Origin of the sequence: Nisaea nitritireducens (assembly GCF_014904795.1) — a bacterium.
Taxonomy (GTDB): Bacteria; Pseudomonadota; Alphaproteobacteria; order Thalassobaculales; family Thalassobaculaceae; genus Nisaea; species Nisaea nitritireducens.
Window position 1 is genome coordinate 1 of sequence record NZ_JACZFS010000008.1, and the last position, 57,671, is coordinate 57,671.

Consider the following 57,671-nt stretch of genomic DNA (forward strand, 5'->3'; position numbering starts at 1 on the left):
CGAGGCGGTTTTTTTGTGCCCGGAATCCGGACCTTCCTGCCTGTCAGTCCTTGAACGGTTCTTCTTCTCCGTCAGGAACCGAGACGCGGAAAACATTCAGGTTGGCCGAAATCATCGCGTAATAACCGGCAAGGGTGACGAGATCCGCCATACCCCGGTTTCCGATCCGTCCAAGGGTGTCGGCATAGGTCTCATCCGAGACATCGCCCGTCCGCATCAGTTCAGCGACAAACTTCTGAACGGCCCCGAGGTCGGGATTGCCGGCCGGTGCTTCCCCACGCTTGATGGCGGCGATCTCGTCCGGGCTCATGCTTTCCTTCAAGGCGATCTGCTCATGCGCCCACCACTCGTATTGGGAACGCCAATGCCATGCGACCGTGAGAATAGCGGTCTCCCGCAGGGCGCCCGAGAGAGACGACTCGAACCGGAGCTTCACACCGAGTGCCTGCGCAGCCTCGCCGGTTTCCGGCGTGTGCAGCCAGGCATTGAACGGGCCACGCAATGCACCGCTCTGCTCCATCATGTCGATGCCCGGCCCGGACTTGAAGCGCACGCCCCCGGTGATGGCCTCGTAAAGTTCCGCCTGTTTAGGGGCGAGATTGCCTGGGGTGAGTTTGGGCAAACGGTCCATCAGAAAAGTCTCCGGAGAACTGGTGCGGACAAGAGGGTCGGTTCAGACGATGGACGATAAATCGGCTTAAAGGGAAGGGGGCACTCGGCATTGCTTTCGTGCCGAAAACGGAACCAGAGACGTGTTTGTTGGCGGTCGGGACAGGATGCCGCGCGATGCGGTGTCAAATGCAAAGGCTTCAGCCCTAGCGACGAATGGCCTGTGACCGCCCATCCGCTGGATCGGAAGGGAAAGGCAGTGTGTGGTGGAGCGGGCTCTTCTTGCTTCGTCATTCCCGCGCACGCGGGAACCCAGACATCGTAGAGCGCCATCCGGCTTCCCTGGGTCCCAATTTGCATGGGGATGACGACTTGGGGCTAGGTCCAGCGCTTGGCGCGACGCTCAAACGTATCTGAAAACCAGCACCCCGTAGACAATTGCAATCGCCAGCGGTGCCCAGAGCAGGGTGCTCACCAGCCCCAGCCAGGCGAGAAAGATAAACGCGCTGCCAAGCAACCAGATGAACAGCCGGTCGCCGCGTGTTGTGGTCAGGCCGAGCACGCCGTCGCGCGGGGCGCCGCCCGGATTGCGTAGCTCCAGCATCGTCATGGTGCCGAGGCAGCAGGCGATGAAGATGAAGAAGGCGGCGGTCGGCCAGGTCCAGGCCATCCAGCTCAATCCCATGATCTGTCTCCTTCTTAGACCCGCCCGAGGGCGAAGCCCTTGGCGATGTAGTTGCGCACGAAATAGATCACGAAGGCGCCGGGGATGATGGTCAGTGTGCCTGCCGCCGCCAATAGCCCGAGCTCATAGCCGGACGAGCTCGCCGTCTTCGTCATAGTCGCCGCGATCGGTTTGGCCTCGACCGCGGTCAGGGTCTTGGCCAGCAGCAGCTCGACCCAGGAGAACATGAAGCAGAAGAAGCAGGCGACGCCGATCCCGGCGGCGATGGTTGGAATGAAGATCTTTCCGAAGAAGCTCCAGAACGAATGCCCATCCACATAGGCCGTCTCGTCCAGCTCCCTCGGCACGCCGGACATGAAGCCTTCCAGAATCCAGACCGCCAGCGGGATGTTGAACAGGGTGTGAGCCAGCGCCACGGCAATGTGGGTGTCGAACAGGCCGACTGCCGAATAGAGCTGGAAGAAGGGCAGGGCGAAGACCGCCGGCGGGGCCATCCGGTTGGTCAGCAGCCAGAAGAACAGGTGCTTGTCGCCGATGAAGCGGTAGCGCGAGAAGGCGTAGGCTGCCGGCAGCGCCACGGCGACCGAGATCGCGGTGTTCAGGGTGACGTAGGCGATGGAATTCACATAACCCATGTACCAGGTCGGGTCGGTGAAGATGGTGATGTAATTGTCGAGGGTGAATTCCTGCGGATAGAGCGTGAAGCTGCCGAGGATCTCGTTCGTGGTCTTGAACGACATATTGATCAGCCAGTAGATCGGCAGCATCAGGAACAGGATATAGAGGCTCGGTACCAGCCAGCCGGCGGTTTTCTTCGCGTTCATGTCACTGCTCCTCGTTCCGCGTCATCACCGTGTAGAAGACCCAGCTCAAGAGCAGGATGATCAGGAAGTAGATCAGGGACATCGCCGCCGCCGGGCCGAGATCGAACTGGCCGAGGGCGATCTTCACCAGATCGATGGAGAGCAGGGTGGTGGAGTTGCCGGGCCCGCCGCCGGTGAGCACGAAGGGCTCGGTATAGATCATGAAGCTGTCCATGAAGCGGAGCAGGAAGGCGATGGTCAGAACCCGGCTCAGTTTTGGCAACTGGATATAGCGGAAGATCGCCCAGCTGCCGGCGCCGTCGATCTTGGCGGCCTGATAATAGGCGTCGGGGATGGAGCTGAGACCGGCATAGGCCAGCAGAACCACCAGCGAGGTCCAGTGCCAGACATCCATCAGGATCAGAGTGAACCAGGCATCTCCCGGCTGGCGGGTGAAATTGAAGTCGAACCCGATGGCATTCAGCATGTGGCCAAGGAAGCCGATATCCGGCAGGGCGAAGATGTTCCACATCGCACCGACCACATTCCAGGGGATAAGCAGAGGCAAGGCCATCAGCACCAGGCAGACCGAAACCCACGGCCCCTTGCGCGGCATGGTCAGCGCGATGGCAACGCCGAGCGGCATTTCGATGGCGAGGATGCTGGCGGTGAAGATCGCCTGCCTGCCGAGGCTGGCATGGAAGCGCTCGGATTGCAGGATGTCCTGGAACCAGATCACCCCGGCCCAGAAGAACTCGTTGTTCCCGAAGGTTTCCTGCACCGAGTAATTGACGACCGTCATCAGCGGGATGATCGCGTTGAAGGCGACCAACGCGAAAACCGGAAGGACAAAGAGCCAGGCCTTGTTGTTCTGCAGCTTGTTCATGCTTCCGCTCCTCCGGCCACCAGCCAGCCGTCGCGATAGACCCGTGTCCGGTCGGCACGGAAGGACAGCGCCGTTTTCCCGGTCGGGATCTCGATGCCCTCATTGACCAGCAGTTTCACCGGCATATCGCCGACCCGCGTCTCCACGATCTGATAGCGGCCGCTGTCACTGACCTTGACCACATCGGCCGCGATACCGTCAGTCTCGGAGAGGCTGACAAATTCAGGCCGGACGCCGAGACGGAGCGGGCCTTCTGCCCCATCCTTTAGCGCTCCGGCATTGCTCGTCGCGATTGGCTGGCCATGCAGAAAGGCCTGTCCACCCTTTACCTCACAATCGAGAATGTTCATGCCGGGAGAGCCGATGAAATGGCCGACGAACTCGTGGCCGGGCGTCTCGAACAGCTCGACCGGCGTGCCGATCTGCACCACCTCGCCAACATTCATCACCACCACCTTGTCGGCGAATGTCAGGGCCTCGGTCTGGTCATGGGTGACGTAGATCATTGTCCGCTTCACCCGCTGATGCAGCTCTTTCAGCTTGGAGCGGAGTTGCCATTTCAAATGCGGGTCGATCACTGTCAGGGGCTCGTCGAACATGATCACGTTCACGTCCGAGCGGACCAGCCCGCGGCCGAGGGATATCTTCTGCTTACCGTCGGCGGTGAGGCCCGAGGCGCGGTTCATCAGGGTGTCTTCAAGATCGATCATGGCCGCGATTTCTCGCACCTTCTTGTCGACATCGGCTTCCGGAACGCCGCGGTTGCGCAGCGGGAAGGCCAGATTGTCGTAGACGCTCATGGTGTCGTAGACGACCGGGAACTGGAACACCTGCGCGATATGGCGCTGATCCGGCGCGAGCCCGGTGACATCCTCGTCGTCGAACAGCACCTCGCCGTGGCTCGGAGTCAGCAACCCGGAGATGATGTTGAGCAGCGTGGTCTTGCCGCAGCCGGACGGGCCGAGCAGGGCATAGGCGCCGCCATCCTCGAAAGTGATGTCGAGTTGCTGCAGCGCGTAGTCTTCGGGCCGCTCCGGGTTTTCCCCGTAGGCGTGCCGGAGGTCGTCGAGGGTGATCTTCGCCATCGCCTCTCTCCTAAGCTCGTGCCGAGGCGGCGGCGGCCAGCGCGCCGTCTGGAGCAAAATACATGGCCTGTGCGAAATCGGCGTGCAGGCGGGCTTCGGCGCCGACTTCGAACGCATGGATGCCGTGAGACTGGGAAACCCAGGTTTTGCCGCCCTTGGCGAAATGGATGATGCTTTCCGAGCCGCTGAGTTCGGTCACCATGACCCGGCCGGAAACCGGCACCGGGTCCGCGCCGGTCGCGGCAGTCGTCACGAAATGTGGCCGGATACCGAGCGTGTAGGGACCGTCCAAAAGAGAAGAAGCGGGGCCATTGGCGGCCCAGCGGGCACCCTCGGCATCGACAAAATGAGCGCCCTGTTTCTCGCAAGCCAGCACGTTGATCGGCGGGTCGGAGAAGACCTGGGCGCTGAGCAGGCTGTTGGGCTTGCGGTAGATTTCCCTGGTCGGGCCGAACTGGGTGACCGCCCCCTCGAACAACGTCGCGGTATTGCCGCCGAACAGCAGGGCCTCGGTAGGCTCCGTCGTTGCATAAACGACAATGCAATTGCGGTCGGCGAACAGGCGCGGCAGCTCGTCCCGTAGCTCCTCGCGGAGTTTGAAGTCGAGGTTTGCCAGTGGCTCGTCGAGCAATACCAGATCGGCATCCTTGACCAGGGCGCGGGCAATCGCCGTGCGCTGCTGCTGGCCGCCGGAGAGGGCACCGGGCAGGCGGTCCAGCATCGGGGTCAGGCGCAGCAGCTCGGCCATGTCTCCGACCCGCTGGCGAATCAGGTCTTCCGGCGCGCGCGCCACCCGGAGCGGGGAGGCGATGTTCTCATAGACCGTGTAATTCGGATAATTGATGAACTGTTGATAGACCATCGAGACGTTGCGCTGCTGCACGGGCATGCCGGTCACGTCCCGGCCGTCGAACCAGATCTCGCCTTCCAGCGGACGTTCTAGTCCCGCCATCAGCTGCATCAGTGTGGTTTTGCCTGCGAGCGTGGAGCCGAGCAGGATGTTGAAGCTGCCGGGCTCGAACGTTAGGTCGGTCGGGTGGATATGCACCACGTTTCCGACACGCTTGGTTACGCCTTTGAGTGTGAGTGTCATGGCCTCTCGAGAGGTCGGCGGATGATCGCGCGGGCCGTCCCGACGAATCCGCAATGTCTGGAATTTAGAAAAAATCCGGGGCCGGATCGAGGGATACGGCCCCGGAGGAGTGAAGTCTCCGAGTTAGGGAGAGCGGTCCTAGTTCTGAGACCAGCGTTTCACAAGCTCATCGTAGGAAACGGTTTCGCCCTTTGGCTTCTCGTTGGCGAGCGGGGCCTTGGCGCCACCCTTGCTAAGCCATGCGGACGGATCTTTCTCTTCGTTCAGACGCGGGCCGCAACCGCCATAGGTGTTGTTGGCCTTGTCCGCACGTTCCATGCGCCCCATCACCTGGTCCATCTCGCTGGCGAGACGATCCATGGCTTCCTGCGGAGTGAAGGCGCCGGAATTGACGTCACCGATCTGCTGCCACCAGAGCTGGGCCAGCTTCGGATAGTCAGGCACGTTCACACCGGTAGGCGACCAGTTCACCCGGTCGGGCGAGCGGTAGAACTCGACCAGACCGCCGAGCTTCGGAGCCCGTTCGGTGAAGGATTTGTCGTTGATGTCGCTGTCCCGGATGATAGTCAGGCCGACATGGCTCTTTTTAAGAGACACGGACTTCGAGACCACGAACTGGGCATAGAGCCAGGCGGCTTTGCGGCGATCGACCGGGGTCGACTTGAACAAGGTCCAGGAACCGGCATCCTGATAACCGAGCTTCTGGCCTTCTTCCCAGTACGGACCGTGCGGGGACGGAGCCATGCGCCAGAGGGGCACACCATTGTCGTCGACGGTGTTGTTGCCGTCCGCCTTGGACGCGACCATGGAGGCGGTGAAGGCGGTGTACCAGAAGATCTGCTGGGCGACATTGCCTTGGCTCAGGGCCGGCAGCGACTGATAGAAGTCATAGTCGGCCGCACCTGGAGGTGCGTATTTCCGCAGCCACTCATCCCATTTGCGGATGGCATAGACAGCCGCCGGGCCGTTGGTTCCGCCGCCGCGGGATACGGACGCGCCGGCCGGGTTGCAGGAATCCGCTTCCATCCGGATGCCCCACTCGTCGATCGGACGGCCGTTCGGCAGACCTTTCGAGCCGGCACCGGCCATGGAGAGCCAGGCATCGGTCATGCGCCAGCCGAGATCCGGAGCGCGCTTGCCGTAATCCATGTGACCGTAGACGCGAACGCCGTCGATTTCCTTCACATGCTCGGTGAAGAATTCGGCGATGTCCTCATAGGCGGACCAGTTCACCGGAACGCCCAGCTCGTAGCCGTACATTTTCTTGAATTGGGCTTTAAGCTCCGGCTTGCTAAACCAGTCGTAGCGGAACCAGTAGAGGTTCGCGAATTGCTGGTCTGGCAGCTGGTAGAGCTTGCCGTCCGGGCCTGTGGTGAAGGATTTGCCGATGAAATCGTCAATGTCGAGCGTCGGCAGTGTGACGTCCTTGCCGTCGCCGGCCATCCAGTCCGTCAGGTTGACCGCGAGCTGCAGGCGCGCATGCGTGCCGATCAGATCGGAATCGTTGATGTAGGCGTCGTAGAGGTTCCGGTTCGTCTGCATCTGCGTCTGAACGGCCTGAACCACCTCGCCCTCGCCAAGCAGCTGATGGTTCACCTTGATGCCGGTGATTTCCTCGAACGCCTTGGTCAGGGTTTTGGATTCGTATTCGTGGGTCGGAATGGTCTCCGACAGGACATTGATTTCCATGCCCTTGAAAGGCTCGGCGGCCTTGATGAACCACTCCATCTCGGACTTCTGTGCGTCCTTGGAGAGAGTGGAGGGCTGGAACTCGCTATCGATCCATTTCTCGGCTTCTGCCATGCCCGCCTTTGCGACGTTCGGCACAGCGAGAAGAGCCGTGACCGCAACCGCGGCCATCAGTGTCTTCTTCATTATTTTCCTCCCAGCTTGAAAGCTTTTATGACTATCAAACGAAAAAAAGTGAAGGTCAAGCGATGCTGGTCGAATGCCTGTAAAATGCCGTGAAAGTTGGGTGCCGGTCGGCGCTGTCCAGATTCGGATCGTTCATAAAAATGTCAATTAATGTAGAGATATAGCGCTCTATAAAGTCGCCCTTGGCAGAATAATTACCGGGGAGGAGTGACTGATTTTGTATGCAAAGCTTCTCTGGAAATCGAAAGAAAACGAATGTAGGATTATTTTGAGCGCGAAAGTCGCATTGGTGTGTTTTCATATGAACATTCCAGCGGTGAATCCGGCGGCTGGGTTTTTCAATTGAAGGTAAATGAAAGGACGCGAGATGGATGCGGTTTCGCCGCGGCAGACCGATATCCTGAGGATGGCCCGGCAGTCCGGGCGTGTTGGGGTTGACGATCTCGCTCTTCAGTTCGACGTGACGCCTCAGACCATTCGGAAGGATCTGAACGAAATCTGTGACGCTGGCTTGCTGCAGCGGGTGCATGGCGGCGCGGTCTATCCGTCCGGTGCGATCAATTACGCCTACGATGCGCGGCGCTCGCTCGCGGCCGAGGAAAAGCGCCGGATTGGAGCGACAGCGGCAGCCCTGATTCCGGACAACAGTTCGGTCATCCTGAATATCGGCACGACCACGGAGCAGGTTGCCTTCGCCTTGCGTGAACGTGAAGGCCTGATGGTGATCACGAACAACATCAACGTCGCCAACATTCTGCGGGAATCGCCATCGACGGAAGTCATCATCGCCGGCGGTCTCGTCCGGCGAACCGATGGCGGGATCGTCGGGGAAGCGACCGTTGATTTCATTCGCCAGTTCAAGGTCGATCACGCGGTGATCGGGGCCTCCGCGATCGACGAGGACGGGGCAATCCTCGACTACGACTATCGCGAAGTCCGCGTTGCACAGGAAATCATCCGGCACGCACGGCGTACGATTCTTGTCGCCGATCATATGAAATTCGACCGGAACGCGCCGGTTCGCATCGGGCACCTCAGCGACATCGACGTCCTTGTGACCGATGCCGATGTACCGGAGAGCGTTCAGGAACTTTGCACGCTCCACGGCGTGACTATTGCCAGCGCGCCCGGGGCGCCGGGCGAAAATGATCCAAGCTGAGAAGGATGCTCCAATGTATGACATCGCCGTAATCGGTGGCGGTATCAATGGATGCGGTATTGCCCGGGATGCGGTCGGGCGCGGCTATTCAGTTTGCCTTGCCGAAATGTCGGATCTGGCCAGCGGAACCTCTTCCTGGTCGACCAAACTGATCCATGGCGGCCTGCGCTATCTGGAGCATTACGAGTTCCGGCTGGTGCGCGAATCCCTGGAGGAGCGCGAGGTGCTCTGGGCCATGGCGCCGCATATCGTGCGCCCGATGCGGTTCGTCCTGCCGCACCATTCCGGATTGCGCCCGGCCTGGCTGCTCCGGCTTGGCCTGTTTATTTACGACCACCTTGGCGGGCGCAAGCTGCTGCCGCCGACACGGGTTCTGAACCTGACCTCGGATGAGGCGGGCGCGCCGCTGAAAGCGGCGTTCCGCAAAGGCTTCGAATATTCCGATTGCTGGGTGGACGATGCCCGCCTGGTGGTGCTGAACGCCCGTGATGCGGCAAACCGCGGTGCCGACATTCATACCCGCACACAAGTCGTGAAGGCTGTTCGAGAGGACGGGCACTGGCGGGTAACCTTGCGCGATCTCCGCACCGGAGCCGAGCGGGACATTGAAGCGCGATTGCTCGTCAATGCGGCGGGGCCGTGGGTCGACCAGGTGTTGGGCGAAACTTTCGGACGCAACGGCGCGCGGAATGTCCGGCTGGTACAGGGCAGTCATATCGTCGTGCCGAAGCTCTACGACCATGACCGGAGTTACATCTTTCAGAATTCCGATGGCCGGATTTTCTTCGCCATTCCCTATGAGCGCGATTTCACCCTGATCGGGACCACTGACAGGGATTACCAGGGCGACCCCGCAAAGGTTGCGATCACGCCGGAAGAATCGGCTTACCTCTGTGCCGCCGCCGGCGAGTATTTCAAGCGGCAGGTCGCGGTCGACGACATTGTCTGGACCTATTCCGGCGTGCGTCCCCTGTTTGACGACGGTGCCTCGAAGGCACAGGAGGCGACCCGGGATTACGTGCTGCGCGAGGAAGGCGAGCCTGAGAGCGGTGTGCTGGTGAATATCTTCGGCGGCAAGCTGACCACCTATCGGCGGCTCGCAAATTCCGTCATGAAAAAGATCGAAGCTGCTCTCGGCTCCAAAGGGCCGGAATGGAGCGGGTCCGAGCCGCTGCCCGGCGGCGACTTTCCGGTTCTGGAATTTGCGGGCAGGCTTCAGGCCCTGAAGCAGAAATACCCGTTCCTTGACGATGGCACCGCTCTCCGGATCGAACGCCAGTTCGGGACATTGGCCGAGACGATTCTCGGAAATGCGAAGGCGCTGTCGGATCTCGGACGGGATTTTGGCGCCGGTCTGACGGAAGCGGAAGTGCGCTATCTGATGAGCCGGGAATGGGCGGTGACGGCAGAGGACATTCTGTGGCGGCGCAGCAAGCTGGGGCTCCGGCTTTCAAAGGCCCAGGTGGATGCTCTGGAGGCCTATATGGCGGAAGTATCCTCTCGCGCCGCGTGAGTAATTTTATTTCATAATCGGGTTGCAAAAGAGACGGTTTCTTATCAGTCTGGCCGCAATCCGGCGTTCTGTCCGGACCACTCATCCGGGAGCCTACTCATGTTGGGTCCGAAAGCGGGCGGCCTTACCGGCGCCTTCTACGGGAACGCCTATATTTTGCTCGCCCTCACCACATTGATGTGGGGCGGGAATGCTGTTGCTGGCCGGCTTGCAATCGATGAAGTTTCGCCGATGGCTCTGGTTCTGCTGCGCTGGGCCGGCGTCGTGATTCTGATGGGCATCGTTTCTCGGAAAAAGGTGTTGGCTGAATGGCCGGTATTGCGGGAGCGATTCTGGTTTCTGTTCGCTCTCGGTACTCTCGGTTTCACCATGTTCAACGGGCTGTTCTACGTTGCCGCCCATTCCACGGTGGCGATCAATATGGGCATCCTGCAGGGCTCCATCCCGGTCTTCGTGCTGATCGGTGCACTGCTCGCCTATGGCACGCGGGTCTCCCTGGTGCAGGGCGGTGGCGTGCTGCTCACCATGGTCGGTATCGTTCTGATTGCCTCTCATGGAGAGCTGGAGCGACTTGCGGCGCTCGCGTTCAACCACGGTGACCTGCTGATGGTGATGGCCTGCGCTCTCTATGCCGGATATACGGTGGCGCTGCGGAAGCGGCCAAATGTTTCGGGCATCGCCATGTTCACCATCATGGCCGCCGCGGCCTTTATTACTGCGCTGCCACTGGCTGCGATCGAGGCGTATGCAGGCGATTTCCAGTGGCCGACGCTGAAGGGCTGGGGAATCGTTCTGTTCGTCACCCTGTTCCCGTCGTTCCTGGCGCAGATCTTCTTCCTGCGCGGGGTGGATCTGATCGGCCCGGGCCGGGCGGGAGTGTTCGTCAATCTGGTGCCGGTCTTCGCGTCCGGGCTCGCCGTGGTGATTTTGGGTGAGGTCTTCGCCTGGTATCACGCTGCGGCACTCGTCCTTGTGCTGGGCGGCATTGCGCTGGCAAACAGGACGAAGAGCTGAAATCGGCGCCAGCGGGCTTGCCCTTTTCAGATGACGGCGTATGACTGGGCGAAATATGACATTTCCCGGTCAGGAACCGGAATGCGAGGAGAGAGACCCTTGAGCGCACATCCCGTCACCGTCGTCGATCATCCGCTCGTCCAGCACAAGCTGACCATCATGCGGAAGGCTGACACAACCACCTCCAAGTTCCGGCATCTGCTGAAGGAAATCGCGCACCTTCTGGCCTATGAAGTGCTGCGGGATCTGGATGTCGAGACCGTCGAGATCGAAACCCCGCTGGAAACCATGATGGCCCCGCGTCTTGAGGGAAAGAAGCTCTGCTTCGTCTCGATTCTGCGCGCCGGGAACGGGTTGCTGGACGGTATGCTTGAGCTGGTGCCGTCGGCGCGCGTTGGACATATCGGTCTCTATCGTGATCCGAAGACGCTGGAGCCGGTCGAGTATTACATGAAGCTGCCGGAACATCGGGACGAGCGCCTCTTCATCGTTGTCGATCCGATGCTGGCAACCGGTAACTCCGCCGTCGCGGCAATTAACCGCCTTAAAGCGGCGGGCGCCACGAATATCAAGTTCGTCTGCCTGCTGGCGGCGCCGGAGGGCATCGAGACCTTCCAGAAAGCATTGCCGGACGTGCCGGTGTTCACCGCGTCCATCGACCGTCAGCTGAACGAGAAGGGGTATATCATGCCCGGTCTCGGCGATGCCGGGGACAGGATGTACGGCACCAAGTAGCTGAAGCGATCCGATTGGGGCGGAGAGCATGACATCACCGAAGCCTTTGGCTGGCAGGCGGGTTCTTGACCTGACCAATGTGCTGGCGGGACCGTTCTGCTGTCATCAGCTCGCCCATCTCGGCGCTGAGGTGATCAAGGTCGAAGTACCGGGAACGGGCGATCTTGCCCGCCAGCTTGGTGCCGACAAGGACCTGAATGAAGCTCTCATGGGAGTCTCGTTTCTGGCCCAGAATGCGGGCAAGCGCTCCATCACCCTCAATCTGAAATCCGAGGACGGGAAGGCTGTGTTCCGCCGGCTTGTTGCGGGGGCGGATGTGCTGGTCGAGAATTTTCGGCCCGGTGTGATGCAGCGCCTCGGGCTCGGCTTCGAGATGTTGAAACAGTCTCGTCCAGACCTTGTCTACTGTGCGATTTCCGGTTTCGGTCAGGACGGGCCGATGCGTGATCTGCCTGCCTACGACCAGATCATCCAGGGCATGTCGGGTGTCATGAGCATTACCGGCGCGCCGGATACCGCGCCGTATCGCGTCGGCTTCCCGGTTGCGGACACCATCGGCGGATTGACTGCGGCGATGGCGATCTCGGCGGCGCTGGCAGAGAAAGACCGGACGGAGCCCCGTTTCATCGATGTGGCGATGCTTGAATCCGTACTCGCGACCATGGGGTGGGCGGTCTCCAATTTCCTGATCGCCGGGCGACCGCCGCAGCCTCTCGGAAATGACAATGTGACGGCAAGCCCGTCGGGGACTTTCGAGACGCGCAACGGTCTGCTGAATATTGCTGCCAACAAGCAAGAGCAGTTCGAGGCTGCCTGCCGGATCCTGGATCGTGCGGCGCTGATTTCCGATCCGCGTTTCGCCACCCGGTCGGCCCGGCTGGAAAACCGGGTCGCTCTGGCAGCCCTGATGACAGAAGCGTTCATGCAGGACGATGCGGTGTCATGGGAGGCCAGGTTGAACGAAGCCGGTGTGCCAGCCGGCCGCGTGCTGAGCGTTCCAGAAGTCCTTGCTGTGCCGCAGGTTGCCGGCCGGGGGCTGGTCGAGACCTTCGAGAAGGTTTCGGGCGTGGGACGGGATGTCAGTATTGTCGTGCCGGGCGTCAAAATCGATGGCGAGGCACCGCGCGTGGATGCGCCGCCGCCGGAGCTTGGTGCCCAGACCGATGAGATCCTCGCTGAACTGGGTTATTCTTCCGGCGAGGTTGCAAGACTGAAGGATAGCGGCGCGGTCTGACGCGACGCGTATCGCTGTCGGGGAGCATGCATGAAAACCGCACTGATCGTCATCGACATGCAGCTCGGCTCCTTCACGCCATATTCCGCCCGCCACGACACGCTGGGAACGGTTGAGCGTATCAACCGGCTGGCTGACAAGGTCCGCGCCCAAGAGATGCCCGTTATCTTCGTGCAGCATGACGGCCCGGTGGGCGACCCGCATCACCCGGACGCGCCCGGCTGGCACCTTCTGCCGGAACTGGAACAAGCTCCGGACGATATGGTCGTGCGTAAGACGTCCTGTGACGCGTTTCTTGAGACCGGTCTCCAGAGTCTGCTCGAACGGGAGAAAATCGAGCAGCTCATCGTGACCGGATGCGCGTCGGATTTCTGCATCGACACCACGGTCCGGTCAGCGCTGGCCCGGCGCTATGCGACACTGGTCCCATCCGACGGGCATACAACAGCGGATCGGCCGTATTTGCCCGCCGAGAAAATCATCGAGCATCACAACGCGGTCTGGTCCGACTTCCTGTCGCCGATCGGTCCCGCAAGGGTGATCCCTGCCGCAGAAATCGAGCTGGCCTGACCTTCAGGCCTTCTTGGCCTGCCAGTCTTTCAGGGTCGCGTGAGCGTGGTCCTTGCTTGCCATTGCTTCGTCGTGCCCTTCGCGCTTGGCGGTCAACTCGATGACATATCCGTTCGGGTCGCGAAAGTAGATCGAGTCGATGAAGCCGTGATCGGCGACGCCCCTTGTCTCGATTCCCGCGTCTTTTCCCTTTTGATGCATGGTTTTCAGATCGTCCGGCGTGACCTCAAGCGCAATGTGAAGATCAAAATCATGCTGCTCCTTGAACTCGAACGGTCGGTCCGGCGCTTCGAAGAACGCAAGCGCCGACCCGTCGTCCATCTGGTAGAAAGAATGCAGTGTCCCGGTCGCTCGGCCGCTCTTGGTCTCTTTGATCTCGAAGGCATGGACCAGCGGTAGCCCTAGGAAATCCTCATAGAAAGCCCGTGTTTCTTCAGAATCGCGGCAGCGATAAGCGTTGTGATGAAGTCCCTTGATCATTTCATTCTCCCGATCTTTACAATACGGCGAATTATTGCCCGTCCTGTAATATCTGCCAGTAATGGATGATATTCGACGGTTCGTCCCGGAACAGATCGTTTTCTCAGAAAAACAATAGCTGACATCTTCTTTAATTCGCGGAATTTAGCCATATACTACCGAACAGACCTTTATTCTTTTGGAACGAGATCGGAGAGTATTCTGTTCCTGACGACCATTCGGTGTTGCGGATACCAGTGTGCTGAGAACCTTTTGGCTTCTCGGAGCAAGCGATGAATCGTGAGAAGGACCAGTCCTTGGCAGGTGACGGTTTTGATCAAGAGCGGGACCGTCTTGAGGCTTTCGCAGATGTATCGAACGGATGGTTCTGGGAGACGGATGAGAACCACCGCTTCATCTATGTCTCCGGCTCTGTGGAGCGACTGGCGGGAAGAACTCCGGAATGGCACTTCGGAAAATCGCGCGAGGATGTAGGCGGCCGCAATGTTCGGCCGGAGGTCTGGCAGGCGCATTTGGATGACCTGGAAGCCAGACGTCCATTCGAAAGTTTTGTCTATCGCAGGCTGGCACCGCATGCCGAGCTTTGGGTGCGGACGAGCGGGGCTCCGCGATTTGATGCCGGGGGAACCTTCCTCGGCTATCGCGGTTTCGCATCGAATATCACTGCGGAAATAATGGTCCGCCGCGAAGCGGGGCTACTGAAAGAGGCGTTTCAGCAGGTTACCGAACCGTTTGTCCTGTGGGGACCCGACGAGCGTCTGGTCGTCTGCAACGATGCTTATATGAAACTGAATCAGAACTTCGCATCCATTCTGGTTCCGGGAATTGCTTTCGAAGATGTTCTCCGCGCTGTTGCAAATGAAGGCCACGTAACGGCTGCGATCGGGCGCGAAGAAGAGTGGATTGTCGAACGGCTTGAGACTCACAGGCTGCCCGAGCACTCCCACTATCTGCAATTGTCGGGCGACCGGCACATGATGATTCATCAGCAGAAACTCTCCAATGGCGCCGTCGCCTGGTTCGGTCTGGATATTACGCAACTGAAGCAAGCCGAGCGCCGGGCGGAAGAGGCCCACAGGCAGTTGACCGATGCAATTGAGGCGCTGCCGGACGGTTTCTGCCTTTACGATTCCGACGACCGTCTCGCCCTGTTCAATTCTCATTACGCGACCTTCATGGAGGCTTTCGGTCTGAAAGCCGAAGTCGGGCTCAGCTACGAGGAAGGGTTGCGCAAGGCTGCCGCTTCCGGGCTGTTCAATATTCCGGAGGGTGGACAGGAAGAATGGATAGAGAAACGGTTGGCCCTGCATCGCTCACAGGAAGTCGTGCGGTTTGATCGACCGTTCAAAGACGGATGGGCTCGGGCTATCGAGAGCTCGACGAGCGACGGCAGCAGGGTCGGGCTTCGGATCGATATTACCGAATTGAAAGAGCAGGAAGCAGAACTGCGGCGCGCCCGGGAGGCGGCCGAGATTGCGACCAGTGCGAAATCAATGTTCCTGGCCAACATGAGCCATGAACTTCGAACGCCCCTCAACGGGGTGATCGGGCTCAGCCGACTGCTCGCTGAAACGCAGCTTGATGAAAAGCAGCGCGATTATATGGCGAAAATTGAGGCGTCATCCGAGAGCCTGTTGTCCATCGTCAAGGATGTTCTCGATTTCTCCAAGATCGAGGCCGGCGAAATGGTCCTTGATGTCACTGATTTCGGCCTCGATGTCGAGCTTCGGCGTCTGAGTGACGTGATGGCGTTGCGGGCGGCTGAAAAAGGCTTGGACTTCCGGATCGATGTCGATCCGGACACGCCGATGAACCTGACGGGCGATCCCGTTCGTATTGGACAAATTCTCCTGAACTTCCTGAGCAACGCGGTCAAATTCACCGAGCGGGGAGAGGTCGTCCTGTCAATTGAAACCGAGGCCATCGCGGATAGCCATGCGGCCTTGCATTTCTCCGTACGGGATACTGGCGTCGGCATGACCGATCAGCAGGCCGCGAATGTCTTCAAGTCCTTCACCCAGGCGGATCCCTCGACCACGCGCCGGTTTGGCGGCACCGGGCTCGGCCTTTCTATCAGCCGGTCGCTCGCCGATCTGCTGGGCGGTGAAATTTGGGTCGAGAGCACTCCAGGCAAAGGAAGCACGTTTCACCTCCGGTTGCAGGTAGCGCTCGGAACCGCGTCCACCCCATATCAGGCCAAGGCGTTCGAGTGCCTCGCCGGAATGCGTGTCCTCGTGGCGGACAATAGTGAAACCGCCCGGATTCTGATGCATGAGATGCTGTCCCGGATGGGGATCGAGACGTATGTCGTCGAGGGCGGGGCGGAAGCGATAGCCGCAGCGGTTGAAAGCGGGCCTTTCGATGCGTTTCTCATTGATTACCGGATGCCGGAAGTCGACGGGCTGATGGCGTGCCGGAGTATATGCGAGGCTGCCGAAGCCAAAGGTGACGATAAGCCCCGCATTCTCATTGTTTCGGCAGACGAGAGCGAGACTCTGAAAGAAGCAGCGCGTGAGGCCGGAGCCATGGGTGTTTTGACGAAACCGATCAATGCATCGGTTCTGTTCGATGGCGCAGCTCTTCTGTTCGATAAAATGGATCTCGTGGCAGGGAAAAAAGGTCAGTCTGTTCCCCCCGATGGATTGAGGGGGCTGCGGGTATTATTGGTTGAGGACAACGCGATCAATCGTGAGGTGGCGGACGCGGTGCTTGGCAAGGCCGGTATCATTGTCACGCCGGCGGAGAACGGGTTGATAGCGCTGAACCTTCTGCGGGCAGAGGGGCGTGGAGCCTTCGATGCCGTCCTGATGGACATTCAGATGCCTGTCATGGACGGATATGCGGCAACGGAAATCATCCGGGACGAGCCAGAATTCGATGACTTGCCGGTCATCGCGATGACAGCCAATGCGATGGCGAATGAAAGGGAAAAGTGTTTCGCCGTTGGCATGCAGGACCATGTCGCGAAACCAATCGAGAACAAGAAATTGTTCGCGGCCCTTTGGAAGTGGTGCATCATTAAAGAAGAAGGCTCGACGGCTGCTCCTGACGCTGGGGCGGAACAATCTGGCGGGCAGGCAGGTTCGGAAGAGGGCGCCTTGGTCGAAGACAGCAACGCAACGGAACTGACATCAGACGACCTTGCAAAGCGGTACGAGCCGCTTGCCGAGATGATCGGCGATGCTTCCATGGTGGGCCGTTTCCTCGGCCAGTTCCGGGAAAGTTTTTCGGATGCGCGGGCCGTTTTTGCCGGACATGTCGATGTGGGTGATCATGAGAGCGCACATCGCTACGCACACCAGATCAAGGGGGTTGCGGGCAATTTGCGGCTGAATGACATCTTCGAGCAGTCGAAACTGGTTGAAGGCTGCTTCAAAGATGCCGATTCATCCTCGGAGACCTGTGCCGGCGTGTTGGAAGAGTTGCTGAGTCTGATTGATGCCGAGATGCTCCTGATTGACCGGCACTTGGCCGAGAACGCTTAAGTCTCGAAAGAAATCAACCTCTTGTACAAATGCCAGGTCGCATGCCCGAGAACGGGAAGTGTGACCAGCAGGCCTAGGAAGGCCGGCAGCATCGACAGATAGAGGGCCAGCCCGATAAATGCGGCCCAACCGATCATGATGAGCGGGCTCATCGTGACGGTCTTGAAGCTGGTGATCATCGCGGTGATGAAATCGTGTTCCTGCTCAAGCAGCAGCGGGAACGAAATGACCGTGGCCGAGAACAGAATTAACGCGAGCACGGCACCGAAAATATGCCCGAGGATGAGAAAAGCCAGGCCGTCATAAGTGGTCAGGATCACGGTCAGAAAACCGTCAAAACTCGTAAATGATTGAAAACCAAGAAAAATCGCGAGAAGAACGCGGACCTGATACATCCACATGATCAGCATGAACATGGTGACAAAAGCCATCCAGCCGAGCTCGCGCCTCCGTTGGGCGAAGATGACGTCGAGAACGTCTTTCCACACCAGATCCTGACCCGCGGAGAGCCGGCGACTGACCTCGTATAGTCCAACAGCGGCAAACGGTCCGATCAGGGAAAAGCCCACCGCGGTCGGGTAGGCAAGGTAGGACAGCCCCAAGGCCCAGGTCATGGCCAGGATGGCTATGCCGCCGAGGGCGAAAAAGCCGCCGAAGAACAATCCGAATCCCGGAGCTCTGCGGAAATCCTTCCAGCCATCGCTCAGCGCGGCTCTGAGATCGGCAACTGTTCCGGCCCGAATGGCTATTTTTGGAGGGTATGCCGTTTCGGATGTCATGCTCAGTCCTCCCATAATCTTTTTCCGCTGATTCTATGCCTTCCCGTCGCTGAGAGGAAGTGCCTGGGCGTATTGCCTGTGCGGCGTCCGGCATAGTCTCATTCCTGATTGTCAGTGCTCCGCGAACGCAATCGCTTGACCGCTTGCCAATTGCGGATATTTTGTTTGCGAAACGCAATTTCGCAAAAGTGCGGCGTCATCAACAAGTCGCACTTTGCAAGGGGTCCGGACCGCAAGACATCGCGAAACCGGGCCGCCAGGGAGCCTAAAGGAGGATTTTCATGGGCATTACTCTGCATTCAATCCGGCGTGCTGCGCTCGCCGGAGCTGCTTTCACCGTCGCTTTTGCCGGTACGGCCATGGCCGATGCCAAGCTGCCGAAACAGTTGGCCTGGACGGCTTACGGCACCGGTACCGCCGGCTACAATCAGTCTGTCGCCATCGGCGGCGCACTGAAAACCAAACTCGGCGTCAACCTGCGTGTCCTGCCGGGCAAGAACGACGTTTCCCGCACAGAGCCGTTGCGCCAGAAAAAGGTTCAGTTCTCGGCGACCGGCGTTGGCGCAAGCTTCATGGCGCAGGAAGGTGCTTTCGACTTCGGCTCCAAACGCTGGGGCCCGCAGCCGATCCGCACGCTGATGATGAACAACGGTGCAATTGGCCTCGCCGTTGGCGTTGCCAATGACATCGGTGTCAAGGAATACAAGGATCTGAAAGGCAAGCGCGTTGCCTGGGTCAAGGGCTCGCCGTCCCTGAACGTCAACACCGGGGCCTATCTCGCTTTCGGTGGTCTGACCTGGGATGATGTTGAGAAAGTCGAGTTCGGTGGCTTCGGTGCGTCCTGGGCCGGCATGGTGAACGGTCAGGTCGACGCGGCCTTCGCTTCCACCAGCTCGGGCAAGGCCTACGAAATGGAAGCCAGCCCGCGTGGCCTGCTGTGGCCGCCGCTCCCGGCGAGTGACAAGGACGGCTGGGCGCGCATGAACAAGATTGCGCCGTTCTTCCAGCCGACCAACGCAACCGTTGGCGCCACCATCAAGAAGGAAAGCCCGATTGCGACCGGTGCGTACCCGTACCCGGTTCTGGTCGCTTATCCGGAGCAGGACGAAGACCTCGTCTACAACATGACCAAGGCGATGGTTGAGCTCTTTGACGACTATGCTGGCAAGGCACCGGGCATCAATGGCTGGGCGCTGGACAAGCAGAACCTGAAATGGGTCGTCCCGTATCACGCTGGCGCCGTCAAGTTCTACAAAGAGGTCGGCAAGTGGGGTGACGCAGAAGAGGCGCACAACAACGGTCTGCTGAAGCGTCAGGACGTTCTGCAAAAGGCCTGGACCGATTTCCTCGCCAAGAACGTCGCCGAAGACGCTTGGGCAGCCGAATGGCGCACTGCCCGCCATGCAGCGTTGAACGCCGCCGGTCTCGACGCGGTTTTCTAAGCCTGTAGATCTTCTTTCGATGTCAGGGGACGGCGCACGGTGCGCCGTCCTCAGACGCTTTCATATACAGTATTTGTGAGTTGAGGCGCTCCACATGAGTGAGCAAGTTTCCCCGTCGTCCGGCATGGATAACGACAATGATGGCGATGCCGGAGAAAAGCAGCGCACACGCGCGCTAAGCGGCGTTGCCAAATGGATCTTCATCCTGTTCACCGCGGCGGCCGTCCTGCTGTCCGTCAATCAGCTCTTCAACTTTCAGTTCTTCGCCGGAGTTGTGATCCTGGAAGGACGTTATCTCTTCCTGCTCGCGGGATTATTCCTGTCTCTCACATTCCTGTCTTTCCCGCTGCGCGGTGAGGCAGGTGTCTCGGTTGCCTGGTATGACTGGGTGCTGGCCGGGCTGGCAGTGGGTGTCTCGGGCTATTTCGCTTACACGGCCGACCTCAGCCTTGAAGAGGGATGGGAATATGCGCCGCCGGAAACGGCCCGCTGGATTTCCTTCCTGTTCTGGGCGCTCATCATGGAGGCGACCCGGCGTGCTGGCGGTCTGGTGATTTTCCTGATCGTCTTTGTGTTCTCGCTCTACCCGACTTTTGCCGACGTCATGCCGGGCCCGATATCGGGTTTCGCCCAGCCTTTCGTCGACGTGATCCCGTATCACATCATTTCCTCCGAGAGCTCTTTCGGCATCCCGATGCGGGCTTTCGGCAATCTGGTGATCGGCTTCATCATCTTCGGCGCGGCCCTGCAATATACCGGTGGCGGCGCGTTCTTTAACAATCTGGCGCTGGCTCTTGTCGGCAACCTACGTGGCGGTGCGGCCAAGGTGGCGATCTTCGCCTCCGGCTTCATGGGCTCGCTTTCCGGCAGTGTTATCTCGAACGTGCTGACGACCGGCGCAATCTCCATCCCGGCGATGAAGAAGACCGGCTTCCCGGCACGCTATGCCGCCGGTACGGAAGCCTGCGCCTCAACGGGCGGCGTCCTCATGCCGCCGGTCATGGGCACCACGGCATTCGTTATGGCGTCCTTCCTTGGACGGCCCTATCTGGAAATCGCGGCTGCTGCGGCCATTCCGTCGCTGCTTTACTATTTCGGCCTGTTCATCCAGATCGATGCCTATGCGGCTCGCCACAATCTCAAGGGCATTCCGCGCGAGCAGTTGCCGTCAGTCTGGGAGACGATGAAAGAGGGCTGGTACTATCTCTTTGTCTTTGCCCTGCTGATCTTCCTGATGATGTTCCTGCGTCAGGAAACCTGGGCGCCGTTCTACGCGACAGCCCTGCTACTGATCATCAATCAGGTCTCTAAGAAACACCGGTTCGATCTGAAGGGGTTCTTCAATCTGGTCTACAGCATCGGCCGCGGGCTGACAGAACTCGTCGCGGTGCTGCTTGGTATTGGCCTGATTGTGGGTGCTTTCTCGGCAACCGGACTTGCCGGAACTCTGGTCAACGACCTGATATTCCTCGCCGGCGGCTCTGTGTTCATGCTTCTGGTTATGGGGGCGATCACAAGCTTCATCTTCGGCATGGGGATGACGGTCACGGCCTGTTACATCTTCCTCGCGGTCGTGCTCGCTCCGGCTCTGGTGAAAGCTGGCCTGAACGAGTTGGCAGTGCACCTCTTCATTCTCTACTGGGGCATGGTGTCCTACATCACACCGCCGGTCGCGCTCGGTGCCTTTGCCGCGGCGACCATGGCCCGGACCAACGCGCTTGCCGCCGGTGTCGAAGCCATGCGCCTCGGCAGCATCATCTATTTCGTGCCGTTCTTCTTCGTGCTCAATCCGGCGCTGATCGGTGAAGGTGATACGGCGGAGGTGATCGTTGTTCTGGCAACCGCGCTACTCGGTGTCTATCTCGTCGGCAGTGCCCTTCAGGGCTATATCGCCGGATTTGGCAGTATCGGGTCGGGGATGCTTCCGATGGCGGCACGAGGCCTTCTTCTGGTCGGCGGGTTGTTCTTTGCCGCGCCGGGGGACGTCATCCCAGGAGTGTCGCATCTGCACATGACGCTCATCGGCGGAGTTCTGAGCGTACCTGTTCTTCTCTTTGCCCGGATGAACCGACGGAGAGCGGAAGCGGCTATCGGATAGGGACGGAGTTTGGTGCGGCGGGGGACGGCTCCCGACTGGCCCGTCCTGCGGCGAAAGGCATCGGCTGTGCTGGTTTACCCTGCACTTCCGTTGCCATCCGCCGCCTGCCGCGCCGCACGCTCTATCTAGGTGAGTCGCATAACGAAGCGATTGCTTTTGCATGACTTTTTGATGTCGCTTAGTTATGAAATCCTTGGAATTTCCACGCAAGATCAAGGCTTCGGCGCTGACTGAAAACACCTGTGGCTGAAATCGACTGGAAAAATACCCAGCCGGGCGCGACTATGCCTTTCCATATCCTGTGAACGGAAACAGGCCGCCCAATCCTTTGGACGGAATGCTGTACTGGTTCTGCGCCCCGTTCTCTCCACACGCCTGCCTGAAGGAAGCATCATGCCTGCTGACCTTATTCCCGTTTTTGATGGACATAACGATACGTTGCTCCGCCTTGTGCTGGCTGGTGGCAGTCGGGATGCGAAGAGCTTCTTCGTAGAAGGCAAGACTGGGCACATCGATCTTCCGCGCGCCCGTAAGGGAGGCTTTTGCGGCGGGCTCTTTGCCATGTTCACGCCATCCAGGCTGCTGGATGACGAAACGCTGGACCTGTCGCCGGACGACCCTGGAAACTTTGCACCGGTGTCGCGGGAAAACGCAGAGCCGTTTACCCGCAAGATGATCGATATGGCGCTCTCGATCGAGAGCCTGTCAGGCGGTGATGTCGTCATCGCTCATTCGGTCGGCGAAGCCCGGCGCGCGATGGCGGACGGAAAGCTGGCGATCATCCTTCACATCGAGGGGGTAGAATGTCTCAGCCCGGATCTCTCCAACTTGCACGAACTCTACCAGGCGGGATTGCGGTCGCTCGGGCCCGTCTGGAGCCGGAAGAACGCGTTTGCCGACGGTGTGCCGATGGATTTTCCGGGATCGCCGGATACCGGAAGCGGCCTGACGGAAGCGGGCAGGGATCTGATCCGTGCCTGCAATACGATGGGGATCATGGTGGATCTCTCGCATATCACCGAGAAAGGCTTCTGGGACATAGCGGAGCTCTCAACCAAGCCACTGGTTGCATCCCATTCGAACGCGCACGCGATCTGCCAGTCGCCGCGCAATCTGACGGACAAGCAATTGGAGGCAGTCCGTGCGAGCGCGGGGCTCGTCGGCATCAATTTCCATGTCGGGTTCCTGAGGCCGGACGGGGCCAAGGACGAGCGAACCGATCTGGATCAGATCGTTGCGCATACGGATTATCTGCTGGAGAAGCTTGGCGAAGACGGCGTCGCTTTTGGCTCGGACTTCGATGGTTGTACGGTGCCGGCGGCGCTTGGAGATGCCGCTGGCATGCCACGTCTGATCGAAAGGTATAGGCAGGCAGGGTATGGTGAGACGCTGATCCGCAAGATTGCTGCGGAGAACTGGCTCTCACTGCTGGAACGGACCGGTCTCTAGGGCGCGTTAACGGGAGAGAGGTCGTCCCGGACCCCTGATGGAGTCCGGGACGTGAATGTCGATTAGTCGACTTTCAGATTGGCGGCAAAAGCCCGGCCACGGCGGGAATCTTCTTCAAGATCGAACGTGATCTTGGTGCCGTCCGGCAGGTCGCTCAGACCAGCGGTCTGAAGAGCGGTGATGTGAACGAACACATCGGCGCCGCCATCATCCGGCTTGATGAATCCGTAGCCTTTGGTGGTGTTGAACCACTTAACTGTTCCTGTCGCCATTTTCGTCTCCTTGTTAAATCAATGGCAATTTCATGGCCGGCCCGGCCCCCCAGGTCGGCCGTGAGTCGAACGCCGCCTATGCAGCCTCGCGGCGTTTCGATTGCTTGCGCCGGAGAGTGTTTTCACCCCCGCCGCCATTCGGTTTCCCGTGTGCGGGCTTCGGCTTGTTGCCTGGCTTCTGCGGACGGTGGTTTGACTTCTCGTTCGATCCGTTACCGCCGCCATTGCCGTCTTTCTTCGCGAAAGACTGGCCGCCACGCCGCTTCGGACCACGGCCTTTGCCGGATCCGTTCGGACGCTGGCCGCGACGGTTGCCACCGTCGTTCGCCGGACGACGCTCGGGAGCGGTTCCGCCGATCACTTCGATCCGTTGTCCCGTGAGACGTTCGATATCGAGCAAATAGGCGAACTCGTCCGGATCGCAGAGCGACAGCGCTGCGCCGTCGGTACCGGCCCGGGCCGTGCGGCCGATGCGGTGCACATAGCTTTCGGGCTCGTTCGGCAGCTCGAAGTTGATCACATGGGTGACGTCGCTGACATCGATCCCGCGTGCGGCGATATCCGTTGCGACGAGCGCACGGCAGGCACCGTTACGGAACCTTTGCAGGGCACGCTGGCGCGCGCTCTGGGTCTTGTTGCCATGCAGGGCTTCGGATTCGATACCGGAGGCCGTGAGCATCTTCGCAACCCGGTCCGCTTTGTGCTTGGTCCGGGTGAAAATGATGACCTTGTTGAAGTCGGGGTTCGACAGAACCTCGAGCAGGAGACCCTGCTTGGCGGAAGCCGGGACGTGGTGCACGGTCTGGTGAATGCGTTCCACGGTGAGCTGTTCCGGCGTCACTTCGACACGACCGGGTTCTTTCAGCAGGAACTGCGCCAGCTGTTCGACCTTCGGCGGCATGGTGGCGGAGAACAACAGGCTCTGCCGGGCCGACGGAACCAGCTTCGCGACTTTCCGCACGTCATGGATAAAGCCCATGTCGAGCATCCGGTCAGCTTCGTCGAGCACCAGGTGCGAGACAGAGCCGAGGCTGACGCAATCGCGTTCCACGAGGTCGAGCAGGCGGCCTGGTGTCGCGATCAGAATGTCTGCGCCGCGGCCGAGTGCGGCTCTCTGCGGGCCGAAGGCGACGCCGCCAACGACGACAACCTTCCGCAAGCCGAGATGGCGTGTATAGGTCGCAATGCTCTCGCCGATCTGGACCGCGAGTTCGCGGGTCGGGGCGAGGACAAGGGCGCGAACGGTTTTCGGCGGCAGCTTGCGCCGGCCGGCTTTGTCCGCTTCGGCAAGGTGATGCAATATCGGCAGCGAGAACGCGGCCGTCTTACCCGTGCCGGTCTGAGCGATCGCGAGCAGGTCGCGCCGGTCCAGAACCAAGGGTATTGATTGCTGTTGGATGGGAGTCGGGGTTTCGTATCCAGCGTCTTTCAAAGCACGCAGGATGGGCTCGCACAAGGCGAGCTCTGAAAAGGTGGTAGAAGTCACAGAGTCATTTGGTCCATTGCAACGTAGCGCTATCGGGTCCGTAGACCATAGACAGGGCATCGTATCTAGCCGTCTTCCACGCGCACTTGGAGCAAACGGAGATTTATCCAATTGTGGGGTAACAGAAAGTCCTACTAAGACCGTCGCGCGATTACCCCACGTCGGGCATAGAATTGATGGTTAAAATGAGAGAAGTCAAGGTTTTGATTTAGCATAGCAGGAATGTGCGGCACACCGGAGTCACTCCGAATTCTTCAAGCTGCGTCGATTACGTCCGCCTGTTGTTTCAGTTGAGCCTTCAGAATTTTGCCAGTCGCGGTGGCCGGAAGAGATTGCAGGAAAACATAGTGGCTGGGGCATTTATAGGGCGCGAGATTCGCCCGCATATGGGCATCCAGTGTGTCTTTCTCGATTACACGACCGGCTATGGGTTGGATAAACGCCACTACTTCCTCGTTATCTCCCGCTGTGCGGCCGACGACGGCTGACAGGGCGATGTCGGGATGCTCTGCGAGGACACCCTCTACCTCGGCCGGATAGACGTTGAAGCCCGACCGGATGATCAGCTCTTTCAGGCGACCGACGACATAGAGATTGCCGGCGGTGTCCGTCCGTCCGAGATCGCCGGATTTGAACCATCCATCCGACGTGATGACCTGGGCGGTCTGTTCGGCATCGCGATAATAGCCCTTCATGACATTCGGGCCGCGGATCCAGATTTCGCCGACTTCACCGATCTGCTTCGGCAGACCGGTATCCCGGTCCGCGATCCGGAATTCGACGCCGGGGATCGCCGGGCCGACGGTTTCGTCATGCGCCGGAGCTTCCATGCGTGTGGTGGTCACCGTGGGCGCGGTTTCGGTCAGGCCATAGCCGTTGTGCAGGGGTTGTTTCCACATCGCTTCGACTCTGGTCTTGATCGCAAGGTCGAGCGGGGCGCCGCCGGCGGAGAGATAGCGCAATTTGGGCGCGGGCAGGGGAGCGCCGTTCTTCGATGCCAGTTCCAACAGGTGGGCATACATCGCCGGGACACCCTGGAAGATGGTGACGCCGTCTTCGGCGAGGGCCCGGGCGGCATCTTTCGGCGCAAATCTGGAGACGGTGTGCAAGTGCCCGCCATGAGCGAGGGTGCCGAGAAACACGGAGGCAAGGCCGAAGACATGCGATGTAGGGAGGACGCCATAGGCGAGATCTTCCGGACCGATTGCGCGGATGCTGCCGGAAACCTCGGCAATGAACAGCAGGTTGTCGTGGGTCAGCATGACCCCCTTGGGCTGCCCGGTCGTACCCGACGTGTAGATCAGGGCGGCGACCTGATCGGCTCCGTCCCGGCCGAGCGGCTCTGCCACGGCGGCTTCATTCAGCGGCGCAATCTGCACACCGGTCAGGGGAGCCATATCAAATGGCACGGCACCGGCGGTTGCCGCATGGGCGGCCGCGTCCGGTGAGACGCCGGTGGTGTAAAGGGTGGTCCGGGCGCCCGCATGCTCCGTGATCTTGTGGATTTCGTTGCCGGTGAGCCGGGCATTGACCAGCACGGTCCAGGCGCCGATCCGGGACAGCGCGAAAATCAGGACCTGCAAAGCGGCCGCGTTCTCGTTGACCAGCACGACCCGGTCGCCACCGCGCACACCGTAGAGCCTCAAGGCATCGGCTGTCTTGTCGACGGCCTCTTTCAGGCCGCGTCCATCAAGCGCGATTTCCGCATCGCTCAAGAGGAGGCGGTCTGTGGCGTCATCCGCTCTGCGGTCGACAACATCGTGGAGGTACGAGCCTTTGGAAAAGCTGCGTTCTAAACTCTCGGTCATTTCAGGTCCGTCCGGGTCGGCAGGCAAGCTGGTGGCTGGTGGTGGAATTGGTTCAGGTGTTCGAGGCGACCACGCGAATACTCTGGCTACCCATGGTGAGGGTCTCCGCCAGTCGGACCAAGCGCGGTCCGAGGTCGGTCTCGAGCTTTTCGCGGGACAACAGGAAGCTTGGGCCACCGCAATTGAGGGCAAATACCGCCGAGCGGTCCGGCATGATCACGGGAACGCCGACGGCATGCACATCCTTGTGCCAGTCGGCGAGGGAGAATGTGAAGCCGTAGGTAGCGATATCCTCTACCGCCTGATCGACGCCGTCTTTCACCCGCGCGAAGCGTTCCGGGTCCTTGCGCTTGATGTGGTCCATCAGATACTCGCGCTCATCCGCGGGCAGTGCAGCGAGAAAAGCGCGACCCATAGCCGTTTCCGCGATTGGAAGCCGGGAGCCGACATCGAGGCGCAGCGTCAGTGCACCATCCCCGCGACAGGTTTCCAGATAAAGCATCTCCAGCCGGTCACGCGTGCCGAGCGAGATCGCCGCGTCCACATCATTCGCCATCTGCTGCATCAGCGGCCGGGCCCGGGCGCGGATATCGAGATTGGAAAGGAACGAGTATCCGAGAGACAGCACGCTTGGGCCCAGTTGATACAGCCCGGTGCTTTCATCCAGGGTCAGATAGTCGAGCTTCGTCAGTGTGTGTGTCAGGCGCGAGATCGTCGGCTTGGGCAGCTTGGTCCGCTCCGCGAGCTCCTGATTGCCGAGGCCGCCGTCACCAGGCTTGAAGGCGCGCAGAATTTCGAGACCGCGGGCAAGGGCGGTAACAAACTGGCGATCCTTGTCGTCGTCATTCTGGTCGGTGTTGTTGGGCATCGTGCCTGGCCGTTTCCTTCTCTCCGCCAGAACCTTAAGGCCCCGGCCCTGCCTCTCGTTATCGGGCAGGTTCAGCTGAAATATGCCACGCCCGATACGCCAAGGTCAATTTGCGGAACGCTGTTCCGCGTGTCGAAACTGTTGTCGCGGAAACAGTGCGAAACGTGCGTAGGAGAAGCTACTCTGTGCTCGCGGCGATGTCATTTCGGTCTGCGAGCGAGCTGTACTAGCGTCGCGTCGCTTAACACCTGCTGGCAGCAATGGAGTTTCTCTCGTGCTTTATAGACGCGGCTTTGCGGCGCTTACCCTGGTTTTCGGGCTTTTGGGCGGATTGTCACCGGTTGGGGCGGCGGATGCTGTCAAGGAATGGAAGCAGGTGCTCGATACAGCCCGCGGCCAGACCGTTTACTGGAATGCCTGGGGCGGTGATTCGCGAATCAACGCCTACATCGATTGGGCAGGTGAGCAGGTCGAGGAGCGCTTTGGCATTTCCCTGGTGCATGTGAAGCTGACCGACACGGCGGAAGCGGTCGCCCGCGTTCTGGCAGAAAAGTCCGCCGGGCGCACTGAAGGCGGCGCCGTCGATCTTATCTGGATCAATGGCGAGAATTTCGCAGCGATGAAGCGGAATGGTCTGCTGTTCGGGCCGTGGCTTGGCCGGTTGCCGAATCACGCGTTGACCGATCCTGTGAACAATCCGGATCTCGGTCTTGATTTCGGGGTTCCTGTCGACGGGCTGGAGATGCCGTGGGCGCGGGCCCGACTGGTTTTCTATCGTGATACGGCGATTTTGCCCGAACCTCCCGCCACCTCGGACGCTTTGCTCGCCTGGGCACAGGAGAATCGGGGCCGTTTCACATACCCACTGCCGCCGAGCTTTCTCGGAACAACCTTTCTCAAGCAGATATTGATTGAGCGTGTCGCCGACAAATCCTCCCTCTACAAGCCGGTTTCGGAGAGCGATTTCGCTGCCGTGTCCCAGCCGCTCTGGGATTATCTGGATCTGCTTCATCCCGCTCTCTGGCGGCAGGCGCGCAGTTTTCCGAAGAATGCCGGCGGTATGCGCCGCCTGATGAGCGACGGGGAAATTGATATAGCCTTCGCCTTCAGCCAGTCAGAAGCATCGGCGGGAATCGATAGTGGCGAGCTGCCGGAAACGGTGCGCAACTACGTCTTTGACGAGGGTACCATCGGCAATGTCAGCTTCGTTGCCATTCCGTTCAACGCGGCCCACAGCGACGCGGCGATGGTCCTCGCGAATTTCCTGCTCTCGCCAGAAGCGCAGATGCGCAAGCAGGACCCGGCACATTGGGGCTCCGCCACGGTTCTCTCTCTCGGCCAGCTGAAGAAAGAAGAAGCGGACGCGATCCGCGGCCTTGATCTCGGCCCGGCGGCGCTTCCGGCGGATAAGCTCGGGGCCATGCTGGCCGAACCGCATCCGAGTTGGACCGAAGCGCTTGAGGCCGAATGGGTGCGGCGGTACGGAGTACGGTGACACTTTCACCGCCGGTGCCGACTGCATGCTGAGAGTAGCCCCCTATCTGGTTGCCGCTATCCTGACCGGACCGGTCCTTGCCGGGTCGCTCGGCGCGTTGATCCCGTCTTTCGGGTTTCTGCCCTCGCTCGGCCATGACGAATTCGGGCTCGATGCTTGGCGCGCTCTGCTCGACTGGCCGGGTATCGGCGGCTCGGTCCTCTTGTCGTTCGCCTCCGGGATTTTGACGGCGGGGGTATCTCTTCTCCTCGCGCTCTTGTTTCTGGCTGTCTTTTTCGAGACCCGGGCCTTTGTCTGGTTGCGGCAGGCGATCGCGCCAATGCTGGCGGTCCCTCATGCTGCGGCGGCATTTGCTTTAGCCTTTTTGATCGCGCCGTCCGGGTTCCTCGCCCGGCTGCTTTCGCCCTGGGCGACCGGGTGGCAGCGCCCACCGGACCTGCTGATCGTGCAGGACGAATGGGGGCTCTCCCTGATGGCGGGGCTGGTGATGAAGGAAGTGCCGTTCCTGCTGCTGATGGCGCTGGCGTCGCTCGCCCAGATCCATGCGGGCGAGAGGATGCGGCTGGCCCGGTCCATCGGGTACGGACGGATATCGGCCTGGTTCAAAAGCGTGGTGCCGGCGCTTTATCCGCTGCTCCGCCTGCCTGTCTATGCGGTGATCGCTTATTCCTCCGCCAATATAGACGTGGCCCTGATCCTCGGCCCGGTCTCGCCGCCGCCGCTGGCGGTGCAGGTCTTGCGTTGGTCGAACGATCCGGATCTGGATTTCAGAATGATCGCTTCGGCGGGGGCCATTCTGCAATTCGCCGTGACGGCCGGGGCCATCGCTCTCTGGATACTGGCCGAACGATGTGTCGGACTGCTGACGCGCGGCTGGCTCGTTTCCGGCAGGAGACGCACCGGGGATACCGGGCTTGCAGCATTGGGGCAGGGTCTGTTTCCTACGCTCATCCTCGCCTCCATCCTCGGCATTGCCGCTCTCGGCCTGAATGCTTTCGCCCGGGTCTGGCGCTTTCCCGACGCGTTGCCGGGCCGCTGGACATTGGCGCATTGGCAAAGTGTCGCGGAGACAGCGGGAGGACCGGTCGTGGCGACTCTCTGGATCGCGCTGTTGACGACGCTTCTGTCCCTTGTGCTGGTGGTCTGCGTTCTTGAAAACGAGAGGCAACGGGACGTGCGGTCAGGCCGGATTCTGGAGTTTCTGATCTATGTGCCGCTTCTGGTGCCGCAGATCGGTTTCATCTTTGGCCTGGTCCTGCTGGCGGAGCTGGCGGAGACACCGCCGGGCGGCGGGTTGGTTGCGGCAGGACACATCATTTTCGTCCTGCCTTATGTCTATCTCTCACTATCGGAGGCCTATCGGCGGCAAGACCCGGCCTGGACAAAGATCGCCAGAACGCTGGGACAGAGTGCGGCGGGTGCGTTCTGGAAGGTCCGTCTGCCGATGCTGCTGACTCCATTGCTCACGGCCTTTGCTGTCGGGGCTGCGATCAGCATTGGTCAGTATCTGGTGACGCGCCTGCTTGGCGCTGGCCGGGTAGAGACGGTGACAACGGAGGCTATCGCGCTTGCGGCGGGCGGGGACCGCCGCCTGATCGGGGCCTGGGCTCTAACACAGGCAATCCTGCCGGTGGCCGGGTTCGCGTTGGCACTTGCCGCACCACGCCTGATCTGGCGCAATCGCCGCGGCATGCTGGGAGGGGTACGGTGACTTTGGGGCTGGGATTGAAAGATGTCCGTATCACGCTTGGCGGACGGGACTTGCTGTCGCTTGATTGTGTGATCGAGCCAGGGACCGTGCTGACCGTCATGGGGCCGTCCGGTTCCGGAAAATCCACATTGCTGTCCTTTGTCGCCGGCTTTCTGACAGCACCGTTTACGGCAGAGGGCCGGATTTTACTGAATGGCGCCGACATTACCGATGCTCTGCCAGAGGCCCGGCATGTCGGTTTGTTATTCCAGGACCCAATGCTGTTTCCGCATCTGAGTGTGGGTGGAAACCTGTTGTTTGGCATGCCGCCGGGAAGCCCCGACCGCCTTGCATCTGCTGGGGAGGCGCTCGACCGGTTCGGTCTGGAAGGGTTTGCGGATCGCGATCCGGCGACGCTCTCGGGAGGGCAGGCGTCCCGCGTCGCCCTTCTCCGGTTGCTTTTGTCGGAGCCGAAAGCGGCACTTCTCGATGAGCCTTTCTCAAAGCTTGACCGGCATTTGCGGGGCGATATAAGGCGATTCAGCTTCGAGCGCCTGCGGGACGCCGGCCTGCCGACGGTCCTGGTGACGCACGACCCCGAAGACGCCGAAGCCGCTGGTGGGCCGGTGGTGGAGCTTGCTGGAACCGGCTGATTTCATACAGCCGATCCTTATCGCGAAGGTAGCGGACACGGATCGGCGCTGGACCCGGTGCGCGTGGCGACGGTATCCAAGATCGTCTTAAAGATCAGGAGGTCCCGACATGAGCACTGCCATTAATCGCCGCTGGCTACTCGCATCGCGCCCGGAAGGCGCTCCGGTTCCGGAAAATTTCCGTATCGATGATGCCGATATCCCGACGCCGGGTGCTGGCGAGATGCTGTTGCGGGTGATCTATCTGTCATTGGACCCCTATATGCGCGGCCGGATGAGCGATGCGAAATCCTACGCCGCACCGGTGCCGATCGATGGCGTGATGGAAGGCGAGACCGTTGCCGAGGTGATGGAATCGAACAATCCGGATTTCACACCCGGAGACATCGTGCTCGCCAGGGTCGGCTGGCAGAGTTATGGGCTCTCCGATGGCGCTGGTGTGCGCAAGGTCGCGGCCGGGTCGGCGCCGATCTCGACGGCGCTTGGCGTGCTTGGCATGCCGGGGCTGACGGCTTATGCGGGTCTGAAGAATATCGGCATGCCGAAAGAGGGCGAGACTGTGGTGGTTGCCGCCGCGTCGGGTCCTGTCGGCTCCGCTGTCGGGCAGATCGCAAAGATCAGGGGCGCCCGGGCAGTCGGCATTGCCGGGGGCGCGGAGAAATGCGCCTACCTCGTCGAAGAACTCGGTTTCGATGCGGCGGTGGATCACCGGGCGCCGGACTTCGCGGAGCAACTTGCAAAGGCCTGCCCCGACGGGATCGATGTCTATTTCGAGAATGTCAGCGGCAAGGTGTTCGACGCGGTCTTCCCGTTGTTCAACCAATTCGCCCGGATGCCGGTCTGCGGGACCATCGCCTTTTACAATGCGACCAGCTTTCCAGAGATGGACACAAACGTGCCGGCGCTGATGCGTGCGGTGCTGACCAAGCGGCTCCGTATCCAGGGCTTCATCGTCTACGATTTCGCCTCCGACTATCCGGACTTCGCGCGCGACATGGCCGGTTGGATCGCCGATGGCCGGGTCAAGTATCGTGAGGACATTGTCGAGGGGATAGATGTGGCGCCGGAAGCTTTCATCGGCCTTCTGAAGGGCAAGAACTTCGGAAAGATGGTCGTGAGAGTGGGGCCGGACCCGGTCGGCGCATAATAATCGCTCTTGGCGCGTGGCTCCCTGTTCGGCTCGGACAAGGGAGCTGCCACCGGGTGTTCTGAGACGATGAATTAGGTGGGGTGACGCCGCACCGCAATTGACAGCCCCACGCTGAACAGTGAACCTCGCCAGATGCCGTATTCCGGCATTTGGCGACAAACGGCTTCGGGGGCGGGCCATGTCCGATCAGGCAATCATCGACGCATATTCCGACCGGCCGTGGGAAGCACCAGGCAGGCATGAGCCGGTGGTGCGGTTGCGCGGGATCGTGAAGCGATTTGGCGGCATTGAAGCTGTCTCCGGCGTTGATCTCGACATCTATCGCGGCGAGATTTTCTGCCTGCTCGGCGGCTCCGGTTGTGGCAAGACCACCTTGTTGCGCATGCTCGCCGGGCTCGAATTGCCCGACGCGGGCAGTATCGAAATCGATGGTCAGGACGTGACCGCGTTGCCGCCCTATGAGCGGCCGGTCAACATGATGTTCCAGAGCTATGCGTTGTTCCCGCATATGAGCGTGGCGGCCAATGTGGCTTTCGGTCTCAAGCGCGATGGCATCCGCGGTGCGGAGCTTGAGAGCCGGGTTGCACAAGCGCTGGCACAACTTGAATTGATTGATTTCGCCAACCGTCGTCCTCACCAGCTTTCCGGCGGGCAACGCCAGCGGGTTGCCTTGGCGCGCGCCATCGTCAAGCGTCCGAAGCTTCTGCTGCTCGACGAGCCGCTCGGTGCGCTCGACAAGCGGCTGCGCGAGAATGCGCAATATCAGTTGATGAAACTCGCTGACGATACCGGCATCACCATGATCGTGGTCACGCACGATCAGGAAGAAGCCATGGTGCTGTCGACCCGCTCCGCCGTCATGGACAAGGGGCAGGTTCGGCAGATTGGCACGCCTTCGGAGTTATATGAAAGACCGGGGTCGCGCTTCGTCGCGGCGTTCCTCGGCAACATCACCCTGTTCGACGGGTCGGTTGCCGCAATCCGTGACGGTATCGCGGAATTGAGCGTGGATGGTCTCGACGCGCCTCTTTTTGCCGCTGCCGGTTCGGTCTTGGCAGGCTCTCGAGGTGCGCTGGCGGTGCGGCCGGAGAAGGTCCGGATCGGGCGCGAGGGGGAGGCGCCGGAAAGTCAGGTGAACCGGCTCGGCGGAATTGTCGAGGGGCTTGCCTATCTGGGAGACATAACGTCGTACCGGGTGCGGACGGATCACGGGGCGCTGGTCGAAGTGACGCGGGCGAATAGCGAGAATGCGGCCAAGCGCGACTTGGATTGGGACGACCGGGTTGAGGTCTGGTTCTCTCCCGAAAACGCGCTTCTGCTCGGAGCCGACTAGATGGCGGAGGCTTCGACATCCCGGCCGGTCACCGATGCGGCCGGAAAGTCTTTCTGGTTCTCCGGCAAGGGACTCGTCGCGGGCATTCCATACCTTTGGCTGTTCGTTTTCTTTCTGGTGCCGTTCGCCATCGTGTTCCGGATTTCACTGTCGGAGCCGCTGATCGCGCAGCCGCCCTATTCGCCATTGTTCGGTGCGGATGGCAGCTATCAGGGCTCGTTCTTCAATTATCAGCTTCTGTTTGAAGACGCGCTGTTTCGCGCGGCCTATCTGAACTCCCTCTGGGTCGCTGGCATCTCGACACTGGTGACGTTGCTGATCGGTTATCCAATGGCCTATGTCATTGCCCGGGCGCGGCCTCTGGTCCGTAACCTGTTGCTGATGGCGGTGATGTTGCCGTTCTGGAGTTCCTTCCTGCTCCGGGTCTATGCCCTGAAGACGATCATGGCCGACACCGGCCTGGTGAATGGTCTGCTACTCAATTTCGGCCTGATCGATGCGCCGATCCGCATGTTGCAGACGGACTTCGCGCTCTATGTCGGCATTTCCTATACCTATCTGCCGTTCATGATCCTGCCGCTCTACGCCACGCTGGAGCGGCTCGACTGGTCTCTGGTTGAGGCGGCGGAGGATCTCGGCTGCCGATCCTGGAAGGCGTTTTTGCTGGTCACGCTGCCGCTCTCGGTTCCAGGCATTATCGCCGGTGCAATGTTGGTCTTCATCCCGGCAACCGGCGAGTTTGTCATCCCGAACATGCTTGGTGCGTCAGACACGCTGATGATCGGCCGGATGCTCTGGGACACCTTCTTCAGCGAGCGGGACTGGACGCTGGCATCCTCTCTGGCCGTGGTGCTGCTGTTGCTGCTTGTGTTGCCGATCATGTTGTTCCAGATCGCAGAATCCCGGCGGGAGGAACGGGTATGAGCCGGCGAAGGGGCAAGGTCGCACTGCTGGGACTGGTGGTGGCCGGTTTTGCCTTTCTTTACCTGCCGCTGGTCGTGCTTGTGCTGTTCAGCTTCAATGCGTCGAAACTGGTCAGCGTGTGGGGTGGCTGGTCGACGAAATGGTATCTGGAGCTCTTTCGCAACGAGCAGATCCTGAATGCGGCATGGCTCTCGCTGAAGATCGCCACGATCAACGCGACCGGCGCGACCCTGCTCGGAACGATGGCCGGGCTGGTGCTTGCGAGGTTCGGCCGGTTTGGCGGACGGGCTCTCTTCACCGGTCTGATCGCGGCACCGCTGGTCATGCCGGACGTGATCATCGGCATCAGCCTGCTGCTTACCTTCGTGTCCATGGAGCAGTTCATCGGTTGGCCGTATGGGCGCGGCATCGACACAATCCTGATCGCCCACATCACTTTCTCGACGGCTTATGTCGCGGTCGTCGTTCAGTCGCGGGCAAGCGGGCTGGACCGCTCGATCGAGGAGGCGGCTCTTGATCTGGGTGCCCGCCCGATCACAGCCTTCCTGCTGGTTACCCTGCCGATGCTCGCACCCGCGCTGGCATCGGGCTGGTTGCTTGCCTTCACGCTCTCGCTGGACGATCTGGTGATCGCGAGTTTCGTATCCGGCCCCGGATCATCGACCCTGCCCATGGTGATATTCTCCAAGGTCCGGCTGGGGGTGACACCGGAGATCAACGCACTGGCGACCCTCTTGATCGGTATCGTCGCCCTTGCAGCCGGGACCGCCACCTGGATTCAGATCAGGCGCTCCGGTCGAGCCTAAGCAAGGCCTGACGGTCGATCTTGCCGGTCCCTGTCTTGGGCAGATTATCCAGATAGACGAAGTCTCGTGGCGCCTTGTGGGGCAGCAGGGTTTCGCGGATATAGGCCTTCAGGCTGGCGGTCAGCGGATCACCGGATTCGGTCCCGTCGGTTGCCGAGACGAAAGCGCGCAGGATCGTCCTGCGGTCTGGCAACTGGACGGCAGCGACGGCGCACTCGACGATCTGCGGATGCTCGTTCAGGCAGAGTTCGACCTCCAGTGGATAGACCCACTGGCCGCTGACCTTCACCAGATCGTCTATCCGGCCGAGGAAGAAATAGAACCCGTCCTCGTCGCAGCGGAACCGGTCGCCGGTATAGATCCAGCCGTCACGCATGGTTTCGGCGGTCTTGTCCGGCCGGTTCCAGTAGCAGGGTGCGTTGGAATCGCCACGAACCAACAGAACACCATCCTCACCAGGCCCTGCGGGCGCGCCTTCCGGTGTTGTCAGCATGACCTCATATCCGGGCACACGCTTGCCGGCGGCACCGATCTTCTTTTCGGACTCTGTGTTCGAGAGATAGACGTGCAGAACTTCGGTCGAACCCAAGCCTTCCACGATCTCATGTCCGAAGCGGTCTTTCCAGGCATCGAAAATTTCCTGCGACAGGATTTCCGCAGCCGAGATGCACATGCGCACGGAGGAAAGGTCTGCCTGTTCCGATGCCGGATCCTTGATCATCGCCGTATAGAGTGTCGGCAGGCCGAACAGCAGGGTCGGTTTGAACCTGGAGACCATTTCGAAGACGGCATCCGGCTTTGGCCGCCCGGAGAACAGGATAACACTGGCCCCGGCATGGAACGGGAAGGCGATTGCATTACCGAAGCCGTAGGCGAAGAAGATCTTCGGGATCGAGAAACAGATATCGTCCGGCCCGATGTGCAGAATGTGGCGCGCGTAGCTCTCGACCGTATAGAGCGCGTCGTGTTGCAAGTGGAGAATACCCTTCGGGCGCCCTGTCGAGCCCGAGGAATACATCATGAAAGCGGGGTCATCCCGTCCCGTCTCTGCCGCTTTCAGCTCAGCTTTCTGCTCCATCAGCCAGCGTGCGCCGTCTCTGGCATCCGGCACCGCAGAAGGGCCGGCACCGTTGATCGAGATCGCTGTGACGGGGGCGAGGGCGGCCGCGTCGAGTGCCGTCACCGTATCGGCGTGGGCTTCATCGAAGATCATGACGCGTGCGCCGGCATCCTCGATATAGAAGGAAATCAGATCGGAGCTCGACAGGGTGTTGGCGAGGATCGGAACCATGCCCGCCCGGATGGCGCCGAAGATCGCGGCCGGATATGCGGGAGTGTCGTCCATAAGCAGCAACACCCGGTCACCACGTTCCAGCCCGAGCGCGAGCAGGCCGTTGCCGAAACGGCCGGCATCCTCAGCCAATTCGCCGTAGGTCCGGTTTCCCCGGTCGGAATAGACAGCGATCTTGTCCGCGCGTCCGCGCTCCAGATTATCGAACAGCAGGCTGGAGGCATTGTAGGTTTCCGGCACTGAAAACCCGATTTCGCCGGTTTCGGATGCGTCTCTTGGCACGCGGTCCAGAATTTGTTCGGGTGTCATGCCTGGCCTCCCGCCGCATCAGCGTTCCAGTGCGGGCTGTAGGTGGCGAAGAACTCGGGTGCCAGGCGTTGCAGCCTTTCGTCGTCCATGCGGCCGCTGCGCTGGATATAGGAATAGGCGAAATCGGCCGGTGCAAGTTCCATATGGCTGGCGAAATCCTCGTACCAGGCCGCGCTGGTGTTCGCCGCGCGGACAATCTTTTCGGTAATCGGTTTGCGGGCAGCCTCGTAGGCCTCCATTGCGGCCGGGATGTCATCTGGTGCGGCAAGCACGACGGCCTTTGCAAGAGCGAGGGCGTCCTCCATGGCGAGCCGGGTGCCGGAGCCGATGCTGAAATGTGCTGTATGGACAGCATCGCCGATCAGTACGTGGTTGCCGCTGTGCCAGCTCTTGCAGGACAGTTTGGGGAAACGGCGCCAGTAGGAATTGTTCGTGATCAGGCTATGGCCCTGCAGCACATCCGCAAAGACGTTTTCGCAATAGGCCTTGGTTTCGGCTTCTCCCATGCCTTCAAACCCGGCTGCCTGCCAAGTGTCCTCGTCGGTCTCGACGATGAAGGTGCTGAGTGTCGGGGTGTAGCGATAATGATGGGCGTTGAACGGCCCGTCTTCGGAGCGCCGGAACGACTGGGTGAGGGTATCGAACGGCCGGTCCGTGCCGTACCAGATGAAGCGGTTTTCCAGCTGCGGCATCTCCGTGCCGTATTCTGATCCATCGCCGCGAATGAAAGAGTTCAGCCCGTCTGCCCCGACGATCAGATCCGCATCGTCCAGTCTGGACAGATCGTCGGCCTCGGTTTCGAACCGAGGCTCGATACCGACACTCCGGGCCCGTTCCGTCAGGATCTGGATCAGCTCGAGCCGTCCGATGGCGGCGAAGCCCATCCCGTCGATATCGATCCGCTCGCCTTCAAGGTCGAGTGTCAGGTTCCGCCAGGTTTCCATGGCGGGCAGGATCGCATCGTGAGTCTCGGGGTCGTCGGCCGCCATGAAGGCCAGAGCCTGGTCCGAAAACACCACGCCGAAGCCGAACGTGGCGCCTTCCGGATTACGCTCGACAAGCGTGACCTCGAAGTCGGGCCTCTGACGCTTCACAAGGTACGAGAAATAAAGCCCGGCCGGTCCGCCGCCGATAATTTTTATGCGCATTGGCATTTCCCCATTTAATTGCCGCCATTGTTCCTGCTAAGGCGCGGACTGACAATACCTCGCCAAGATTGAAACGGACTAAGGAGCCACTATATAGTTATCCTATCAATAGGAAAAATATTATCGTATGGAGATTGGAATGTCACCTAAGTCATTGCCAATTCATGCAAGTGTGGGCCGGAGAGGGGTGAACAGGCAGGATGATGTTGTTGTCGTACAAATGGCTCTGCGGGTTCTCAGGGACCGGCTGTCCTATCGGCCGTTCTACGAAGCGGAAATCAACGGCGTAGCTAGCGATAGAACGGTATCGGCAGTCGAAGCTTTTCAAGCGTCACAAAATGAGTCGACGGCAGATACACTCCAGCCGAACGATCCTGTCCATCGGCATCTGACTGAAATGGTGCGGCGAGAGCTACGCCAATCACCTCATGTTCGGACACCGTATCTGGAGTTTGACGGGACAAAATTGTGTTGGTTCGGCCATCGTGAAACTCAGACTTGCTGGCCCGCAGTATCAGGTGTGTCCGGATTTCAGACGAAGGAATTTCAAGTACTTAAAGACAAAGGCCCGTTGCCGGAAGGCAAGTGGCGTGTCAGGCAGGATCGATATCAGAGATTTGACGACGCGCCGTTGATAAACCGTCTCGCCTCATATCTTCTCTTTTTGAACATCAAAGTGACGAATTGGCCAGGAGGGAAAATAGCATGGGGCAACCATAGAGTATGGATAGAGCCAAGCAGGGGAAACGATGTTCATGGAAGAAGCGGTTTTTCGATTCATGGCGGAGCTTTTCCAGGATCTGCTGGATGTGTCGATTTAACGGATAGGATGTCGGATTTTGCAGAAAAGTTCAGGACGTATGGCGCCGACATGGATTTGATCGTGAGATATTGAGCAGGACCTGTGCCTAACTGAATGAAGAGGACCAGAAATGAGGTGCCGACAGTGAAAGTGGGCCAACTTCGGTTGCTGCTATGTATCGGGCCGGCATTGATCATCGTCTCCAGCCTGTTCGATTTGTATTGGTATTTTGATGATCCGGTGTCCTATCCAATCCCATGGGAAGGGGGAGGCTGGAGGTATGACAGCCACTGGAATTATGTCGTTTCAAGCGTTTCTTGGATAACCCTCGCTGCAATCCTGCTCATGTTTCATCTTCGCAAAGCGGGACCAGCCTTTCAGATGTTTGGCTGGGTAGGGTGTTTCCTTATTACTGGATGGATGGTGCTGCATTTTCTCTGGTCTGTCCTCGCCCTGATTGGTTGGACAATAGGCGCACAGATTCCGGCTCCGTTTTATTGATCTCCGGCCCGAACTTATGTGGAGGGCGCTTCATGGACCAGATTACGCAACGGTTTGGCGGAGCGGTGAAAGCGCCTTCTACTTCAGTACGGACTGTCGACATCTCCCATTTCGACATAGACGCTCTTGAACTGGCTGTAATGCTCGATGGCGGCGCGGGCGTTCTCGCGGCCGATGCCGGATTTCTTGACGCCGCCGAAGGGCATTTCAATCGGGGTCAGGTTGTAGGCATTGATCCAGCAGGTGCCGGCCTCAAGCGCCGCGACGACGCGGTGGCCGCGCTGGATGTCTTTCGTGAAGACCCCGGCGGCGAGGCCGAAATCGGTGGCGTTTGCGCGGGCGAGCACTTCCTCTTCGGTGTCGAAATCGAGCACGCACATCACCGGGCCGAAGATCTCTTCCCGGGCGACGGTCATGCTGTCCTTCACGTCCGCGAAGACGGTCGGGGCGACGAACCAGCCATCGGGGAAAGATTGAACCGTGGCGGCGTCGCCGCCGATCAGCACGCGGGCGCCTTCATCGCGGCCGGTCTGGATATAGCCGAGCACCTTCTCGAACTGCGGCTTGGAGATGAGCGGGCCGAGATGGGTATCCTCGTCCATCGGATCGCCAAGACGGATCTTCGCGGTGCGCTCGCGCAGCCGGTCGAGGAATTTCTGCTTGATGCTTTTCTGTACGAAAACGCGCGTGCCGTTGGAGCAGATCTGGCCGCTTGAATAGAAATTGCCGAGCATGGCGCCGGCAATCGCGTTCTCAATATCCGCATCCTCGAAGACGATGATCGGGGATTTGCCGCCGAGCTCCAGCGTGACCTGTTTCAGGCCTTCCGCAGCCGCTGCCATCACCTTCGCCCCGGTGGGAACGGACCCGGTGACGGAGACTTTATCCACGCCCGGATGATTGACCAGCGCCGCGCCGACATCGCCGAAGCCTTGGACCACGCTGAAGACGCCGTCGGGCAGGCCTGCTTCCTTGTAGATCTCGGCCAATTTCAGGGCTGTCAGCGGTGTGGTTTCCGACGGCTTGAAGATCATCGCATTACCGCAGGCCAGCGCCGGTGCCGATTTCCAGCAGGCGATCTGGATCGGGTAGTTCCAGGCGCCGATGCCGACGCAGACGCCGAGCGGCTCGCGCCGTGTATAGGCGAAGGAACCGCCCAGATCGGTGTATTCGCCGTGGATGTCGGCCGCGATACCGCCGAAATACTCGAGGCAGTCCGCTCCCGAGGCAGCATCCGCCACCAGCGTCTCCTGCAATGGTTTTCCGGTATCCAGTGTCTCCAGCAGCGAAAGCTCCCGATTGCGCTCGCGGATCAGATCGGCGGCCTTCCGCAGTACCCGTCCACGTTCGGCACCGCTGAGGGCTGCCCAGATCTTCTGACCTTCCCGTGCGGCGGAAACCGCCTTGTCGATGGTATCGGCATCGGCGGCATGAAGTTCCGCGATGGTCTCCCCGGTGGCCGGATAGAGACTGGGGAAGCTTTTGCCCTTGGGGCTTTCCATCGGGCTGCCGGCGACGAAGTGGGAAGCGGTCGGTTGCGCGCGCATATGTTTGGTCCTTTTGTCAGTATCAGCGACGGGGCGTCATCAGCGATCTGAGGTTTCCCAGCGCGGATTGATCCAGGGCTGCTTGTTCGAGGGCGGCAGCGGTGTCTTGCCGAGGATATGATCGGAGGCCTTTTCACCAACCATAATCGACGGTCCGTTCAGGTTCCCGTTCGGAATGCGCGGAAAGATCGAACTGTCCGCGAGCCTAAGTCCCTCGACCCCGATCACCCGGCATTCCGGATCGACCACGGCCATCGTATCGTCCGCAGCGCCCATGCGGCAGGTGCCGCTCGGATGGTAGGCGCTTTCCACGGCCTCGCTGATGAATGCATCCAGTGCTTCATCGCTTGCCACATCGTCGCCCGGGGAGATCTCCCGGCCGCGATAGGGGGTGAAGGCGTCCTGCCCGAAGATGTTTCGGGTCAGCCGGATGCAGTGCCGGAAATCGGCCCAATCATCCTCATGGCTCATGTAGTTGAACTGGATCACCGGGGCGTCATTCGGATCGGCCGAACGCAAGGTGACGGAACCGCGCGACTTAGAGCGCATCGGTCCGACATGGGCCTGGAAGCCGTGGCTCTTGGCCGGTGCCTTGCCATCGTAACGGATCGCGACAGGCAGAAAGTGATACTGGATGTCCGGATATTCGACGCCTGCCTTGGAGCGCAGGAAGGCGGCGCTCTCGAAATGGTTGGTGGCGCCGAGGCCGGATTTGAAGAGCAGCCACTCGAGCCCGATCAAGCCCTTGGAAAACAGGTTCAGCTTCGAATAAAGGCTGATCGGCTGGGTACATTCCTGTTGGATATAGAGTTCCAGATGGTCCTGCAGGTTGGCGCCGACACCGGGCCGGTCCGCCAGCACGTCAATGCCGTGTCTGGCGAGTTCGTCCGCCGGGCCAATGCCTGAGAGTTTCAGCAGTTTCGGCGAGTTGATCGAGGAGGCGGCGAGGATCACTTCACGGTTCGCTGTGATGGTCTCGATTGAGCTGCCACGCGCGATCTCGATCCCGGTGGCGCGTTTGCCCTCGAACAGGACGCGGCGGGCGAGGCCATTCACCATGGTCAGGTTCGGGCGCTTCAGGGCCGGCTTCAGATAGGCATTGGCGGCGGACCAGCGGCGGCCGTTATGGACCGTCATCTCCATCGGCCCGAAGCCTTCCTGCTTCTCACCGTTATAGTCTTCCGTCATCTCGAACCCGGCCTGCTGCCCGGCTTCGACGAAGGCGTGATAGAGCGGGTTTTTGCGCGGTCCGCGCGTTACATGAAGGGGGCCATTGGTGCCGCGCCAGCCGTCCTGTCCGCCATGGCTGGATTCCATGCGCTCGAAATATGGCAGCACGTCCTTATAGGCCCACCCTTTGGCGCCTTGCTCGTCCCAATTATCGTAATCGCGAGCGTGGCCGCGGACATAGACCATGCCGTTGATCGATGAGGAGCCGCCGATCACCTTGCCGCGCGGGCAAGCCAGGCGGCGGCCGCCGAGATGCGGTTCCGGCTCGCTTTCGTAGCCCCAGTCATAACGGCTCATGTTCATTGGATAGGACAGGGCGGCCGGCATCTGAATGAAGGGGCCGATATCGGTGCCGCCGTATTCCACGACGATGACCGAGTGCTTGCCGTCGGCTGAGAGCCGGTCGGCCATCACTGCGCCGGCGGAGCCGGAGCCGACGATCACGAAATCTGCTTGCATGGGCTTCATTCACCGCGCGGGAAACGCGCGGCCTCCTCAAGGGTGTTGAGATCCATGTGGTTACGCATATAGCGCTCGGATGCTTTCTGCAGCGGCTGGAAGTCCCACGGGTAGTAGGAACCGTTGCGCAAGGCTTCGTAGACAACCCAGCGGCGCGCCTGGCTGTCCCGGACCTCCCGGTCGAACCGCGCCATGTCCCAGCGTTCCCGCATCTCAGCCTCGAAGGCGGCGAGGGTCTCGGCATGGGCGGGATCTGTAGCGAGGTTCGTCAACTCGTCCGGATCTGCTTCGAGATCAAAAAGCTGCGGCGGGTCGAGTTCGCAGTGATTGAACTTGAAGCGGCCACGCCGGATCGAGATCAGCGGGGCATAGGAGCCTTCGGCGGCATATTCGATCAGGACCGGGGAAGTGCGTTCACCGCCTTCGATCAAAGGCTTCAGGGACTCTCCGTCCGTCCAGGGCGCGACCTCGGACAGGTCAACGCCCGCGATATCGGCAAGGGTCGGTGTGATGTCGATGGTCGAGACCGGAGCGGTAACAGTACGGCCCTCGATGCCAGGTCCCGCGATCATCATCGGCACGCGGGCGGAGCCTTCGAAGAAGCTCATCTTGAACCAGAGCCCGCGCTCTCCCAGCATGTCGCCGTGATCGGAGCAGAACACCACCACGGTATCTTCGTCCATCCGGCAGCGCTTCAGGGTGTCCAGCAGCGTCGCGATCTTGTCGTCCAGATAGGAGATGTTTGCGTAATAGGCCTGGCGGGAGCGGCGGACGTCCTCGGTGGTGATGTCGAAATTCTTGTAGTCGTTGGCGAGATAGAGCCGTTGGCTGTGGGCGTCCTGATCCTCGAACGGCACGGCCCCGACGCGCGGTTCCAGTTCCGGGCAGTCTTCATAGAGATCCCAGAATTTCCGGCGGGCGACATAGGGGTCGTGCGGATGGGTGAAGCTGACCGTCAGGCACCATGGGCGCTCATCGCTGCCACGGGAAAGCTGGTAGAGCTTCTGTTCCGCGTTGAAGGCGACCTCGTCGTCATATTCCATCTGGTTGGAGATCTCGGCGACGCCCGCGCCGGTGACTGAGCCGAGATTGTGATACCACCAGTCGATCCGCTCGCCCGGCTTGCGGTAGTCCGGCGTCCAGCCGAAATCGGCGGGATAAATATCCGTCGTCAGCCTCTCCTCGAAGCCGTGCAACTGGTCCGGCCCGACAAAGTGCATCTTGCCGGAGAGGCAGGTGTAATACCCGGCCCGGCGCAGGTGATGAGCGTAGGTCGGGATGTCGGACGTGAACTCGGCCGCATTGTCGTAGACGCCTGTCCGGGAGGGCAGGCGGCCGGACATGAAGGCGGCACGGCCGGGCGCGCAAAGCGGGCTGCCCGTATAGGAATTCCTGAACCGGGCGGATCGTGCCGCAAGTGCCTTCAAAGCGGGCGCATGCAGGAAATCCGCAGGGCCGTCCGGGAACAGGGTTCCGTTCAACTGGTCGACCATCAGGATCAGGATATTGGGCTGCTTCGTCACGTCTTCCCCCCGGCTGTGAGTTGCGCATCGATATAATCTTCAGTCAGCCTGATCGCGGCGGCGCGGTCCGGATCGCTGTCCAGCAGCGCGTGCCGGAGATAGAGGCCGTCAATCAGGGCCGCGGTGCCTTCGGCAATGTGCTGCGCATGCTCCCGGTCCGTCAGTTGTGTCAGCGCGTGCTGCAGATTGCTGCGCAGACGCCTTGCGTAGACGGAGAGGACGCGGCACGCCTCGTCCATGCTCTGGGCTTTCACATAGAAGCTGAGCCAGGCGGAGATCGTTGCCGGCCGGAACTGGTCGGAAGCAAAGTTCGCCTGGATGATGCCCGAGAGGCGTTCCCGTGGCGTTTTAGAGGCGCGCAGTGCCGCGACGATCTCAACCGAAAGCTCACTCAGAAGATGCCGCATGGTGGCGACGATCAGCTGATCCTTGCTGCCGAAATAATGATGCGCCAGTGCGGCCGAGACCCCCGCCTGACGGGCGATCTCGCTCATCGTTACCTCGAAGGATCCGCGTGCGTGAATAGCCTCGATCGCGGCATTGATCAGGGCTTTGCGGCGGATCGGTTCCATTCCGATTTTGGGCATGGGCGGCAGGTCCTTTCGGGCCCGACCGTATTTTTGATTGACTGCTCAATCAATAAAAATCTTGCACAGGATTTGCTATAATGTTTGCCTGCTCTGATAAGTAACGGGGGCAATCCAAACAGGGAGCATAAATCATGCTGAAATCCAAAACTGCATTCGCCGTCGCCTTGGCGGCCGGAATCATGTCATCCGGCGCCGCGATGGCCGACAATCACTGCTCGACCGTGCGCTTCTCCGATGTTGGCTGGACCGATATCACCGCGACGACTGCTGCGACCACGACGGTACTCGAAGCGATGGGCTACGAGACTGACGTAAAGGTACTTTCCGTTCCGGTGACCTATGCGTCACTGAAGAACAAGGACATCGACGTCTTCCTCGGCAATTGGATGCCGACCATGGAAGGCGATATCGCGAAATACCGCGACGAAGGCTCTGTGGAGACTGTTGGCGTTAATCTTTATGGGGCGAAATACACCCTCGCCGTGCCGCAATATGCCTATGACGCTGGCCTGAAGAGCTTCGCCGACATTGCCAAGTTCAAGGACAAGCTGGACGGCAAGATCTACGGTATCGAGCCGGGCAATGACGGCAACCGCCTGATCCTCGATATGATCGAGAAGGATGCCTTCGGCCTGAAAGGCTTCGACGTGGTCGAATCTTCCGAGCAGGGCATGCTCGCCCAGGTCGCTCGCGCGGTGAAGAAAGAGGAGCCGGTGGTATTCCTGGGCTGGGAGCCGCACCCGATGAATGCCAATTTCGAGATGGCATATCTCGCCGGTGGCGACGATTACTTCGGCCCCGATCTCGGCGGCGCGTCGGTTCTGACCAACATCCGTGCCGGCTATGGCAAGGAATGCCCGAATGTCGGACGGCTGCTCGACAACCTGATGTTCTCGCTCCGTATGGAGAACGAGATCATGGGCGCGATCCTGAACGATGGCGAAGAGCCGCAGGATGCCGCGAAAGCCTGGCTGAAGGCCAATGCCGGTATCCTCGACGCATGGCTTTCCGGCGTGACGACAGTGGACGGCAAGGCCGCGCTGCCGGCCGTGCGCAAGTCTCTCGGCCTTTAAGGCCTAATCTTCCGAAAGAGGCGGCATTCGTGCCGCCTCTTCTTACATGCGTCATAGAGCGACGGCAGGGCGGGGGAGCTTTCCGTGGATTGGCTGACCGATAACAAACTTCCGGTCGGGAAGGCGGCGAGAGTTTTCGTCGACTGGCTGACCGATCACGGCGCCTGGTTCTTCGACGGGCTTGCCGCTGGTCTTGAATTCATGATCGACGGCATCCTCTGGGTGCTGCAGGCGCCGCATCCGCTGTTGGCCGTTGTTATCGTTGCCGGCATTGCCTATGCGGTCCGCCGGAGCATCACCTTTCCACTGCTCGTCGCCCTGGGTCTGCTGCTGATCATCAATCAGGGCTATTGGGAAGAAACCACAGAGACTGTCGCCCTTGTGCTGGCATCTTCCGTGGTTTGCATGGGGGTGGGTGTTCCGCTCGGCATTGCCGCCGCACGGCGCCCCTGGCTGTTCTCCGCCATGCGCCCGGTCCTCGATCTGATGCAGACCATTCCGACATTCGTTTATCTGATCCCGGCGCTGATCCTGTTCGGACTCGGCATGGTGCCGGGACTGATCGCCACGGTGATCTTCGCCATCCCGGCACCGATCCGGCTGACCCATCTCGGCATTTCCTCAACGCCGAAAATGCTGATCGAGGCCGGGGAGGCCTTTGGCGCGACGCGGATGCAGCTGCTTTGGAAGGTGGAGCTGCCCTATGCCCTGCCGCAGATCATGGCGGGCCTGACCCAGACCATCATGCTGTCGCTTTCTATGGTCGTGATCGCGGCGCTTGTCGGTGCCGACGGGCTCGGCGTGCCGACGCTGCGTGCCCTCAACCAGGTCAACATCGCCAAGGGCTTTGAGGTCGGTCTCGCCATTGTGGTGATCGCCATCATTCTCGACCGGATGTTCCGCGGACGCGGGGAGGACGGCAAATGACGACTCCCGCCGTACGTTTCGACAAGGTGAACATCGTCTTCGGCAAGCGGCCCGATGAGGCGCTTCCGCTGATGGACCGGGGCATGGAACGCTCCGAAATAGAGACAGAGACCGGCCAGATCCTCGGCGTCCACGATTGCAGCCTGACGGTCGATCCGGGCGAGATCGTCGTCATCATGGGGCTGTCAGGCTCCGGCAAATCGACCCTGCTGCGCGCGGTGAACGGGCTCAACCCGGTGGTGCGCGGTGCCGTGTGGGTGCATGACGGCGAGCGGGAGATCGACGCCGCCAGTGCGGACGAAGCCACATTGCGCCGGCTTCGCACCGAACGCGTCACCATGGTGTTCCAGAATTTTGCCCTGCTGCCCTGGCGCACGGTGGCGGACAATGTCGGGCTTGGGCTGGAGCTGTCCGGTGTCGGCAAGACGGAACGCGCCGAGCGTGTGGCAAAGCAGCTAGCGTTGGTCGGGCTCGACCAGTGGGCGGACCGCAAGGTGCATGAGCTTTCGGGCGGCATGCAGCAACGTGTCGGATTGGCCCGTGCCTTTGCGACCGAGGCGCCCGTGCTGCTGATGGACGAGCCGTTTTCCGCACTCGACCCGCTGATCCGTGCCAAACTTCAGGATGAGTTGTTGGAGCTGCAGTCACAGTTGCAGCGGACCATCATCTTTGTCAGTCATGATCTGGACGAGGCCCTGAAACTCGGATCGAAGGTCGCGATCATGGAGGGCGGGCGCATTGTCCAGTGCGGCACACCGCACGAGATCGTCATGAACCCGGCGAATGCCTATGTGGCCGAATTCGTCTCTCATATGAATCCGTTGAATGTCCTGCGTGCGGACTCAGTGATGGCGTCGGTCCCCGGTGGGACGGCGCTGCCGGACGGTGCGAAGCCGATCGGGTCCGGCGGGTTTGGGGCTGGTATTGTGCCGGTCGCAGCGCCGGACACGCCGATGGCGGACCTGTTACGCTGCCGTCTTCAGACTGGCGAAGAGATCATGGTTGTGGCTGACGGAAAACCGGTCGGACGGATCGGGGATGCCGAAATCTATTCCTCTCTCCTCAAGGAATAGGGTACGACTCACAAAACATGAACTAAAGTGCAGGAGGAAGCGCGTGTCGGATAAAGGCATCGTGATCGTCGGGGCCAGCCATGGCGGCGTGCAGCTGGCGGCCAGTCTGAGGGAAAAGGGCTATGAGGGCCCATTGACCATGCTGACTTCCGAGCCGGATCTTCCCTATCAGAAACCACCGCTCTCCAAAGGTTACATCAAGGAGCCGGACCCGAAACCGACACCGCTCCGCCCGGAGAAATTCTACACGGACCGGTCCATCGATTTGCGCCTGAGCACGACGGCGACCGCGCTTGACCTGAGTGGCGGGGAAGTGCGGCTGGCGGACGGCTCGGCAATTCCATGCTCGAAGATTGCGCTTGCGGTGGGCTCCCGCCCCCGGAGAATTCCGGTGCCGAACATCGACGCGCCGGGCGTGCTGGAGCTGCGCACCTATCAGGACAGTCAGGCAATCAAGGCCGGTTTCAACGCCGCCGAGTCCGTGCTGGTTATCGGCGGCGGGTTCATCGGGCTCGAGATCGCGGCGACGGCCGCTGTGCTTGGCAAGCGGGTGACCGTGCTGGAAGCCGAAGGGCGGCTGATGGCGCGTGCGGTCTCGCCGGCTGTCTCTGCTTATTTCCTAAGTTACCTTGGCGGACTTGGGGCGGACATCCGTCTGAATGCCCGGGTTTCCGGCATTCGGCTGTCCGGCGACGGGACCGCGGCCGGAGCCGATCTCGCGGACGGTAGTGTCATCGACGCGGATTGTGTGATTTCGGGCACCGGCGTACTGCCATGCACCGAGCTTGCCGAAGCGGCGGGTCTCAGCGTCGAGAATGGAATTGCCGTCGGGCCGACCATGCTTTCCTCAGTGCCGGAAGTCGCGTCCATCGGAGACTGCGCCAGCTATGTGCATTGGCAGGTCGGGCGCCGGGTCCGCCTCGAATCCGTTCAGAATGCGGTCGATCAGGCGAAGACGGCGGCAGCGGCGTTGTTGGGTGATGCCGAGCCTTATCATGAGGTGCCGTGGTTCTGGTCTGATCAGGCCGAAGCAAAGCTGCAGATTGCCGGACTGTCTGACGGCAGCGAGGAGGCTGTGCTGCGGGGCGATCCGGAATCCGGGTCCTTTTCCGCATTTCTGTTCGCTGACGGCAAGCTGCGCTGTGTCGAGTCGGTCAACAAGGCTGGTGATCACGCTCTTGGCCGGCGGCTTCTGGCGGTTGATGCGGGCCTGACGCCAGAGCAGGCAGCGGATCCGGATTTTGATCTCCGCGCCCTGGTCAAGCGGGCCCGTTCCTGACGCAGAACGGGCATTCCCGTGCCACGATCAAGCCCCGCGCGTTCGCGGGGCTCGTTTTTCATGGCTTATCAGCTGGCCGGCCTTTGGACGTAGCGAACATTCAGACCGCAATTTAGGTATTCCATGGCATAAAGTGTGTGGTATACCAGAACCCACGCACCCCGCCATGGGGGCGCTCGCTATTGGTCGAACGACCGGGAATTCTGCATGCCGGGGAAATCTGCATGAATGAGTCTTCAGCGTTGATGGTGACGCCGATTGCGGCCGAGGTCAGTCTCAAGGACAAGACCTACGCGGCCCTGAAAGACGGCATCGTCTCGATGAACATCTATGACCCGGATGCCAATCTGCGGCTCGACGAACGGCAATTGTCCGAACAGCTCGGGATCAGCCGGACGCCGCTGCGCGAAGCGCTGGCGCGGCTGGCGCAGGAGGGACTGGTCGATATCCAGCCCCGGCGCGGCGTATTCATCGTCCGCAAGACCAAGGCCGAGATTATCGAGATGATCAAGGTCTGGGCAGCGCTTGAAGGCATGGCGGCACGTCAGGCGGCCGAGATGGCCACGGATGCCGAAATCCAGCAGCTGCGTCGTATCTTCCAGGAAACGGAAAAAGGGCGGCTGGAAATCGATGAGTATTCGAGCCGCAATATCGAATTCCACCAGGCCATCCTGAAGCTCGGCCATTCGCCGCTTATTCAGGAGATGACCGACAAGATTTTCCTGCATGTCCGCGCCATCCGTGCACGGACCATCGGGGAGCAGGACCGGATTGCTCGATCGATGCAGGACCATATGCATATCGTCGAGGCAATCGAGGCCCGTGACGGGGAGTTGGCGGAGCGTCTGGTCAGGGACCATGCACTCGCACTCGCCAAGCATGTCGCTAACAACGTGAACTATCTCGGATAACCGAAGATCAAGCGGCGGTGCGCGTTTAAACGACCGCCAGTATAAAAGGGAGCCTTAATATGAGCGATACCGCTACCGATACACTCAAGGAAAAAGACCGATCCGGCGATGTCGTCTCCGGCGGCCACTTGGTCGCGAAGGCCCTAAAGAACGAGGGTGTGGATACTATTTTCACGCTCTGCGGCGGGCACATCATCGACATCTATGACGGCTGCGTTGACGAAGGCATCCGCATTGTCGACTTCCGTCACGAGCAGGTCGCTGCCCATGCCGCCGACGGGTACGCCCGGCAGACCGGCAAGCTCGGCTGCCTTGTCACCACGGCTGGACCGGGCTGCACGAATGCGATGACCGGCATGGCCACCGCCTTCCGTTCGGAGAGCCCGGTGCTGCATATTGGCGGACAGGGCGCGCTGACCCAGCACAAGATGGGCTCGCTGCAGGATCTTCCCCATGTCGATATCATGGCGCCGATCACCAAATTCTCCGCCGGTGTCCGCTCGACGGAACGGGCAGGCGACATGGTCTCGATGGCAGCCCGCGAATGTTTTGCCGGTGCCTACGGCCCGTCCTATCTCGAAATTCCGCGTGACGTTCTCGATCGCGAAGTGCCGCTGTCCAGCGCCGTTCTCCCGGAGCCGGGCAAGTACCGCGCTTCGGTCAAGTCGATCGGCGATCCGGCCGATATCGAGCGTCTTGCGGACCTCATCGTAAAGGCGGAACGTCCTGCCATTCTCGTCGGCTCCCAGGTCTGGATGAGCCGCGGTCATCAAGCGGCGATCGATCTGGTCAAGGACCTGAACATCGCCTGCTACATGAATGGCGGCGCTCGCGGCATGCTGCCCCAGACGGACAGCCACTATTATAACCGGACCCGTCGTCTCGCCTTCCAGAAGGCTGACCTGCTGTTGATCGTGGGCACGCCGTTCGATTTCCGCATGGGCTACGGCAAGCGGATCCGCGAAGACCTGACGCTGGTGCAGATCGATCAGTCTTACAGCACTGTCGGCAAGAACCGGGACGTGGATCTCGGTATCGCCGGCGATCCGGGCGCGATCCTCTCCGCTGTGCACGCTGCCGTCAAAGGCCGGGTCGACAATGGCTCCAAGGGTCGTGACGGCTGGCTGAAAGAGCTGCGCGCGGCCGAAGAGGCGGCAACCGAGAAGCTGATGCCGCTGTTCCTGTCCGACCAGTCCCCGATCCATCCCTACCGGGTGGCGTGGGAGCTGAACGAATTCCTGACCGAGAAGACAGTCTATATCGGTGACGGCGGCGACGTGGTGACCATCTCCGCCCAGGCCGTGGCACCGAAAGGCCCGGGGAACTGGATGGACCCGGGCGCGCTTGGCTCGCTCGGTGTCGGCACCGGCTTCGCCGTTGCGGCGGGCCTCGCCAATCCGGAAAAGGAAATCCTCTGCTATTACGGCGACGGCTCCTTTGGCATGACCGCCTTCGACATGGAAACCGCGAACCGGTTCGGCGTGCCCTATATCGCCGTCATCGGCAACAACTCCTCGATGAACCAGATCCGCTACGGCCAGATCGCGAAATACGGCGATCAGCGCGGCAATGTCGGCAACAAGCTCGGCGATGTGCCGTTCTCCAAGTTTGCCGAAATGCTCGGTGGGTATGGCGAAGAGGTGCATGAGGCGAACCAGATACAGCCGGCTCTGCTGCGCGCCCGCGAAGCGGTGAAAACCAGCGGAAAATCCGCTGTGGTGAACATCTGGGTCGATCCGAACGAGTACGCGCCGGGTACCAAGAACCAGACCATGTACAAATAAGCGGAAGGGCGTGCCGGGTCTCCGGCGCGCCCTTTTTCCGTTCAATCCGGTAAGAGGGAAGAGAAAGACAATGAGCGAAGCGTTGAAAGGTGTCCGCATTCTGGACATGACGCATGTGCAGTCGGGCCCGACTTGCACCCAGTTGCTGGCGTGGTTCGGTGCCGATGTGATCAAGGTCGAGCGCCCGGGGGTTGGCGACATTACCCGCGGCCAGCTGCGCGATCTGCCGGACGCGGACAGTCTCTATTTCACCATGCTGAACAGCAACAAACGCAGCGTCACGCTCAACACCAAGACAGACAAGGGCAAGGAAATCCTGACCCGCCTCATCGAAGAGTGCGATGTCATGGTCGAGAATTTCGCGCCGGGCGCGCTCGACCGGATGGGCTTCACTTGGGAGCGCATTCAGGAGATCAACCCGCGCATCGTCTATGCCAGCATCAAGGGCTTCGGTCCGGGTGCTTTTGAGGATTGCAAGGTCTACGAGAATGTCGCTCAGTGCACCGGCGGCTCCGCCTCCACGACCGGTTTCGAAGACGGTCCGCCGACCGTTACAGGCTCCCAGATCGGCGACAGCGGAACCGGCCTGCATCTGGCGCTCGGCATCGTTACTGCGCTCTATCACCGGACCAATTCCGGCAAGGGCCAGCGGGTCGAATGCGCAATGCAGGACGGCGTGCTCAATCTCTGCCGCGTGAAATTGCGCGACCAGCAGCGGCTGGAACACGGCCCGCTGAAGGAATATCCGCAATATCCGAATGGTGAGTTCGGTGAGGCCGTGCCACGGGCTGGCAACGCGTCGGGTGGCGGCCAGCCGGGCTGGGCCGTGCAGACCAAGGGCGGCGGTCCGAACGATTATATCTATGTCATCATCCAGCCTCCGGGCTGGGCGCCGCTGATGAAGACCATCGGCCGCGAGGAGCTGATCGAGGATCCGGAATGGGCCACGCCTGAAGTGCGCCTGCCGAAGCTCGACAAGTGCTTCGGCATGATCGAGGAATGGACCAAGACCAAGAACAAGTTCGAGGTCATGGAAACCCTGAACGCGCTCAACGTGCCGTGTGGCCCGATCCTCAGCATGAAGGAGTTGGCCGAAGATGAGTCGCTGCGCGCGACCGGTACGGTGGTCGAAGTGCCGCACCCCCATCGTGGCACCTATCTGACTGTCGGCAATCCGATTAAGCTTTCCGCATCGCCGGCAAAGGTGGATCGCTCGCCGCTTCTGGGCGAACATACAGATGAAATTCTGACGGCGGTGCTCGGTATGAGCGCTGACGATGTGGCCGCGGCCAAGGCGGAAGGCGCCGTCTAGGCCGGTTCAGCCGACACGAAATAGAAGGCGGCGCCGGCTTGTTGAAGCCGGCGCCGTTTTCATAAGAATGACAGAAATGAGGGTAGGGGCATGAAGGTTTGTATTTACGGTGCGGGTGCGATCGGGGGCTATCTCGGCGCGGAACTCGCTCAGGTGGAAGGTGTCGAGGTTTCCCTGATCGCGCGCGGTGCGCATCTGGCGGCGATCAAGGAGAACGGACTGAAACTTCTGATTGGCGAGGAAGAGCGCGTTGCAAAAGTCACAGCGACCGACAATCCGGCGGAGCTCGGCCCGCAGGATTATGTGATCGTCGCGCTCAAGACCCATCAAGCATGGGAAGTGGCGGATCAGATGGTCCCGCTGCTTGGCCCGGACACCGCTGTCGTGACCTGTCAGAACGGTGTGCCCTGGTGGTATTTCCATGGCGTGAACAGCGCCTACCAGAACTTGCGTCTGAACTCCGTCGATCCCGATGATCGGCAATGGGATCTGGTCGGCCCGCAGCGCGCCATCGGTTGCGTTGTCTATCCGGCGACCGAGATCGCCGCTCCAGGCGTGGTCAAGCACACCTATGGCAACAAGTTCGCCCTCGGCGAGCCGGATGGCAGCATATCCGAGCGGGCAACGCGCCTCAGCGAGGCGCTGCAGAAAGCAGGTTTCAAGGCGCCGGTCATGCCGAACATCCGGGACGAAATCTGGCTGAAGCTGTGGGGCAATCTCTGCTTCAACCCGATCAGCGCTCTGACACGTGCGACGCTTGATGTGGTGGCTACCGATCCCGGCACCCGTGCTTTGTCCCGGGCGATGATGGAAGAGGCGCAGCGTATCGGTGCCCGCCTCGGCGTGCATTTCCGCGTTGACGTCGAACGGCGGATCAATGGCGCTGCCAAGGTCGGTGCACACCGGACCTCGATGCTGCAGGATCTTGAAAAAGGCCGGCAGCTTGAAATCGACGCACTGCTGACGGCGGTGCAGGAAATGGGACGGCTTGTCGATTTGCAGACCCCGCATATCGACTCCGTGCTTGCTCTGGTGCAACAACTGGGGCGGACCCAGGGGCTCTATCCTGTCTTCCCGGAAGATTCCGGCAGCCCTGAATCCCTCGTTGTCGATTGAACCGGAGTGATTTTTAGATGACGGACGCAACGCTTCCGGCCGAGATGAATGTGGTCGAAATCAGCGAGCCCGGCGCACCGGAGGTTCTGGTGCCGGGCAAGCGCCCGGTGCCGGAAGCGGCGCCGGGGGAGGTGCTGATCCAGGTCGCCTATGCAGGAGTGAACGGCCCGGACCTGGTGCAGCGGCGCGGGCATTATCCGCCGCCGAAAGGCGCGTCCGATCTGCTCGGCCTGGAGATTTCCGGCAAGGTCGTCGCTGTCGGTGACGGTGTCGGCAAATGGTCTGTCGGAGACGTGGTCTGTGCGCTGACCAACGGTGGCGGTTACGCGGAATATTGCGCGGTCGATGCACGGCACTGCCTGCCGCTGCCGCACGGTTTCAATCTGCTTGAAGCGGCCTCGGTGCCGGAGACCTACTTCACCATCTGGTCGAATGTCTTCATGGGCGCGAAACTGTCGCGGGGTGAAGTCTTCCTGGTGCATGGCGGTGCCGGCGGTCTCGGCACGACCTCGATCCAGCTGGCCAAGGCGATTGGCGCGACGGTGGTCGCTGTCGACAGCCCGGCTGAGCGCTGCAAGGTCTGCAGTGAGCTCGGTGCAGACCTCACCGTGGATTTCCGCGAGCAGGATTTTGTCGAGATCATTCGCGGCGAATACAAGGGCGCGGATGTCATCCTTGATATCATCGGCGGCGAGAATATAGCCAAGAACATCAAGGCTTCCAGGCCGGACGGACGGATCGTTCAGCTCGCCTTCAACAAGGGTTCCAAGGTCGAGGTCGACCTGATGCCGGTGATGCTGAAGCGGCTGACCTATACCGGCTCCACGCTGCGGTCCCGGACACCGGAGAACAAGGCGGAGATCCGCGACAGCCTCGCGATCAATGTCTGGCCGATGTTCGAGCAGGGCAATCTGAAGCCGGTGGTGAGCAAGACCTTTCCGCTGGCCGAGGCGGCCGCCGCCCACGCCTTCATGGAAAGCGCCGGGCACAGCGGCAAGATCATGCTGGAGGTCTGCGGGGACCTATAGGGAGTTGGCGTAATGACCGACGCCGATCTGGAAAAGTTCGTAGAGGCACAAGGGCCTGTCTATGCGCAGGCTCTTGCCGAACTGAAAGCGGGCCGAAAGACCTCGCACTGGATCTGGTATATCCTGCCCCAGCATGTCGATCTCGGCCGCTCCCAACGGGCGATCCATTACGGCATCGCCGAACTCGATCAGGCCCGGCGCTATCTCAGGGATCCGATGCTTGGGCCTCGGTTGCGGGCTAGTGTCGAGGCCGTTCTGCCACATAGTGACAAAACAGCATTCGCGATTTTTGGCTCGCCCGACGACATGAAGTTCCGCTCCTGCCTGACGCTGTTCGAGGCGGCGGCGGAGACAGAGGAAGACCGCGCACTTTTCCGGCAGGCTCTGGATCTTTTCTATGATGGTGTGCGGGATGAGCGCACGCTTTCTCTGCTCAGCACGGATCTATAGTAGCGCCAGCACCGGCAACATCATCAGCAATCCAATGATCCCGAGGGCGAGTGCCGGGCGCATCAGCTTGTTCTCTTGCCCCGCCAGCCCTGAGACAGACGCAGCCAGCACGATCCGGCCGGGAGAAGCCATTGTGATATTCGAGCCCGCGGCATTCTGCGCGGCGGCGACCACGACGGGATCGAGTCCCAACCGGCTTGCGACGGTGCTCTGGAAGGCCATGAACAGCGCATTCGAGCCTGCGTTGCTGGCCGTCAGGAACCCGCCCAGGCCGCCCACGGCGGGAACGGCGAACAGATAGGCGGCACCCGCCCCGGCGGCGACGGTTTCCGCCAGACGGTCTGTCATCCCCGCATGCAGCATTACATGCCCGAAACAGATAAACCCGGCAACCGAGAGGCTGGCGATGCCCCACTGCTTCAGCGCCTGCGGAACTAGCAGGCGGACCTCGGCGGCGGGAATGCGCAGGCTGACGATCCCCACAAGGGCGGCCAGCAGCATCCAGAAGCCCGGATGGTGGATCGGAGACAGCGTGAATTCATAGGCAGGAGCATCGATGCGGAGCAGGGGCGCTGTCATTGCGCCGACCACGGGTGCGAGGCGCGTGAGGCTGAGAGTGCCCATCAGCACGAAGAGCGGCAGTGCGGCAGCGAGGAGGCCGTTCCCATCTGTTCGGGCTTTCGCGCGAATGCGGGCCAGCGCCAGTCCAGCGATCGTCACAGCTAGACCGGCGATGCAGCCGCCAAGCTCAACGCTGATCCAGGCGCTTGAGGCCCAGAGTGTGGCAGCGAGCAGGGCGCTGTAAGCCAGAGCAGAGATGACGTTGGAGACATCGGTGAGGCTTTCCCCGGCAAAGCTGAGCGTGGCGAAGGCACAGAGCAGGATGAAGGGCAGGCTGAGCCAGACCGCTGTCATTGCCGTTTCGTCGGCCGGAAGGCCTGAAAGATCGGCGCCGAGCACGGTACCGATGGCAAGCGCGCCCCACGGCACGGCGCATTGTCCGAGCAAGGCGATCAGGGCGGCGCGGGCCGGGGGGTAGCCGAGGGCGATCAGCAACGGCACGGTGACGATGATGCCGACGCCGAACCCGGTCGCGGATTCAAAAAAGACGGAGACGCCGAGAACCAGGACGAGCACACGCTGCGCCGGGTTCGGGATCGCATCGGCGGCGGCCTTGCCGAGCCGTTCCAGCGCCCCGCCCGCGCGCAGCACCCAGTAAAGGGTGACACCGCCGAGCAGCACATAGGCAACCGTCGCCGTGGTCAGCAGCCCGTCGATGACGGCATGCGCGATGGCATCTGATTGCAGGTGGAATGCGGAAACAGTGGCGGCGATCAGGATCGAGACGGCGAGCCCGAGTCCGCCCGCCCGCATGGCGGACTGACGGGCGACAAGGATGGCAAGGGTCGCAAGGATGAGCGGCGCGGCGGCTGTCACGGTGAGCATGCGGACGTTTCCGGTGTTTCATTTGGCGGCGGCCCGTTCTGGTGCGGGCGGTTCGGGATCATAACCGCAAGATCGGTCGGGCAGCGAGGCAGAAGCGATGGCATGCTTGGTGCCATGAAAAAGAAGACCGAAACCTCCTATGTCGAACGCATCGGCCGGGTCCTGGACCGGATCGCAAAGGATGCGGACACACCGTTACAGCTTGGCGAGCTGGCGGATACAGCCGCTTTCTCTGCCTATCACTTCCATAGGGTATTCCGCGCGCTTACCGGGGAAACCGTGCAGGAAGTGGTGCGCCGGGTGCGGATGTCCCGCGCGGCCCATGCCTTGCGCATTGAGCGCGCAACCGTGACGGAGACGGCGTTGGCTGCCGGATATGGCAGCCCGGAAGGC

The 57,671-nt window shown here is 60.7% G+C and carries 50 protein-coding genes (1 of these 50 running past the window's edge); 30 read left to right on the forward strand and 20 right to left on the reverse strand.

Features of this window, described 5'->3' with window-relative positions; genetic code table 11:
• Nucleotides 1-43 precede the first annotated feature (43 nt).
• From IG629_RS01200 to IG629_RS01230, 7 genes are all read right to left on the reverse strand, one after another.
• Nucleotides 44-631 carry a carboxymuconolactone decarboxylase family protein gene (locus tag IG629_RS01200; protein ID WP_193170169.1) on the reverse strand — a complete coding sequence of 196 codons (588 nt, stop codon included), beginning with the start codon at nucleotides 629-631 and terminating at the stop codon, nucleotides 44-46.
• Between the two features lie 381 nt (nucleotides 632-1,012).
• Complete coding sequence (locus tag IG629_RS01205) at nucleotides 1,013-1,294, reverse strand: DUF2160 domain-containing protein (RefSeq protein ID WP_193170170.1); 282 nt, start codon at nucleotides 1,292-1,294, stop codon at nucleotides 1,013-1,015.
• Between the two features lie 14 nt (nucleotides 1,295-1,308).
• Nucleotides 1,309-2,118, reverse strand: coding sequence for a carbohydrate ABC transporter permease (locus tag IG629_RS01210; protein WP_193170171.1), 810 nt, complete (start codon nucleotides 2,116-2,118; stop codon nucleotides 1,309-1,311).
• Nucleotide 2,119: 1 nt separating this feature from the next.
• Entirely contained in the window at nucleotides 2,120-2,983 is an 864-nt protein-coding gene (locus IG629_RS01215) for a carbohydrate ABC transporter permease (protein ID WP_193170172.1), read from the reverse strand.
• Nucleotides 2,980-4,068, reverse strand: coding sequence for an ABC transporter ATP-binding protein (locus IG629_RS01220; RefSeq protein WP_193170173.1), 1,089 nt, complete (start codon nucleotides 4,066-4,068; stop codon nucleotides 2,980-2,982). The genes IG629_RS01215 and IG629_RS01220 overlap by 4 nt, the downstream gene beginning before the upstream one ends.
• Before the next feature lie 10 nt (nucleotides 4,069-4,078).
• The gene (locus IG629_RS01225) at nucleotides 4,079-5,161 is read right to left on the reverse strand and encodes an ABC transporter ATP-binding protein (RefSeq protein ID WP_193170174.1); all 1,083 of its coding nucleotides are present in this window, start codon (nucleotides 5,159-5,161) and stop codon (nucleotides 4,079-4,081) included.
• 138 nt (nucleotides 5,162-5,299) lie between these two features.
• On the reverse strand, nucleotides 5,300-7,036 hold the full coding sequence (locus IG629_RS01230) for an ABC transporter substrate-binding protein (RefSeq protein WP_193170175.1): 1,737 nt from the start codon (nucleotides 7,034-7,036) through the stop codon (nucleotides 5,300-5,302).
• A gap of 352 nt (nucleotides 7,037-7,388) precedes the next feature.
• On the opposite strand from IG629_RS01230, the gene IG629_RS01235 reads away from it, so the two are divergent.
• The 6 genes from IG629_RS01235 to IG629_RS01260 all read left to right on the forward strand — a co-directional run bounded on the left by IG629_RS01235 (nucleotide 7,389) and on the right by IG629_RS01260 (nucleotide 13,261).
• On the forward strand, nucleotides 7,389-8,195 hold the full coding sequence (locus tag IG629_RS01235; protein ID WP_226886367.1) for a DeoR/GlpR family DNA-binding transcription regulator: 807 nt from the start codon (nucleotides 7,389-7,391) through the stop codon (nucleotides 8,193-8,195).
• A 13-nt stretch (nucleotides 8,196-8,208) separates the two neighbouring features.
• Nucleotides 8,209-9,708 (forward strand): glycerol-3-phosphate dehydrogenase, encoded by a 1,500-nt coding sequence (glpD, locus tag IG629_RS01240; protein WP_264299809.1) that lies wholly within the window; start codon nucleotides 8,209-8,211, stop codon nucleotides 9,706-9,708.
• 99 nt (nucleotides 9,709-9,807) lie between these two features.
• Complete coding sequence (locus IG629_RS01245) at nucleotides 9,808-10,722, forward strand: DMT family transporter (protein ID WP_051284318.1); 915 nt, start codon at nucleotides 9,808-9,810, stop codon at nucleotides 10,720-10,722.
• 99 nt (nucleotides 10,723-10,821) lie between these two features.
• Nucleotides 10,822-11,457, forward strand: a complete 636-nt coding sequence (upp, locus tag IG629_RS01250) for a uracil phosphoribosyltransferase (RefSeq protein ID WP_193170177.1) — start codon at nucleotides 10,822-10,824, stop codon at nucleotides 11,455-11,457.
• A 28-nt stretch (nucleotides 11,458-11,485) separates the two neighbouring features.
• Entirely contained in the window at nucleotides 11,486-12,691 is a 1,206-nt protein-coding gene (locus IG629_RS01255) for a CaiB/BaiF CoA transferase family protein (protein WP_193170178.1), read from the forward strand.
• 30 nt (nucleotides 12,692-12,721) lie between these two features.
• The gene (locus tag IG629_RS01260) at nucleotides 12,722-13,261 is read left to right on the forward strand and encodes a cysteine hydrolase family protein (protein WP_193170179.1); all 540 of its coding nucleotides are present in this window, start codon (nucleotides 12,722-12,724) and stop codon (nucleotides 13,259-13,261) included.
• 3 nt (nucleotides 13,262-13,264) lie between these two features.
• Here the strand turns inward: IG629_RS01260 and IG629_RS01265 are convergent, their stop codons facing one another.
• Nucleotides 13,265-13,741, reverse strand: a complete 477-nt coding sequence (locus IG629_RS01265) for a VOC family protein (RefSeq protein ID WP_193170180.1) — start codon at nucleotides 13,739-13,741, stop codon at nucleotides 13,265-13,267.
• Nucleotides 13,742-14,013: 272 nt separating this feature from the next.
• Here IG629_RS01265 and IG629_RS01270 point away from each other — a divergent pair, with 272 nt between their 5' ends.
• Nucleotides 14,014-17,226: a response regulator gene (locus IG629_RS01270; RefSeq protein ID WP_193170181.1), complete on the forward strand. Its 3,213-nt coding sequence runs from the start codon at nucleotides 14,014-14,016 to the stop codon at nucleotides 17,224-17,226.
• On the opposite strand, the gene IG629_RS01275 is transcribed toward IG629_RS01270, so the two are convergent.
• On the reverse strand, nucleotides 17,223-18,005 hold the full coding sequence (locus IG629_RS01275; protein WP_193170182.1) for a DUF2189 domain-containing protein: 783 nt from the start codon (nucleotides 18,003-18,005) through the stop codon (nucleotides 17,223-17,225). The two genes, IG629_RS01270 and IG629_RS01275, sit on opposite strands and share 4 nt — an antisense overlap.
• Before the next feature lie 281 nt (nucleotides 18,006-18,286).
• Here IG629_RS01275 and IG629_RS01280 point away from each other — a divergent pair, with 281 nt between their 5' ends.
• From IG629_RS01280 to IG629_RS01290, 3 genes are all read left to right on the forward strand, one after another.
• The gene (locus IG629_RS01280) at nucleotides 18,287-19,447 is read left to right on the forward strand and encodes a TAXI family TRAP transporter solute-binding subunit (protein WP_193170183.1); all 1,161 of its coding nucleotides are present in this window, start codon (nucleotides 18,287-18,289) and stop codon (nucleotides 19,445-19,447) included.
• Nucleotides 19,448-19,541: 94 nt separating this feature from the next.
• Nucleotides 19,542-21,545, forward strand: coding sequence for a TRAP transporter permease (locus IG629_RS01285; RefSeq protein ID WP_193170184.1), 2,004 nt, complete (start codon nucleotides 19,542-19,544; stop codon nucleotides 21,543-21,545).
• 393 nt (nucleotides 21,546-21,938) lie between these two features.
• Nucleotides 21,939-22,994 (forward strand): dipeptidase, encoded by a 1,056-nt coding sequence (locus IG629_RS01290; protein WP_193170185.1) that lies wholly within the window; start codon nucleotides 21,939-21,941, stop codon nucleotides 22,992-22,994.
• Between the two features lie 62 nt (nucleotides 22,995-23,056).
• Here the strand turns inward: IG629_RS01290 and IG629_RS01295 are convergent, their stop codons facing one another.
• The 4 genes from IG629_RS01295 to IG629_RS01310 all read right to left on the reverse strand — a co-directional run bounded on the left by IG629_RS01295 (nucleotide 23,057) and on the right by IG629_RS01310 (nucleotide 27,428).
• A complete protein-coding gene (locus IG629_RS01295; protein ID WP_193170186.1) occupies nucleotides 23,057-23,266 on the reverse strand; it encodes a cold-shock protein in 210 nt (69 codons plus the stop codon).
• Between the two features lie 76 nt (nucleotides 23,267-23,342).
• Nucleotides 23,343-24,722 carry a DEAD/DEAH box helicase gene (locus IG629_RS01300; RefSeq protein WP_226886368.1) on the reverse strand — a complete coding sequence of 460 codons (1,380 nt, stop codon included), beginning with the start codon at nucleotides 24,720-24,722 and terminating at the stop codon, nucleotides 23,343-23,345.
• A 284-nt stretch (nucleotides 24,723-25,006) separates the two neighbouring features.
• Entirely contained in the window at nucleotides 25,007-26,560 is a 1,554-nt protein-coding gene (locus tag IG629_RS01305; protein WP_193170188.1) for a class I adenylate-forming enzyme family protein, read from the reverse strand.
• 52 nt (nucleotides 26,561-26,612) lie between these two features.
• Nucleotides 26,613-27,428, reverse strand: coding sequence for an IclR family transcriptional regulator (locus IG629_RS01310; protein ID WP_193170189.1), 816 nt, complete (start codon nucleotides 27,426-27,428; stop codon nucleotides 26,613-26,615).
• Between the two features lie 274 nt (nucleotides 27,429-27,702).
• On the opposite strand from IG629_RS01310, the gene IG629_RS01315 reads away from it, so the two are divergent.
• The 7 genes from IG629_RS01315 (at nucleotide 27,703) to IG629_RS01345 (ending at nucleotide 35,479) form a co-directional block, all read left to right on the forward strand.
• A complete protein-coding gene (locus IG629_RS01315) occupies nucleotides 27,703-28,923 on the forward strand; it encodes an ABC transporter substrate-binding protein (RefSeq protein WP_319024988.1) in 1,221 nt (406 codons plus the stop codon).
• Nucleotides 28,924-28,948: 25 nt separating this feature from the next.
• The gene (locus IG629_RS01320; RefSeq protein ID WP_193170190.1) at nucleotides 28,949-30,634 is read left to right on the forward strand and encodes an ABC transporter permease; all 1,686 of its coding nucleotides are present in this window, start codon (nucleotides 28,949-28,951) and stop codon (nucleotides 30,632-30,634) included.
• A complete protein-coding gene (locus IG629_RS01325; protein WP_193170191.1) occupies nucleotides 30,631-31,266 on the forward strand; it encodes an ATP-binding cassette domain-containing protein in 636 nt (211 codons plus the stop codon). Before IG629_RS01320 ends, IG629_RS01325 begins: the two co-directional genes overlap by 4 nt.
• Before the next feature lie 109 nt (nucleotides 31,267-31,375).
• Nucleotides 31,376-32,413 carry an NADP-dependent oxidoreductase gene (locus IG629_RS01330; RefSeq protein ID WP_193170192.1) on the forward strand — a complete coding sequence of 346 codons (1,038 nt, stop codon included), beginning with the start codon at nucleotides 31,376-31,378 and terminating at the stop codon, nucleotides 32,411-32,413.
• A 181-nt stretch (nucleotides 32,414-32,594) separates the two neighbouring features.
• A complete protein-coding gene (locus IG629_RS01335) occupies nucleotides 32,595-33,749 on the forward strand; it encodes an ABC transporter ATP-binding protein (RefSeq protein ID WP_193170193.1) in 1,155 nt (384 codons plus the stop codon).
• Nucleotides 33,750-34,673 carry an ABC transporter permease subunit gene (locus IG629_RS01340; RefSeq protein ID WP_193170194.1) on the forward strand — a complete coding sequence of 308 codons (924 nt, stop codon included), beginning with the start codon at nucleotides 33,750-33,752 and terminating at the stop codon, nucleotides 34,671-34,673.
• On the forward strand, nucleotides 34,670-35,479 hold the full coding sequence (locus IG629_RS01345) for an ABC transporter permease subunit (RefSeq protein WP_193170195.1): 810 nt from the start codon (nucleotides 34,670-34,672) through the stop codon (nucleotides 35,477-35,479). The genes IG629_RS01340 and IG629_RS01345 overlap by 4 nt, the downstream gene beginning before the upstream one ends.
• Here IG629_RS01345 and IG629_RS01350 read toward each other — a convergent pair.
• Together IG629_RS01350 and IG629_RS01355 are read right to left on the reverse strand one after the other, a co-directional pair.
• Entirely contained in the window at nucleotides 35,457-37,079 is a 1,623-nt protein-coding gene (locus IG629_RS01350) for a benzoate-CoA ligase family protein (RefSeq protein WP_193170196.1), read from the reverse strand. The genes IG629_RS01345 and IG629_RS01350 overlap by 23 nt on opposite strands.
• The gene (locus IG629_RS01355) at nucleotides 37,076-38,227 is read right to left on the reverse strand and encodes an FAD-dependent monooxygenase (protein WP_193170197.1); all 1,152 of its coding nucleotides are present in this window, start codon (nucleotides 38,225-38,227) and stop codon (nucleotides 37,076-37,078) included. The genes IG629_RS01350 and IG629_RS01355 overlap by 4 nt, the downstream gene beginning before the upstream one ends.
• Before the next feature lie 139 nt (nucleotides 38,228-38,366).
• On the opposite strand from IG629_RS01355, the gene IG629_RS01360 reads away from it, so the two are divergent.
• Nucleotides 38,367-39,122, forward strand: a complete 756-nt coding sequence (locus IG629_RS01360) for a hypothetical protein (protein ID WP_193170198.1) — start codon at nucleotides 38,367-38,369, stop codon at nucleotides 39,120-39,122.
• A gap of 51 nt (nucleotides 39,123-39,173) precedes the next feature.
• A complete protein-coding gene (locus tag IG629_RS01365) occupies nucleotides 39,174-39,530 on the forward strand; it encodes a hypothetical protein (RefSeq protein WP_193170199.1) in 357 nt (118 codons plus the stop codon).
• 83 nt (nucleotides 39,531-39,613) lie between these two features.
• Here the strand turns inward: IG629_RS01365 and betB are convergent, their stop codons facing one another.
• The 4 genes from betB to betI are packed head-to-tail and all read right to left on the reverse strand — an operon-like array spanning nucleotide 39,614 to nucleotide 44,876.
• Entirely contained in the window at nucleotides 39,614-41,077 is a 1,464-nt protein-coding gene (gene betB, locus IG629_RS01370; RefSeq protein WP_193170200.1) for a betaine-aldehyde dehydrogenase, read from the reverse strand.
• A 39-nt stretch (nucleotides 41,078-41,116) separates the two neighbouring features.
• Nucleotides 41,117-42,766: a choline dehydrogenase gene (gene betA, locus IG629_RS01375; RefSeq protein WP_193170201.1), complete on the reverse strand. Its 1,650-nt coding sequence runs from the start codon at nucleotides 42,764-42,766 to the stop codon at nucleotides 41,117-41,119.
• Nucleotides 42,767-42,771: 5 nt separating this feature from the next.
• Complete coding sequence (gene betC / locus IG629_RS01380) at nucleotides 42,772-44,289, reverse strand: choline-sulfatase (protein WP_193170202.1); 1,518 nt, start codon at nucleotides 44,287-44,289, stop codon at nucleotides 42,772-42,774.
• A complete protein-coding gene (gene betI / locus IG629_RS01385) occupies nucleotides 44,286-44,876 on the reverse strand; it encodes a transcriptional regulator BetI (protein ID WP_193170203.1) in 591 nt (196 codons plus the stop codon). Before betI ends, betC begins: the two co-directional genes overlap by 4 nt.
• Nucleotides 44,877-45,010: 134 nt before the next feature.
• Here betI and IG629_RS01390 point away from each other — a divergent pair, with 134 nt between their 5' ends.
• From IG629_RS01390 to IG629_RS01435, 10 genes are all read left to right on the forward strand, one after another.
• Nucleotides 45,011-45,952, forward strand: coding sequence for a choline ABC transporter substrate-binding protein (locus IG629_RS01390; protein ID WP_084608051.1), 942 nt, complete (start codon nucleotides 45,011-45,013; stop codon nucleotides 45,950-45,952).
• Between the two features lie 84 nt (nucleotides 45,953-46,036).
• Nucleotides 46,037-46,879, forward strand: a complete 843-nt coding sequence (gene choW / locus IG629_RS01395) for a choline ABC transporter permease subunit (RefSeq protein ID WP_193170204.1) — start codon at nucleotides 46,037-46,039, stop codon at nucleotides 46,877-46,879.
• Nucleotides 46,876-47,952: a choline ABC transporter ATP-binding protein gene (gene choV / locus IG629_RS01400; RefSeq protein ID WP_193170205.1), complete on the forward strand. Its 1,077-nt coding sequence runs from the start codon at nucleotides 46,876-46,878 to the stop codon at nucleotides 47,950-47,952. Before choW ends, choV begins: the two co-directional genes overlap by 4 nt.
• 43 nt (nucleotides 47,953-47,995) lie before the next feature.
• Nucleotides 47,996-49,231: an NAD(P)/FAD-dependent oxidoreductase gene (locus tag IG629_RS01405; protein ID WP_319024989.1), complete on the forward strand. Its 1,236-nt coding sequence runs from the start codon at nucleotides 47,996-47,998 to the stop codon at nucleotides 49,229-49,231.
• Between the two features lie 224 nt (nucleotides 49,232-49,455).
• Nucleotides 49,456-50,142, forward strand: a complete 687-nt coding sequence (locus IG629_RS01410) for a GntR family transcriptional regulator (RefSeq protein WP_193170207.1) — start codon at nucleotides 49,456-49,458, stop codon at nucleotides 50,140-50,142.
• A 59-nt stretch (nucleotides 50,143-50,201) separates the two neighbouring features.
• Complete coding sequence (locus IG629_RS01415) at nucleotides 50,202-51,926, forward strand: thiamine pyrophosphate-binding protein (RefSeq protein WP_193170208.1); 1,725 nt, start codon at nucleotides 50,202-50,204, stop codon at nucleotides 51,924-51,926.
• Nucleotides 51,927-51,996: 70 nt separating this feature from the next.
• Nucleotides 51,997-53,238 (forward strand): formyl-CoA transferase, encoded by a 1,242-nt coding sequence (gene frc, locus IG629_RS01420; protein WP_193170209.1) that lies wholly within the window; start codon nucleotides 51,997-51,999, stop codon nucleotides 53,236-53,238.
• Between the two features lie 90 nt (nucleotides 53,239-53,328).
• The gene (locus IG629_RS01425; protein WP_193170210.1) at nucleotides 53,329-54,354 is read left to right on the forward strand and encodes a 2-dehydropantoate 2-reductase; all 1,026 of its coding nucleotides are present in this window, start codon (nucleotides 53,329-53,331) and stop codon (nucleotides 54,352-54,354) included.
• 17 nt (nucleotides 54,355-54,371) lie between these two features.
• Nucleotides 54,372-55,382: an NAD(P)H-quinone oxidoreductase gene (locus IG629_RS01430; RefSeq protein ID WP_193170211.1), complete on the forward strand. Its 1,011-nt coding sequence runs from the start codon at nucleotides 54,372-54,374 to the stop codon at nucleotides 55,380-55,382.
• Between the two features lie 12 nt (nucleotides 55,383-55,394).
• Nucleotides 55,395-55,832: a DUF1810 domain-containing protein gene (locus tag IG629_RS01435; RefSeq protein ID WP_193170212.1), complete on the forward strand. Its 438-nt coding sequence runs from the start codon at nucleotides 55,395-55,397 to the stop codon at nucleotides 55,830-55,832.
• Here the strand turns inward: IG629_RS01435 and IG629_RS01440 are convergent.
• Nucleotides 55,827-57,278 (reverse strand): L-lactate permease, encoded by a 1,452-nt coding sequence (locus tag IG629_RS01440; protein ID WP_193170213.1) that lies wholly within the window; start codon nucleotides 57,276-57,278, stop codon nucleotides 55,827-55,829. The two genes, IG629_RS01435 and IG629_RS01440, sit on opposite strands and share 6 nt — an antisense overlap.
• Nucleotides 57,279-57,392: 114 nt before the next feature.
• Here IG629_RS01440 and IG629_RS01445 point away from each other — a divergent pair, with 114 nt between their 5' ends.
• Nucleotides 57,393-57,671, forward strand: partial view of an AraC family transcriptional regulator gene (locus IG629_RS01445; RefSeq protein ID WP_193170214.1) — the 5' end (the start) only. The gene runs 633 nt beyond the window's last position; 279 of the gene's 912 nt are visible here — the first part of the coding sequence; its start codon is at nucleotides 57,393-57,395; its stop codon lies off the right edge, out of view.

Bases quoted from the DNA above. Each gene is read 5' to 3' on its own strand.
- IG629_RS01200 (WP_193170169.1), bottom strand. From the start codon at position 631: ATGGACCGTTTGCCCAAACTCACCCCAGGCAATCTCGCCCCTAAACAG.
- IG629_RS01205 (WP_193170170.1), bottom strand. From the start codon at position 1,294: ATGGGATTGAGCTGGATGGCCTGGACCTGGCCGACCGCCGCCTTCTTC.
- IG629_RS01210 (WP_193170171.1), bottom strand. From the start codon at position 2,118: ATGAACGCGAAGAAAACCGCCGGCTGGCTGGTACCGAGCCTCTATATC.
- IG629_RS01215 (WP_193170172.1), bottom strand. From the start codon at position 2,983: ATGAACAAGCTGCAGAACAACAAGGCCTGGCTCTTTGTCCTTCCGGTT.
- IG629_RS01220 (WP_193170173.1), bottom strand. From the start codon at position 4,068: ATGGCGAAGATCACCCTCGACGACCTCCGGCACGCCTACGGGGAAAAC.
- IG629_RS01225 (WP_193170174.1), bottom strand. From the start codon at position 5,161: ATGACACTCACACTCAAAGGCGTAACCAAGCGTGTCGGAAACGTGGTG.
- IG629_RS01230 (WP_193170175.1), bottom strand. From the start codon at position 7,036: ATGAAGAAGACACTGATGGCCGCGGTTGCGGTCACGGCTCTTCTCGCT.
- IG629_RS01235 (WP_226886367.1), top strand. From the start codon at position 7,389: ATGAAAGGACGCGAGATGGATGCGGTTTCGCCGCGGCAGACCGATATC.
- glpD (WP_264299809.1), top strand. From the start codon at position 8,209: ATGTATGACATCGCCGTAATCGGTGGCGGTATCAATGGATGCGGTATT.
- IG629_RS01245 (WP_051284318.1), top strand. From the start codon at position 9,808: ATGTTGGGTCCGAAAGCGGGCGGCCTTACCGGCGCCTTCTACGGGAAC.
- IG629_RS01255 (WP_193170178.1), top strand. From the start codon at position 11,486: ATGACATCACCGAAGCCTTTGGCTGGCAGGCGGGTTCTTGACCTGACC.
- IG629_RS01260 (WP_193170179.1), top strand. From the start codon at position 12,722: ATGAAAACCGCACTGATCGTCATCGACATGCAGCTCGGCTCCTTCACG.
- IG629_RS01265 (WP_193170180.1), bottom strand. From the start codon at position 13,741: ATGATCAAGGGACTTCATCACAACGCTTATCGCTGCCGCGATTCTGAA.
- IG629_RS01270 (WP_193170181.1), top strand. From the start codon at position 14,014: ATGAATCGTGAGAAGGACCAGTCCTTGGCAGGTGACGGTTTTGATCAA.
- IG629_RS01275 (WP_193170182.1), bottom strand. From the start codon at position 18,005: ATGACATCCGAAACGGCATACCCTCCAAAAATAGCCATTCGGGCCGGA.
- IG629_RS01280 (WP_193170183.1), top strand. From the start codon at position 18,287: ATGGGCATTACTCTGCATTCAATCCGGCGTGCTGCGCTCGCCGGAGCT.
- IG629_RS01285 (WP_193170184.1), top strand. From the start codon at position 19,542: ATGAGTGAGCAAGTTTCCCCGTCGTCCGGCATGGATAACGACAATGAT.
- IG629_RS01290 (WP_193170185.1), top strand. From the start codon at position 21,939: ATGCCTGCTGACCTTATTCCCGTTTTTGATGGACATAACGATACGTTG.
- IG629_RS01295 (WP_193170186.1), bottom strand. From the start codon at position 23,266: ATGGCGACAGGAACAGTTAAGTGGTTCAACACCACCAAAGGCTACGGA.
- IG629_RS01305 (WP_193170188.1), bottom strand. From the start codon at position 26,560: ATGACCGAGAGTTTAGAACGCAGCTTTTCCAAAGGCTCGTACCTCCAC.
- IG629_RS01310 (WP_193170189.1), bottom strand. From the start codon at position 27,428: ATGCCCAACAACACCGACCAGAATGACGACGACAAGGATCGCCAGTTT.
- IG629_RS01320 (WP_193170190.1), top strand. From the start codon at position 28,949: ATGCTGAGAGTAGCCCCCTATCTGGTTGCCGCTATCCTGACCGGACCG.
- IG629_RS01330 (WP_193170192.1), top strand. From the start codon at position 31,376: ATGAGCACTGCCATTAATCGCCGCTGGCTACTCGCATCGCGCCCGGAA.
- IG629_RS01335 (WP_193170193.1), top strand. From the start codon at position 32,595: ATGTCCGATCAGGCAATCATCGACGCATATTCCGACCGGCCGTGGGAA.
- IG629_RS01340 (WP_193170194.1), top strand. From the start codon at position 33,750: ATGGCGGAGGCTTCGACATCCCGGCCGGTCACCGATGCGGCCGGAAAG.
- IG629_RS01345 (WP_193170195.1), top strand. From the start codon at position 34,670: ATGAGCCGGCGAAGGGGCAAGGTCGCACTGCTGGGACTGGTGGTGGCC.
- IG629_RS01350 (WP_193170196.1), bottom strand. From the start codon at position 37,079: ATGACACCCGAACAAATTCTGGACCGCGTGCCAAGAGACGCATCCGAA.
- IG629_RS01355 (WP_193170197.1), bottom strand. From the start codon at position 38,227: ATGCGCATAAAAATTATCGGCGGCGGACCGGCCGGGCTTTATTTCTCG.
- IG629_RS01360 (WP_193170198.1), top strand. From the start codon at position 38,367: ATGTCACCTAAGTCATTGCCAATTCATGCAAGTGTGGGCCGGAGAGGG.
- betB (WP_193170200.1), bottom strand. From the start codon at position 41,077: ATGCGCGCGCAACCGACCGCTTCCCACTTCGTCGCCGGCAGCCCGATG.
- betA (WP_193170201.1), bottom strand. From the start codon at position 42,766: ATGCAAGCAGATTTCGTGATCGTCGGCTCCGGCTCCGCCGGCGCAGTG.
- betI (WP_193170203.1), bottom strand. From the start codon at position 44,876: ATGCCCAAAATCGGAATGGAACCGATCCGCCGCAAAGCCCTGATCAAT.
- IG629_RS01390 (WP_084608051.1), top strand. From the start codon at position 45,011: ATGCTGAAATCCAAAACTGCATTCGCCGTCGCCTTGGCGGCCGGAATC.
- choV (WP_193170205.1), top strand. From the start codon at position 46,876: ATGACGACTCCCGCCGTACGTTTCGACAAGGTGAACATCGTCTTCGGC.
- IG629_RS01410 (WP_193170207.1), top strand. From the start codon at position 49,456: ATGAATGAGTCTTCAGCGTTGATGGTGACGCCGATTGCGGCCGAGGTC.
- IG629_RS01415 (WP_193170208.1), top strand. From the start codon at position 50,202: ATGAGCGATACCGCTACCGATACACTCAAGGAAAAAGACCGATCCGGC.
- frc (WP_193170209.1), top strand. From the start codon at position 51,997: ATGAGCGAAGCGTTGAAAGGTGTCCGCATTCTGGACATGACGCATGTG.
- IG629_RS01425 (WP_193170210.1), top strand. From the start codon at position 53,329: ATGAAGGTTTGTATTTACGGTGCGGGTGCGATCGGGGGCTATCTCGGC.
- IG629_RS01430 (WP_193170211.1), top strand. From the start codon at position 54,372: ATGACGGACGCAACGCTTCCGGCCGAGATGAATGTGGTCGAAATCAGC.
- IG629_RS01435 (WP_193170212.1), top strand. From the start codon at position 55,395: ATGACCGACGCCGATCTGGAAAAGTTCGTAGAGGCACAAGGGCCTGTC.
- IG629_RS01440 (WP_193170213.1), bottom strand. From the start codon at position 57,278: ATGCTCACCGTGACAGCCGCCGCGCCGCTCATCCTTGCGACCCTTGCC.